51 protein-coding genes and 2 pseudogenes (1 of these 53 cut by a window edge) are annotated in these 42,560 nt (G+C 37.1%); 12 read left to right on the plus strand and 41 right to left on the minus strand.

What is annotated here, in order from left to right:
- From resA to BLP77_RS10810, 22 genes are all read right to left on the minus strand, one after another.
- Nucleotides 1-202, minus strand: the 5' portion of a protein-coding gene (gene resA, locus BLP77_RS10705) for a thiol-disulfide oxidoreductase ResA (RefSeq protein WP_245686857.1). The gene continues 350 nt to the left of window position 1, outside the view; only the first 202 of its 552 coding nucleotides appear in the window; it begins with the start codon at nt 200-202; its stop codon lies off the left edge, out of view.
- A gap of 66 nt (nt 203-268) precedes the next feature.
- A complete protein-coding gene (locus BLP77_RS10710) occupies nt 269-1,009 on the minus strand; it encodes a pseudouridine synthase (protein ID WP_093857122.1) in 741 nt (246 codons plus the stop codon).
- A gap of 62 nt (nt 1,010-1,071) precedes the next feature.
- Nucleotides 1,072-1,596: a spore maturation protein gene (locus tag BLP77_RS10715; RefSeq protein ID WP_093857123.1), complete on the minus strand. Its 525-nt coding sequence runs from the start codon at nt 1,594-1,596 to the stop codon at nt 1,072-1,074.
- Complete coding sequence (locus BLP77_RS10720; RefSeq protein WP_093857124.1) at nt 1,577-2,185, minus strand: nucleoside recognition domain-containing protein; 609 nt, start codon at nt 2,183-2,185, stop codon at nt 1,577-1,579. Before BLP77_RS10720 ends, BLP77_RS10715 begins: the two co-directional genes overlap by 20 nt.
- Nucleotides 2,173-3,078, minus strand: a complete 906-nt coding sequence (locus BLP77_RS10725; RefSeq protein ID WP_245686858.1) for a D-alanyl-D-alanine carboxypeptidase family protein — start codon at nt 3,076-3,078, stop codon at nt 2,173-2,175. The genes BLP77_RS10720 and BLP77_RS10725 overlap by 13 nt, the downstream gene beginning before the upstream one ends.
- A 104-nt stretch (nt 3,079-3,182) precedes the next feature.
- On the minus strand, nt 3,183-3,644 hold the full coding sequence (locus BLP77_RS10730) for a DUF3907 family protein (protein ID WP_093857125.1): 462 nt from the start codon (nt 3,642-3,644) through the stop codon (nt 3,183-3,185).
- Between the two features lie 33 nt (nt 3,645-3,677).
- Nucleotides 3,678-4,253: an SMC-Scp complex subunit ScpB gene (scpB, locus tag BLP77_RS10735; protein ID WP_093857126.1), complete on the minus strand. Its 576-nt coding sequence runs from the start codon at nt 4,251-4,253 to the stop codon at nt 3,678-3,680.
- A gap of 1 nt (nt 4,254) precedes the next feature.
- Nucleotides 4,255-4,992: a segregation/condensation protein A gene (locus BLP77_RS10740; protein WP_093857127.1), complete on the minus strand. Its 738-nt coding sequence runs from the start codon at nt 4,990-4,992 to the stop codon at nt 4,255-4,257.
- A gap of 116 nt (nt 4,993-5,108) precedes the next feature.
- Complete coding sequence (locus BLP77_RS10745; RefSeq protein ID WP_093857128.1) at nt 5,109-5,456, minus strand: GNAT family N-acetyltransferase; 348 nt, start codon at nt 5,454-5,456, stop codon at nt 5,109-5,111.
- Nucleotides 5,457-5,594: 138 nt separating this feature from the next.
- Entirely contained in the window at nt 5,595-6,023 is a 429-nt protein-coding gene (locus BLP77_RS10750) for a peptidylprolyl isomerase (protein WP_093857129.1), read from the minus strand.
- 18 nt (nt 6,024-6,041) lie between these two features.
- A complete protein-coding gene (gene lysA / locus BLP77_RS10755; RefSeq protein ID WP_093857130.1) occupies nt 6,042-7,319 on the minus strand; it encodes a diaminopimelate decarboxylase in 1,278 nt (425 codons plus the stop codon).
- A 154-nt stretch (nt 7,320-7,473) separates the two neighbouring features.
- Complete coding sequence (locus tag BLP77_RS10760) at nt 7,474-8,955, minus strand: spore germination protein (RefSeq protein WP_093857131.1); 1,482 nt, start codon at nt 8,953-8,955, stop codon at nt 7,474-7,476.
- Nucleotides 8,955-9,305, minus strand: a complete 351-nt coding sequence (gene spoVAE / locus BLP77_RS10765; protein WP_093857180.1) for a stage V sporulation protein AE — start codon at nt 9,303-9,305, stop codon at nt 8,955-8,957. The genes BLP77_RS10760 and spoVAE overlap by 1 nt, the downstream gene beginning before the upstream one ends.
- A 5-nt stretch (nt 9,306-9,310) precedes the next feature.
- Entirely contained in the window at nt 9,311-10,318 is a 1,008-nt protein-coding gene (spoVAD, locus tag BLP77_RS10770) for a stage V sporulation protein AD (protein WP_093857132.1), read from the minus strand.
- Between the two features lie 15 nt (nt 10,319-10,333).
- A complete protein-coding gene (gene spoVAC / locus BLP77_RS10775) occupies nt 10,334-10,780 on the minus strand; it encodes a stage V sporulation protein AC (protein WP_093857133.1) in 447 nt (148 codons plus the stop codon).
- Nucleotides 10,781-10,795: 15 nt separating this feature from the next.
- Nucleotides 10,796-11,215, minus strand: coding sequence for a stage V sporulation protein AB (locus BLP77_RS10780; protein ID WP_093857134.1), 420 nt, complete (start codon nt 11,213-11,215; stop codon nt 10,796-10,798).
- Nucleotides 11,205-11,825: a stage V sporulation protein AA gene (locus tag BLP77_RS10785; protein ID WP_093857135.1), complete on the minus strand. Its 621-nt coding sequence runs from the start codon at nt 11,823-11,825 to the stop codon at nt 11,205-11,207. The genes BLP77_RS10780 and BLP77_RS10785 overlap by 11 nt, the downstream gene beginning before the upstream one ends.
- A 176-nt stretch (nt 11,826-12,001) precedes the next feature.
- A complete protein-coding gene (gene sigF / locus BLP77_RS10790) occupies nt 12,002-12,754 on the minus strand; it encodes an RNA polymerase sporulation sigma factor SigF (protein ID WP_093857136.1) in 753 nt (250 codons plus the stop codon).
- A gap of 5 nt (nt 12,755-12,759) precedes the next feature.
- Nucleotides 12,760-13,203, minus strand: a complete 444-nt coding sequence (gene spoIIAB, locus BLP77_RS10795) for an anti-sigma F factor (RefSeq protein ID WP_093857137.1) — start codon at nt 13,201-13,203, stop codon at nt 12,760-12,762.
- Entirely contained in the window at nt 13,200-13,553 is a 354-nt protein-coding gene (spoIIAA, locus tag BLP77_RS10800; RefSeq protein ID WP_093857138.1) for an anti-sigma F factor antagonist, read from the minus strand. The genes spoIIAB and spoIIAA overlap by 4 nt, the downstream gene beginning before the upstream one ends.
- A 101-nt stretch (nt 13,554-13,654) precedes the next feature.
- Nucleotides 13,655-14,821: a D-alanyl-D-alanine carboxypeptidase family protein gene (locus tag BLP77_RS10805; RefSeq protein WP_093857139.1), complete on the minus strand. Its 1,167-nt coding sequence runs from the start codon at nt 14,819-14,821 to the stop codon at nt 13,655-13,657.
- A gap of 261 nt (nt 14,822-15,082) precedes the next feature.
- On the minus strand, nt 15,083-15,799 hold the full coding sequence (locus BLP77_RS10810; protein WP_093857140.1) for a sulfotransferase family 2 domain-containing protein: 717 nt from the start codon (nt 15,797-15,799) through the stop codon (nt 15,083-15,085).
- A gap of 230 nt (nt 15,800-16,029) precedes the next feature.
- On the opposite strand from BLP77_RS10810, the gene cysC reads away from it, so the two are divergent.
- Nucleotides 16,030-16,626 carry an adenylyl-sulfate kinase gene (cysC, locus tag BLP77_RS10815; protein ID WP_093857141.1) on the plus strand — a complete coding sequence of 199 codons (597 nt, stop codon included), beginning with the start codon at nt 16,030-16,032 and terminating at the stop codon, nt 16,624-16,626.
- Nucleotides 16,627-16,680: 54 nt separating this feature from the next.
- On the opposite strand, the gene BLP77_RS10820 is transcribed toward cysC, so the two are convergent.
- The 8 genes from BLP77_RS10820 to BLP77_RS10855 all read right to left on the minus strand — a co-directional run bounded on the left by BLP77_RS10820 (nt 16,681) and on the right by BLP77_RS10855 (nt 24,090).
- Entirely contained in the window at nt 16,681-17,985 is a 1,305-nt protein-coding gene (locus tag BLP77_RS10820; protein WP_093857142.1) for a pyrimidine-nucleoside phosphorylase, read from the minus strand.
- Nucleotides 17,986-18,000: 15 nt separating this feature from the next.
- Nucleotides 18,001-18,822 carry a purine-nucleoside phosphorylase gene (locus tag BLP77_RS10825; RefSeq protein ID WP_093857143.1) on the minus strand — a complete coding sequence of 274 codons (822 nt, stop codon included), beginning with the start codon at nt 18,820-18,822 and terminating at the stop codon, nt 18,001-18,003.
- A 13-nt stretch (nt 18,823-18,835) separates the two neighbouring features.
- Nucleotides 18,836-20,017 carry a phosphopentomutase gene (deoB, locus tag BLP77_RS10830; RefSeq protein WP_093857144.1) on the minus strand — a complete coding sequence of 394 codons (1,182 nt, stop codon included), beginning with the start codon at nt 20,015-20,017 and terminating at the stop codon, nt 18,836-18,838.
- A gap of 71 nt (nt 20,018-20,088) precedes the next feature.
- A complete protein-coding gene (gene xerD / locus BLP77_RS10835; RefSeq protein WP_093857145.1) occupies nt 20,089-20,976 on the minus strand; it encodes a site-specific tyrosine recombinase XerD in 888 nt (295 codons plus the stop codon).
- Nucleotides 20,977-21,089: 113 nt separating this feature from the next.
- Entirely contained in the window at nt 21,090-21,536 is a 447-nt protein-coding gene (gene fur, locus BLP77_RS10840; protein WP_093857146.1) for a ferric iron uptake transcriptional regulator, read from the minus strand.
- A gap of 105 nt (nt 21,537-21,641) precedes the next feature.
- A complete protein-coding gene (spoIIM, locus tag BLP77_RS10845) occupies nt 21,642-22,271 on the minus strand; it encodes a stage II sporulation protein M (protein ID WP_093857147.1) in 630 nt (209 codons plus the stop codon).
- Nucleotides 22,272-22,354: 83 nt separating this feature from the next.
- Nucleotides 22,355-23,539: an endonuclease Q family protein gene (locus tag BLP77_RS10850; protein WP_093857148.1), complete on the minus strand. Its 1,185-nt coding sequence runs from the start codon at nt 23,537-23,539 to the stop codon at nt 22,355-22,357.
- Nucleotides 23,539-24,090, minus strand: a complete 552-nt coding sequence (locus BLP77_RS10855) for an NUDIX hydrolase (RefSeq protein ID WP_093857149.1) — start codon at nt 24,088-24,090, stop codon at nt 23,539-23,541. Before BLP77_RS10855 ends, BLP77_RS10850 begins: the two co-directional genes overlap by 1 nt.
- Before the next feature lie 104 nt (nt 24,091-24,194).
- Between BLP77_RS10855 and BLP77_RS10860 the strand changes: the two genes are divergently transcribed.
- The 5 genes from BLP77_RS10860 to BLP77_RS10880 all read left to right on the plus strand — a co-directional run bounded on the left by BLP77_RS10860 (nt 24,195) and on the right by BLP77_RS10880 (nt 28,329).
- Nucleotides 24,195-25,121 (plus strand): aldo/keto reductase, encoded by a 927-nt coding sequence (locus BLP77_RS10860; RefSeq protein WP_093857181.1) that lies wholly within the window; start codon nt 24,195-24,197, stop codon nt 25,119-25,121.
- A gap of 286 nt (nt 25,122-25,407) precedes the next feature.
- Nucleotides 25,408-26,637, plus strand: a complete 1,230-nt coding sequence (locus tag BLP77_RS10865) for a DNA polymerase IV (protein WP_093857150.1) — start codon at nt 25,408-25,410, stop codon at nt 26,635-26,637.
- A gap of 12 nt (nt 26,638-26,649) precedes the next feature.
- Nucleotides 26,650-26,997, plus strand: a complete 348-nt coding sequence (locus tag BLP77_RS10870; RefSeq protein WP_093857151.1) for a YolD-like family protein — start codon at nt 26,650-26,652, stop codon at nt 26,995-26,997.
- 117 nt (nt 26,998-27,114) lie between these two features.
- Entirely contained in the window at nt 27,115-27,918 is an 804-nt protein-coding gene (locus tag BLP77_RS10875) for a prenyltransferase/squalene oxidase repeat-containing protein (protein ID WP_093857152.1), read from the plus strand.
- A gap of 12 nt (nt 27,919-27,930) precedes the next feature.
- The gene (locus tag BLP77_RS10880) at nt 27,931-28,329 is read left to right on the plus strand and encodes a DUF4362 domain-containing protein (protein WP_093857153.1); all 399 of its coding nucleotides are present in this window, start codon (nt 27,931-27,933) and stop codon (nt 28,327-28,329) included.
- 165 nt (nt 28,330-28,494) lie between these two features.
- Here BLP77_RS10880 and BLP77_RS10885 read toward each other — a convergent pair.
- Nucleotides 28,495-28,692, minus strand: a pseudogene (locus BLP77_RS10885) (histidine phosphatase family protein); the annotation flags it as partial.
- A 142-nt stretch (nt 28,693-28,834) separates the two neighbouring features.
- Complete coding sequence (locus BLP77_RS10890) at nt 28,835-29,761, minus strand: DMT family transporter (protein WP_245686859.1); 927 nt, start codon at nt 29,759-29,761, stop codon at nt 28,835-28,837.
- A 197-nt stretch (nt 29,762-29,958) separates the two neighbouring features.
- Here BLP77_RS10890 and BLP77_RS10895 point away from each other — a divergent pair, with 197 nt between their 5' ends.
- Nucleotides 29,959-30,348 (plus strand): ribonuclease HI family protein, encoded by a 390-nt coding sequence (locus tag BLP77_RS10895; RefSeq protein WP_093857156.1) that lies wholly within the window; start codon nt 29,959-29,961, stop codon nt 30,346-30,348.
- A 10-nt stretch (nt 30,349-30,358) separates the two neighbouring features.
- Here the strand turns inward: BLP77_RS10895 and BLP77_RS10900 are convergent, their stop codons facing one another.
- The 8 genes from BLP77_RS10900 to BLP77_RS10935 all read right to left on the minus strand — a co-directional run bounded on the left by BLP77_RS10900 (nt 30,359) and on the right by BLP77_RS10935 (nt 36,037).
- Nucleotides 30,359-30,730 (minus strand): VOC family protein, encoded by a 372-nt coding sequence (locus BLP77_RS10900; RefSeq protein WP_176753048.1) that lies wholly within the window; start codon nt 30,728-30,730, stop codon nt 30,359-30,361.
- A gap of 18 nt (nt 30,731-30,748) precedes the next feature.
- A complete protein-coding gene (locus tag BLP77_RS10905) occupies nt 30,749-31,180 on the minus strand; it encodes a VOC family protein (RefSeq protein ID WP_093857158.1) in 432 nt (143 codons plus the stop codon).
- Between the two features lie 68 nt (nt 31,181-31,248).
- Nucleotides 31,249-31,809 (minus strand): putative glycolipid-binding domain-containing protein, encoded by a 561-nt coding sequence (locus tag BLP77_RS10910; RefSeq protein ID WP_093857159.1) that lies wholly within the window; start codon nt 31,807-31,809, stop codon nt 31,249-31,251.
- Between the two features lie 11 nt (nt 31,810-31,820).
- Entirely contained in the window at nt 31,821-32,237 is a 417-nt protein-coding gene (locus BLP77_RS10915) for a hypothetical protein (RefSeq protein ID WP_093857160.1), read from the minus strand.
- 39 nt (nt 32,238-32,276) lie between these two features.
- On the minus strand, nt 32,277-32,765 hold the full coding sequence (locus tag BLP77_RS10920; RefSeq protein WP_093857161.1) for a DUF1572 family protein: 489 nt from the start codon (nt 32,763-32,765) through the stop codon (nt 32,277-32,279).
- Between the two features lie 60 nt (nt 32,766-32,825).
- Nucleotides 32,826-33,293: a GNAT family N-acetyltransferase gene (locus tag BLP77_RS10925; RefSeq protein WP_371859589.1), complete on the minus strand. Its 468-nt coding sequence runs from the start codon at nt 33,291-33,293 to the stop codon at nt 32,826-32,828.
- A 62-nt stretch (nt 33,294-33,355) separates the two neighbouring features.
- Nucleotides 33,356-34,330 (minus strand): MBL fold metallo-hydrolase, encoded by a 975-nt coding sequence (locus BLP77_RS10930; protein WP_093857163.1) that lies wholly within the window; start codon nt 34,328-34,330, stop codon nt 33,356-33,358.
- Between the two features lie 69 nt (nt 34,331-34,399).
- The gene (locus BLP77_RS10935) at nt 34,400-36,037 is read right to left on the minus strand and encodes a M20/M25/M40 family metallo-hydrolase (protein ID WP_093857164.1); all 1,638 of its coding nucleotides are present in this window, start codon (nt 36,035-36,037) and stop codon (nt 34,400-34,402) included.
- Between the two features lie 169 nt (nt 36,038-36,206).
- On the opposite strand from BLP77_RS10935, the pseudogene BLP77_RS10940 reads away from it, so the two are divergent.
- The 5 genes and pseudogenes from BLP77_RS10940 (at nt 36,207) to BLP77_RS10960 (ending at nt 42,117) form a co-directional block, all read left to right on the plus strand.
- Nucleotides 36,207-37,650: pseudogene (locus BLP77_RS10940) on the plus strand (IS6 family transposase).
- A 372-nt stretch (nt 37,651-38,022) separates the two neighbouring features.
- Nucleotides 38,023-38,754: a glycerophosphodiester phosphodiesterase gene (locus BLP77_RS10945; protein WP_245686860.1), complete on the plus strand. Its 732-nt coding sequence runs from the start codon at nt 38,023-38,025 to the stop codon at nt 38,752-38,754.
- Between the two features lie 18 nt (nt 38,755-38,772).
- Nucleotides 38,773-39,789 carry an NADPH dehydrogenase NamA gene (gene namA, locus BLP77_RS10950; RefSeq protein WP_093857165.1) on the plus strand — a complete coding sequence of 339 codons (1,017 nt, stop codon included), beginning with the start codon at nt 38,773-38,775 and terminating at the stop codon, nt 39,787-39,789.
- 26 nt (nt 39,790-39,815) lie between these two features.
- Entirely contained in the window at nt 39,816-40,733 is a 918-nt protein-coding gene (gene rnz / locus BLP77_RS10955; RefSeq protein WP_093857166.1) for a ribonuclease Z, read from the plus strand.
- Nucleotides 40,734-40,746: 13 nt separating this feature from the next.
- Nucleotides 40,747-42,117 carry an aldehyde dehydrogenase gene (locus tag BLP77_RS10960; protein ID WP_093857167.1) on the plus strand — a complete coding sequence of 457 codons (1,371 nt, stop codon included), beginning with the start codon at nt 40,747-40,749 and terminating at the stop codon, nt 42,115-42,117.
- 122 nt (nt 42,118-42,239) lie between these two features.
- On the opposite strand, the gene BLP77_RS10965 is transcribed toward BLP77_RS10960, so the two are convergent.
- On the minus strand, nt 42,240-42,560 hold a 321-nt coding region (locus BLP77_RS10965), incomplete at its 5' end, for an IS3 family transposase (protein WP_143001429.1).

Below are 42,560 nucleotides of genomic sequence, written 5' to 3' on the forward strand. Positions count from 1 at the left end.
CTTTTCCTTCAAGTGTATCTAATTCAATTTTCTCATTACTGTCCATACGATCTAGGATAAAATTAGGAGCTTCAACACCTGCTTCTAAGATTGGATCATCTTTTTGAAAATTGACATATAACACAGCGATAGTTGTAACGACCAAAATACTTAATACGATTGTTCTAAAAACCAAGCGCAACCTTTTGTTCTTATTCAACAACAGGACCACTCCTTCAAAGCCCATTATAACACCTGCTAATTAATCGGCATTATTGATGTTTGAACATTATTTAACATTTTTTTCTGCAATATCAAGAAGTTGTTTAACTTCATGCGGTGTTAGTTCTCGATATTCCCCGGGGTTTAAATTTCCTAACGTTAAAGAACCGAATCGTTCACGTTTTAATTTTTCTACACGGTATCCTAATGAATCAAACATCCTTCTGACTTGTCGGTTTTTTCCTTCTCTTAGGGTTAACTCGATTATACTTTTTCCTTTTTTCTTATCTATCTTTAACATTCTACTATTAACGCAACGCAAATACTCCCCATCTTGATGAACACCTTTTTGAAGCTCATAAATCTCCTGCTTACTCGGTATCCCGTTAACCTTTGCGACATATACTTTATTGATTTTAAATTTAGGATGAATTAACTTTTGGGAAAATTCACCGTCATTCGTCAGCAAAATTAACCCAGATGTATCATAGTCTAGACGACCGACCGGAAATAACCGTTCCTCAATTTCTTCACTGATTAAATCCGTCACGACTTTTCGTCCTTTATCGTCCTTAACACTCGATATAATACCCCTTGGTTTATAAAGAAGTAGATATACGGGCTCTTCTTTTTCGATTGGAATATCATCAACTTCAACTTGATCATTCGGGCCTACTTTTGTGCCTAACTCCGCTACAACTTTTTGATTAACCTTGACACGTCCTTCGGTAATCATTTGTTCTGCTTTTCGTCTCGATGTATAACCACTATGTGCAATCACTTTTTGTAATCGTTCTTTTTTATGCATTTAATCACCTTTTCTTGACATTATAAAAGCGTTAACTCGAAGTTAACGCTCCCCCTTTTTATCTATCCAAATATCAAATAACATATGATTAATGATGCTATTATACCAATAAAATCAGCTATCAGTCCAACTTTAAGTGCATCTCCCATTTTTTTAATTCCGACAGCTCCGAAATAAACCGTTAAGACATACATGGTTGTGTCAGTACTGCCTTGCATAGTTGATGCTAAACGACCTAAATATGAGTCCGGACCTTCCGTTTTGATTATATCTGTTGCAACGCCTAAAGAAGCAGTACCTGAAATAGGTCGTGTCAGTGCTAAAGGCACAATGTCAGACGGAATATGAAACAAGCTAAGCACTGGCTCAACCATTGAAACAAAGGCATCCATCGCACCAGATGCCCTAAAAATACTAATGGATACAATCATCCCTAATAGGAAAGGGAGCAAGGAAATTGCTAGTGAAACCCCTTCCTTACCCCCTTCTACGAACTTTTCATATGTTGGAACTTTTTTGTACGTACCATACAATAAAACACTAAGTATGATTAATGGAATGATATAATTACTTAATTGTAGAATCATATTCTAGTCTCCCTTGCCTACGGTAGTAAAAATAGCGATCAACTAAAATAGCACCGATTGTTGAGATCATGGTTGCAAAAATGGTTGATATGACGATGTCAGTTGGACCTGTCGAATCATACTGCATTCGAATCGCAATAATCGTTGTCGGAATTAACGTGACACTAGAAGTATTTAAAGCTAATAGGGTAATCATAGAGCGTGACGCTTCATCACTGTCACCATTTAGCTTTTTCATTTCCTTCATCGCCTTAATCCCTAAAGGTGTCGCAGCATTACCAAGTCCAAAAATGTTGGCCGAAAAGTTTGATAAAATATACCCCATTGCAGGATGATTGGGTGGTATGTCTGGAAATAATCTTGTAATCAACGGCTTAAAAAAATCAGCTAATTTATTGAGTAGCCCTGATTCTTCTGCTATCCGCATTAAACCTAACCAAAAAACTAAAATACTGATCAGACTAATGACCAAGAATACCGCTTCATTCGCACTTTCAAATATGACTTCATTGACCTCTTCAATCGTTCCATTAAACATCGCATAAATAATTCCAATCGCTGCCATACCAACCCAAATTATGTGGACCATTCTTTCACTCCGTGTAATTGATTTAACACATCGAAGTACGATTCAAATAAAGAAGAGAAATCCACGATGTCTTCTTCATTCATAAAATCAGAACGATTGTCAATTTCTTCGAAGCCATACTCGTATAGTTCACGGTGATCATTCCAATCATCTGATGCATTCAATGTGACAACCACTAGACGTTTGCCATCTTTCTCTGCCGTTGTCACTAATGTTCGCCCAGCGCTTTTTGTAAAGCCTGTTTTGCCTCCGGTACAGTAATCATTAGTCATTAGCATTTTATTTTTGTTATACCAATGGTAATCAATGTTGTTTGATAAATATTTTTCAGAACTAAATATCTTTTCAAATTGGTCATTAGAATTCATCGCATAACTTGTGAGTAGAGCCATATCATAGGCGGTTGAATAATGACCATCCTCATCTAACCCATGCGGATTTTGAAAGGAGCTATCATTCATCCCAATCCAGTTTGCCTTCTCATTCATGAGTAATGCAAACCCCTTTTCACTTCCACCAATATGCTCTGCAATAGCTGTTGCGGCATCGTTGCCCGAGCGAAGCATTAACCCGTATAGTAAATCCTTTAATGAATACGTATCCCCAAGTTTTGTGTAGATTGATGAACCTTCTTGTGTCGCGGCGTTACGGCTAATGTTAACATCATCCTCTAACTCACCGTGCTCTAAGGCAACAATCGCGGTCATAATCTTGGTTATACTTGCAATATTTCGTTCAACGTGCGATTCTTTTTCAAATAATACGGCATTCGTATCCATATCTAAAACAACGGCATTCGTTGCTGATATGTCTGGTGAAGCATTAGCTTGGAAATTGTACGTTGGTAAAGAAAATACGACCATAATCAGGGTAATTAAAAATGTCTTTTTCATGAACGATCTCCTCACTCGATGAACTTGTACTACTATAACCAATATATGAGTTTGCCCTAACAGTATGAATAAAAAAAGAGTTGAGCGCATAAGCACTCAACTCATTAACTTAAATCTAAATAATCTAATTGATCCCTTATATGATGGAAAGAAGGTTCGATTTTCTTAATCGTATCTTCAATTAACATGCCAGGCTTAGTATAAAAATCAATCGAAAATTTATTTCGATAAGATGCTCGGCTATCCTCATACCAAACCTCATGATGAGGTGAAAAAAATTCATTAACACACTTAAAATAAATACCCTTATAAACTTTATCCACTAATGTTTCTTCAATTCGTTGATCCATTAGTATCCTATTTATCGCCTTTTTACCTTCACCACTATATACCGCGATATAACGGAATTCTTTAAAAATCGTCTGTATAAAATTAATCTCAACATCTTTACTTTCATCTAAAATTTTATCTACACTTGTAAAATCTAAAAAATCACTAAGCTCATGTTCAATCAATTGTAAATGGTCTTGAATTGATTCTGCTTGAGAAAGAAGATGAGTATCCATCGGGCTTTAAATATCCTCCTTAGAAGTCCATCCTTAATTTTCGTCCTGTAAATCATTAAAAAATAAATCGGCTTCTTTTACGGCTTCATTCATATCGTCATCTGGTAATGGTGGTAACTCTTCTAATGATGATAATCCGAAAAAGGTTAAAAATTCCTTTGTTGTTTGATATAAAATTGGACGCCCACTAGTTTCTTTACGACCACACTCCTCTATTAAAAAACGTGATACTAATGTTTGAACTGGACCATCACTTTTTACACCTCTAATGTCTTCTACTTCCACTTTTGTAATCGGTTGCTGATAAGCGATGATCGCCAATGTTTCTAATGCTGCTTGAGATAATCGTGATGATATAGTTGTTTCCTTCATCTTTTCATAATATAAAGCATGATCAGGTTTTGTTGTTAAATAATAAATACCCTTTTGTTCTAGTATAGATAGTCCCCGTTGTTGATGTTCATAATCATACTTTAATTCATCCAAAAGTACATATACTGCATCTGTATCTACAGATAATACGTCTTTAATCTGTTTGACTGACAAGCCTTCGTCACCTGAAACAAATAAAAGCCCTTCTAAAACACCTTTTAACTGTTTTAACTCCATATTATGCCTCCATTAATTCCACCATTATGTCATCGAAATTGCTTGTCTGATAGCAAGTAATTTTGACAGATTTCATTAATTCTAATAAAGCTAAAAAAGTAGCTACGATTTCAAACTTCTCAGAGTATTGAAAGAGATCTTCAAATTTTTTCTTACCATTTGATTTCTTTAGTTGGTCAACAACCTGATCCATACGATCGTCTATCGATATTTCTTGGCGTTGGATAGTTGTTTCCAAAGGCTCTAAAAGTTTCTTACGTCTTAAGACCTTTTGAAATGCTTGAGCTAAATCAACAATTGTAAGTTCTTCGCTTTGCGTCACTTTTACGGTACTTTCGTATTCAGATAAGTCGGCCGGTGAACGTGTAAAAATTTGATTCGATTCCATCTCACGTTCTTTTAACTCTTGTGAAGCTTGTTTGTATTTTCTATATTCAATTAAACGCTGTATCAACTCTTCACGCGGATCTTCTTCATACTCATCCTCTACATCCAAATCCTGTTTAGGTAAAAGCATTTGACTTTTGATCGCAAGCAGTGTTGCAGCCATAACTAAATATTCACTAGCTATATCAAGCTGCAAATCCTGCATCGTATGTATGTAGTTCATGTACTGATCCGTAATCTCGCGTAATGGAACATCGTATATATCAATTTCATATTGGTTAACGAGATGTAACAATAAGTCTAATGGACCTTCAAAGGTATCTAATTTTACTTGATACACCGCTTTTCCCATAATCTTCACTCATTTCAGTGTACGTTTCATATTACAATCAAATCTTATCAAAAATTGAATGAAAAAGGAATATTAAAATATAAACCCCGTTAGTATATATACTAACAGGGTTTAGACTAATCATGACAATTATTAAAGAAATCCTCAGTTTTTTCATTACCACAAATTAAATAATCATTAGAAAATTGGTCTTTTAATGCTTTTACCATCTTTTTACCAATACCTTGGTTTCTATGTGATGGTGTCACACTAACGTGTTGAACGATCATTTTCTTATCATCGTCAATTCTAACACCAATTGCACCTAAGATATCTTCTTCTTTCCAAAGAAACAATCTCCAGTTATCATTCGTTTCATATTCTTTGATTGTCGACTGCAATTTTTTAACTTCTTTTTCTTCAGGCATAAAAGAAAGCAAGCCCATCGCAATCTTTTCAAAGCTTTTCTTAAATTTAATAAGCATAAAAACCCCTCTTAACGGATACATTCAAGTTTATAGAACTTACCTATTATCTCTATTACATATATATACTTTAATTGTTTTATTGTATTTGTCAAATAACACGGTTAAGTCAGTTGGCTTGATAACTAGAGTCGAATACTATTCAATCGCAACCTTCTCCATAACGTCACCCATTCGTACACGGTCCACAACATCTATGCCTTCTGTTACTTTTCCGAAAACTGTGTGTACACCATCTAAATGTGGTTGTGGTTCAAAACAGATGAAAAATTGGCTTCCGCCTGTGTCTTTTCCGGCATGGGCCATCGATAATGATCCACGCTCATGCTTTTTCGGATTACCTTCTGTTTCACATTTGATCGTATAACCAGGCCCACCAGTACCATCTCCGTTCGGGCAACCGCCTTGTATTACAAAGTTTGGAATAACGCGATGAAAAGTTAAACCATCATAAAATCCACTTTCAGCTAGTTTAACAAAGTTATCAACTGTGTTCGGTGCATCTTCTTCAAATAAATCTATTATAATTTTTTCTCCATTTTCAAAATGTATCGTTGTTTTCTTCATCTTCATACTCCCCTTATTTTATTCATATGATAAGTCATTTTGTACTAAATCTTTGTATGTTTCGCGTTTTACAACTAATTGTGATTTGCCATTTTCGACAAAAACGACAGCAGCATTCGGGAATCGATTATAATGACTCGACATCGAGTAACCATATGCACCCGTCGATTGAACAGCCAATAAATCACCGTTTTCAATGGCAGGTACCTCTAAATCCCAAATTAACATATCACCTGACTCACAACATTTTCCCGCAATTGATACGGTTTCGGTTATGGGTTGGTTAATTTTATTAGCTACAACAGCTTCGTACTTTGCCTGGTATAAGGCTGGTCTAATATTATCGGTCATGCCACCGTCTACGGATACGTATTTCCGAACATCCGGAATATCCTTGACAGAGCCAACCGTATAGATAGTTGTACCCGCTTCACCAACAATTGAACGACCAGGTTCAATCCAAATCTCAGGCATCATTAATTGGTACTCTTTTGCCTGTTCTGTTACAGCGTCTACTAATGCCACAACATATTCATTCAAAGGTAATGGCTCGTCATCATTTGTATAACGAATTCCAAACCCACCACCTAAATTAACAACTTCAGCTTGATAACCAAATTGATTGTGCCAATCTTTTAACATACTAAAAACCTTTTTCGTTGCCATGACAAACCCTTGAGTTTCAAAAATTTGCGACCCAATATGGCAATGTACACCTTGGACATGGATCCGCTCATTTTGAAGGAGTCTCTGTAATGCCTGACCGGCCTGATGACTTGATAAATCAAAGCCGAATTTTGAGTCTTCTTGACCTGTTAGTATATAGTCATGGGTATGCGCCTCAATACCAGGTGTGACTCTTAATAAAACCTTCATCTTACGTTGATGTTTCTCTAATAGCTCTTCTAACAAATCTATTTCATAAAAATTATCAACGACAATACATCCAATTTGATGGCGTATGGCCATATCTAATTCATCACGGTTTTTATTATTACCGTGCATATGAATTTTCTCAACTGGAAAATCAGCTTGAATAGCTGTATAAAGTTCACCTTCAGAGACAACATCAAGACTTAACCCCTCTTGCTTGGCCACTTGTAAAATGGCAATTGAAGAAAAGGCTTTACTGGCATATGCCACTTGATGCTTGACATTCCTCTCTTCAAAGGTTTGAGTAAACAGTCTCGCATTTTCTCTTATTTTTTCAACATCATAAACGAATAATGGTGTTCCATATTGATTGATCAGATCGACAGCATCTATCCCACCAATATGTAAGTGATTTTGAATCATTGTTGTTCACCTACCCTCCCTGCACAAACAATACTTGTTATCCAGAAATCTCAACCCATCCCAGATAACAAGTATACCTATTATCTTCCAAAGGGATTGAATTATAGGATAAACTTTATCACATGCTTGTCAATCTATCAACGATTATTAACCACTAGCGGCGTTTATCATCCTGTGGGTGAACAATGCTTGGACGAGTTTTATGAAGTGGAACAGCTAAACGGAATAATATATGATATAACGCACGAGCGTTGAACGGAATAACAGGCCAAAAATATGGTGTGTTTAGTGAAATCGTTCTAACTAATAACAAAATGTAAACAGTGAAACCGATCACAAGACCCTTCACGCCAAAAAAAGCGGTGGCGATGACCAATAAAATTCTCGTTATTTTATTGGCAACACTTAATTCATAACTCGGAGTGGAGTAAGTCCCCATCGCACTTAAAGCGACATACAGAATGATTTCAGGGCCAAATAAACCAACCTGTATAGCTATCTCACCGATTAAAACAGCCGCAATCAAACCCATGGCGGTGGAAACAGCAGTTGGCGTATGGATGGCTGCAACGCGCATAAATTCGACCCCAATATCAGCCAATATAATTTGAATAAAGATTGGAATATTCCCTTCCTCATTTGGCCCAATAAAAGCTAATTCCTTTGGTAGAAGTTCAGGCTGCATCACAAATAAAAGCCACATAGGCAACAAAAATATTGAAAACATAATCCCTAAAAATCTAATCCAACGTACAAATGTTCCAACTGTTGGTGATTGTCTAAACTCCTCAGCGTGTTGAACATGATGAAAATATGTTGTCGGTGTAATAATGACGCTAGGTGAAGTGTCAACCATAATAAGAACATGTCCTTCAAAAAGATGGGCTGAGGCAACATCCGGTCTTTCTGTATAACGGACTAATGGAAACGGATTGAACTTTTGTTCGACGATAAACTCTTCTAAACTTTTCTCAGACATCGCTAACCCGTCAACGTTAATATCTTTTATATTCCCACGTACGGTCTGAACCAACCCTGGGTCAGCCACGTCTTTTATATAAGCTATAACAACATCTGTTCTCGACCTTTCTCCAATGCGTATGAGTTCATAACGTAAATTATCATCTCTAACACGTCGACGCGTAAGACCTGTATTAATGATGATGTTCTCTGTATACCCATCACGTGAACCTCTTACAACCTTTTCAGTGTCAGGTTCACTTGGTGAACGGTCAGGATAACTCCGTACGTCAACCGCAAACGCCTTTGTACAACCATCAACAACAATGACTATTAGACCAGATAGAATATTGGTAACCGCATCGTAGGCAACATCCATTTCTTCGACTTGATAATTAACAATGCGGTTTTCAACTATTTCATGTACCTTACGCTTACTTCGGTTAAAATGTTCAACTTCATTAAGCTCTAATAGTTCTTTTAATACCATATTGACATGACTTTTATCATTTAGCCCTGTCACAAAATAAACATCTACATCGGTATCTAATACATTAATCGTTCGATAATCAACATCAAAAGAAACACCAATACCTAATAGATCTTTAAATAGTTCACGATTCTTTTTGATTGATTTGCTCAGTTTCACATCTCTATTTTCAAACTTCAAATCCATCATCCTTTAGGTTTAAAAATGATTGCGACGATAAATCCAAACAGAATCGCTGAAGCAATACCAGCAGAAGTTAATTGAAAGATCCCAATGGAAACACCAATAAACCCATGCTCTTCAGCTTGTGCCATCGCGCCGTGTAAAAGCGAATGACCAAAGCTGGTAATCGGTACAGTCGCACCAGCACCTGCAAATTCGATTAATTTGTCGTATAAGTTGAACCCGTCTAATACTGCCCCTGCTACGACGAATGAAGACACGACATGTGCCGGTGTCAATTTAAATACATCTAACAATATCTGGCCTACGACACATATTAGACCACCTACCACAAATGCCCAAAAGAAATCCATAAACATTATGCATCCGCCCTTTTTAATACAACCCCATGCGCGATACAAGGGATTGTTTCTTTTTGTTGTGTCATCGTTGGACTTAACAAAGTACCTGTTGCACAGATTAATACCTTTTTCAATTTATTTTCCTTTAATTGTTGCAATATATAGCCATAGGTCACGACGGCTGAACTAGCACAGCCGCTTCCACCGGCAAAAACTTGTTGATTAGAGTGGTAAACCATGAGCCCGCAATCGCGGTGGATACCCTCGATATCATAACCCGATTGTTCAGTCATTTTCTTAACAATTGGGGTACCAACACTCGATAAATCTCCAGTTAAGATTAAATCGTAGTCCTCTGGCTTACGATTAAAATCCTTTAAATGTTGGACGATGGTATCAGCGGCTGCAGGTGCCATGGCAGACCCCATATCTAATGGGTCATCCATTCCATAATCAATAACCTTTCCGATCGTGGCACCTTCGACCTGTACTTCAGATGCTTCATTATTTATCAGTACCGTTCCTGCACCTGTCACGGTTGTTGTAGAGGTATCCGGCTTTTGCCCACCATATTCTGTTGGATATCGGAATTGTCGCTCCGCCGTTGAATAATGGCTGCTTGTGCTAGCTAGTACATTTTTGCAATTTCCACTATCAATTAAAGATGAACCAATCGCTAACGTTTCCATTGATGTAGAACAAGCACCAAATACACATAAAAATGAACTCGGAAGATCGCGAGCGACATAGTTTGATGTCACATTCTGATTCAATAAATCGCCACTAATAAATAAGTCAATTGCATCTTCACGGACGTTCGTATTTTCCATACAAATCTTTATCGACTTTTTCAATAGCGCTTGCTCTGCTTTTTCCCAACTATCCTCATTACAATGCAATTCATCAAACGAATAATCATACGTTTGTCCAAGTGGACCCTGTTTCTCTTTAGGACCCGTTACGGTTGCTGATGATTGAATATATACACCTTGATTAAACATCCATGATTGTTTACCAATTTTCATTATGTTCACCCTCACCTATAAAAACTGTTCGACTAAGTATCGAATTAAACCAACGATATAAGCAGACACGGTTCCAAAAACAATGACTGAACCAGCCAGTTTAAACATATTCGTTGCAACGCCTAAAACCAAACCTTCACTTTTATGTTCTAATGCGGCACTCGCAACTGAGTTCGCGAATCCTGTAACAGGAACAGCAGACCCTGCACCAGCAAATTGCCCTATTTTATCGTAAATACCGAAACCAGTTAACAAGGCTGCGATTAATATTAAGGTAGAAATCGTAGGATTAGTCGCTTGTTTTTCTGTAAAGTCGAAAACTTCCATATAAAAAATCGTCAACCCTTGTCCAATCACACAAATTAGCCCACCAACAAGAAAAGCTTTAATACAATTTTTAACTAAATTAGGTTTAGGCTGATATTTCTTAATATCTTTTGCATAATTATCCTTTGTAATCAATTCTGTGACACTCCTTTATCTAACGTAGATGACCCATTGAAAGATGGATCCCATAATTTTTCCAAACACTATTGCTAAAACGAGTAGCTCGATTTTGTATTCAAGCTTTATTCGTTTGGCTAAAATAGGGAAAACATTTAACACTTCAGTTAAGGCTGCTGCAAGCATTCCAATAAATATCCCATGTAATAGTCCCCAAAACATTTCAATTGCGATTGGGATATGAACGGATATACTGGTAAAGGATAGATAAATTCCAAATAAAGCGCCTAAAATAACAGCCCATTCGTAGGCCCGTAAAAAACGCTTGGATTTACTTAATTGGACGAGTCGGGGAATAATCCCTAAAACGGATATAAAGGCAACAAAGCCTGAGCCAACTGCTAGGCCACCAGCTAAACCTACAAACATTTCAATTAAATAGCTAACGATCATCGTCTTTATTCAACTCGTTTTCATTGAATGACACGTATTGTTGAAGATCTTGATCATAATTAAACATTTCCACTTCAAGTGGGCTTGGTTCCTCGTTAATCCGTTTTTTAAAGAAGTGATTAAAAAACAGAATCATACCTAAACCTAACCCAATTGAATATGGAATTTGTAGCCATAATACGCTTCGCTCTTCACTTTCTGCTGAAATCATGTCATGAAGGGTTCCTTGAACTTCCTCCATGTTGACATCAAAATGGAAGTTCATTATCGCCATTGCTGCTCCAACGAACAATAAACACCATATAAAGGCAACAAAAACGGGGTATATTTTAGGTTTTGGTTGATATATAACTAGAATGGATTGGGATGCTCCAACGGACTCAACTTCATATTCTGGATACAGACTATTGATGCGCTCAATGATTTTAAATAAGTCAAAAACTTTATAAGTATGGTCCTTTTCGGAAACAGTGTGTAGATATAATGTGGATAGCTTCTTTTTTAATTCCTCATTATTTGTACTAATGTAAGCAATGTCTTTCAGGTGAATTTGTTGTCCTTTTTTTACGACTTGTCTTGGTTTTAAGCGTAAATAAATAACGTGTGCCATTGTGCATCAACTCCATGTTGTGATTTCATGACGAACTCACTAACCGTACACCATTCTATATTGGTTATTATGTACATTTGGTTAATGAACATGTATGACAACAATCACAGAATTCTTTTTTCCTTATGGATTTAAAAAAGGCATTTGCGATTTCAACCGCAAATGCCTTTTTCTATTTACTGATTAAGCAAGTGACCCATTTGTTCTAATATATTTTTCTCCAGCCTTGATACTTGTACTTGAGAAATGTTTAATCGTTTAGCCACCTCTGATTGAGTATGATCTTTAAAATAACGTAAATAAATAATTAATCGTTCTCTCGAATCTAATTGTCGAATCGCTTCCTTTAAAGCGATATGATCAAACCAACTTGAATCTTTCTCAGCGATTTGATCCATAAGTGTAATCGGATCACCTTCATTCTCAAACACTGTCTCATGAATCGAATGAGGATTTTGGTTCGCCTCTAAGGCCATGATAATATCCTCGCTTGGAATATTTAAAGCTTCACTAATTTCTGATATGGAAGGAGCCCTCCCATGTTCTTTTGAGAATTCTTCCATATAACCACGTATTTTATGGTTTGACTCCTTTAATGAACGACTCACTTTAATGGAACCATCATCTCTAATAAAACGCTGAATCTCGCCTATTATCATCGGTACAGCATATGTCGAAAACTTAACATCATACGATAGATCAAATTTGTCTATGGATTTTATAAGGCCAATACAGCCGATCTGAAAGAGATCTTCCTGTTCATAGCCTCTATTTAAAAAACGCTGAACAACTGACCACACAAGGCGAGTGTTCTTTTTAACAAGTTTATCTCGGGCTGCTTCATCGCCTGCCTGACTAAGTTCAATCAATTCCCTTACTTGTTCATTTTTCAATGGCTGTTCATCTTTAAGTTTACCGTTTCCACTCATAGGCATCACCTACGGTTTGCGGTTTCATTTTGATTGAACATTTTCCTCATCGTGACCGTTGTTCCAAAACCCATTTGTGAATCTACCGTTATCGCATCCATAAAATTTTCCATAATCGTAAAGCCCATTCCCGATCGCTCGAGTTCTGGTTTCGAAGTGAACATCGGTTGTGTGGCTTCATCAACGTTATCAATTCCACGGCCATGATCCATAATTTTCACTTCCACTTCTCCTTCACGAATATGGCATTCTAACGTCACCATGCCTTCTTCATCATCTTCATACCCATGGATAATAGCGTTTGTAACAGCTTCAGAAACAACCGTTTTAATTTCTGTTAGCTCATCAACAGTTGGGTCTAATTGTGCAATAAATGATGCAACAGAAACTCTTGCAAATGACTCATTCTCACTTTTCGCTGTAAACTCAATTCTCATGTAATTATTCATGATGCCACCCCCAAGCGTGCAAGGGCAGCTTCTTCATCACTAGCAGTACGGACGAGCTTAAACAAACCAGATAATTCGAATAATCGTTTTACAGATTGATTATAAGAACAGATGACCATCTCGCCATCTAATTGTTTCACTTCTTTATATCGGCCTAAAAATACCCCCAAGCCTGAAGAGTCCATAAAAGCTAACTCTTCCAAGTTAACGACAACGTGTTTAATACTTTGATCACTTAACTGCTGTTTCCACTCTTCTTTTAGTCGTTCTGCTTCGTGATGATCAAGCTCTCCAATTAGTCTTACTAGCAAAACTTCTTCTCTTTTTTCAAAATTTGAAATAAGACTCAACGCTTTTTTCCTCCTTCAAATGAAATTAAGCTATATGAGTCTTTCTTTTTCTTCTTTAAAAATTCCTGCCGGTTGACAAAACTAGTTAAGAATCGACGAAATTATTTACCCCGATGGATGGATTTAAGTGATCTTTTCCATAGCGTCCATATATTAGCGTCTTTTACGTCATTCATCACAATTAATGGATATTCAGCAACAACCTCATCATCCTTAACAACTTTTATTTTACCTACTTCGTCACCTTTTTCGACTGGCCATGTGTTAGATTTGGTTTCAATCTTTGTTTGATAGTCCTCTAAAGAATCTCCTTTTTTAACGAGTAAGGAAACATTCGATTTTGGTGAGGCATAAATTTTACTATTAGATTTTAATGGCTCCCACTCATGTACCTTATCATCTTTACTGAACAGACGTTTAACATCATAGTGACCAAAAGCATAATCAAGCATGTTTGTGATATCTTTATTACGATCCTTCGCTGTATCCGCTCCCATTACAACAGCAATCATACGCATATCATCACGTTTAGCTGTTGCGGTTAAAGAATATTTCGCTTTTGACGTATAGCCTGTTTTCAGTCCATCTACCCCTTGGTAAAACTTGACTAACCGATTAGTGTTCACTAACCAAAACTCATCATCTGTCCCTTTACGAAGATAATCCTCATAAATTTTCGTGTATTCCGTTATTTCTTCATGTTTAAGTAATTCTCTAGCCATGACAGCCATATCATAAGCTGAAGAGTAATGATTTTCAGCAGGTAATCCAGTGGTATTAACAAAATTCGTATCCTTTAACCCTAAGGATTTGGCTTTTTCATTCATCATTTCGACAAATACTTCTTCAGTTGCAGCTATTCTCTCAGCTAAAGCGACAGAAGCATCATTTGCTGAGGCGACTGCTACTGCTTTTAAAAGATCTTTAACCGTCATTTCCTCAAATGGTTCTAAGTATATTTGCGTCCCGCCCATTGATGCTGCATGCTCACTTACTCGAACCTTTTCATCTAATGTAATCGTACCTTCATCTAACGCCTCCATAACTAATAACATCGTCATGATTTTGGTCATAGAAGCTGGCGGTAATCGTTTTGAAGATTCTTCATTATACATGATTTCGCCTGTATCAAATTCCATTAGTAGGGCTGATTTGGCAGACTCAGTTAAATCAGACGGTTCACCACCTTCCTGTTGTTCAGCTAACAATGCAGGACTCGGTAATAAAAGTGTAAAAACTAAAACACTAATCAAAAATTTATATTTCATTATACTCCCTCCATTTCATGCTTCATATTTTTTCCAAGCTCTCAAGCTTTTATTACAAAAAAATAAAACTTGTCTATTTTTACAACTGTTTTCGAAATGTTTGTTTCTTTATCTACCGCAGTTGAAATACACTTCGCTTTTAGCCGACCAGGAGTCTTCGTGTATTTCAACTGCTTGTTATGATCTATTACATATAAAATACTTAAAAATAACAGCTTTTAAAAAGTGGCAGAGCTAACTCCACCACAAAGTAAAATTATCTTATCCTTGCATGTCACGTACCCACACTTCCATCTCATTTCTTGTTTGAGAATCCAATGCATCGATATCTTTTAGGAATTTAGCTTTGGCCCAGCGATATAATTCAATATCATATTGATTATACGTTTCAATAGTCTTAATTAGCCTTTTAGGAATCGCATTGACTTTAGGACGATTCTTAGTTTGGTTTTGTTTTTTAACAGCTGATAAATCCCAATTAAAACGCTTTTTCATAAAAAATAATGACTCAAAATACATATCTGTAAAACCAACCAATGAAATATTTCGTTTGATATTGTTCTTAGCCTGTTTGATATTATTTGGATCGCCACCCGATAAATAACGAGTCGCGAGATTGACTGTTCGGTATCGAAGGTTTCGAAGGTCTTTTTTTGATTTAAAACGTTTATTTGGGATTTTGTCATTTTTTATATATTCTACAAATTGTTCTAAACTCATATTTCTGAACTGTTTATAAAGCGGGTCTCGCTCATACCTTTTAATATAGTAATAGGTGGATATCACCCTATCGACGGGATCCCTTAGCATCGTTAAGAATTCCGGTTGTGAAAGCTGTTTGAAAAATTTTGAATGCCAGACGTGAATCGTTTCCTGTTGTCTTCCAAATAAATCCCATAACGTCTTCCCGCCAGTCTTGGGTATATGCAAAAAACACACTTGATCTTTCTTTATCTCTTCACTGTCAAATACAATCACATGCGTACACCTTCCTCTTTTTATAGCTAAAACTAACAAAAAGTAGATTTTAATGTATTATAAGTAGATTTCGTTATAGTGTGTAAGCCACGAGTGACCATTAAACCAATAAAATGGAACCCATTTTCACTTATAGGTTTACCAAAAGTATGGTGGCTGCATAAATCTATTAGTGTGGGGAAAGTAATAGAATCAAGTACATTTGTGGATACTACGGGGAGGTTAGTTTGATGACGAATGATATTAAATGGCATCACCATCAAGTGTCTAAAGAGGATCGGCAACATTTAAATGGACAGAAAAGCTTCGTTATATGGTTAACAGGATTGTCTGGTTCCGGAAAGTCGACAATTGCGAATCAGGTAGAGAAAGAATTGTTTATTCGAGGCGTTCACACGTATTTATTAGATGGCGATAATATACGTCATGGACTAAACAATAATTTAGGGTTTAGTTATCAAGATCGACATGAAAACATACGTCGTATTGCAGAATGTGCTAAGCTCTTTGTAGATGCTGGTATCGTCACAATAGTTGCAGCCATATCACCTTCAAAAGCTGACCGTGAGCAAGCAAAAAAGCTATTTAAAAGGGAAGAATTCGTTGAAGTTTATATTAAATGCTCTCTTGAAGAATGTGAACGGAGAGACCCCAAAGGTTTATACCACAAAGCTCGTTCAGGTGAGATCAAAAATTTCACAGGCATCTCTCAAGCTTACGATGAACCAGACAATCCCGATCTCGTCATTGATACCACGAATCAATCGGTGTCACAATCTGTTCGCGAGTTAAGGCAATTGGCTGAGGATCGGGCGCTTAAAGGATAAATAAAAAACATTTAAAAAGGATCCTGTCTAAAAAACAGGATCCCATAATGCAATCTATTCACTAACGATCGTGTGAATTAACTTATATACCTCTACTTTTTCTTGTTGTATCGTAATGTTCTGATATAGTTTTTCTTTTATAGCCTCCACGTCAGATTGATTACTGTAAAATGTCAAAATGGATTCGTCCTCTTCAACATAATCGCCGACCTTTTTATTTAGCCGTAATCCAACTGACAAATCAATCGTCGATTCCTTCGTTTGGCGTCCGGCACCTAACATCATCGCGGCATGACCTAATTCATCAGCAACCATTTCTTGAATATATCCTGATTGTTTCGCCTTTAATTCAATCGTTTGCGAAGCCTGTGGCAGCTTTTCAGGGTTATCGACAACCGATGCATCGCCACCTTGAGCGGCTAGAAATTCCTTGAATTTTTCAATCGCTTGACCATTTTGAATATTTTCTTCTAGTCGTTGTCTTGCTTCATCCAAGGATTTGGCCTGACCACCAAGTACTACCATTTGACTACCTAATGTTAACGATAATTCTGTTAAATCTTCAGGGCCATTACCGTTTAACGTATCAATGGCTTCTTCAACCTCTAAACCATTACCAATTGCACGGCCTAATGGTTGACTCATATCACTAATAACAGCCATCGTTTGTCGGCCAACATTATTTCCAATCGCAACCATTGCTTTGGCGAGTTCTTCTGCTTCTTCAGCCGTTTTCATAAAAGCTCCAGCGCCTGTTTTAACATCTAAAACAATCGCATCAGCTCCTGATGCAATCTTCTTACTCATAATTGAGCTTGCGATTAACGGAATGGAGTTAACGGTAGCCGTTACATCGCGCAATCCATATAATTTCTTATCGGCCGGTGTTAAATTACCAGATTGACCAATAATGGCTATTTTATTTTCATTAACTAACTTTACAAATTCATTGCTATCAATCTCGACGTGAAAACCTGGAACTGATTCTAACTTATCAATCGTACCACCTGTATGACCGAGGCCTCGACCGCTCATTTTCGCCACTGGTACACCAACTGAAGCAACAAGTGGTGCTAATACTAAGGTCGTCGTATCACCTACACCACCTGTTGAGTGCTTGTCGACTTTCGTTCCAGCAATATCGGATAAATCAATCGTATCACCAGATTCAACCATTGCCATCGTTAACGCTGCACGCTCGTCTTCCGTCATATCCTGAAAGAAGATCGCCATCGCTAAAGCACTGGCTTGATAATCTGGAATATCATCATTGGTATAACCTTCAATAAAAAAATCAATTTCCTCTTTGGATAACTCATGTCCATCGCGTTTTTTCGCGATAATATCGTACATACGCATCATTAAACACTCCTGCTATGCCATCTTCTTGATTACGTTTTTGACTAATTTAATAAAATCTTCTCGAACCTTTTCAGTTGTCTCGATGACTTCATCATGTGATAGTGGTTGATCTAAAATACCTGCAGCCATATTAGAGATACAAGAAATCCCTAGCACCTTCATACCGGCATGGTTAGCTACAATAACCTCTGGCACTGTAGACATTCCGACAGCATCTCCACCTAGGGTCCGGAGCAATTTGATTTCACTACCCGTTTCATACGTCGGACCTGTATTACCTACGTAGACCCCTTCTTGTAGGTTTAAATTAATCTCTTGAGCACATGATTTGGCCACTTTCATTAATTCATTACTATATGCTTGAGACATATCAGGGAAGCGCGGTCCCAGTTCATCGACGTTAGGTCCAATTAATGGATTATCGCCCATCATATTGATATGATCGCTAATTAACATTAAGTCACCCGGGTTAAAGGATTCGTTAATGCCGCCAGCTGCATTCGTCACTAACAACTGTTCCACACCTAAAGCTTTCATGACGCGTACCGGAAAAGTCACCTGTTGCATGCTATAGCCCTCATAATAATGAAAGCGCCCTTGCATGGCTATGACATGTTGACCTTGTAGAGTTCCGATTACGAGCTGTCCTTTATGACCTGATACGGTTGAAGTCGGAAAATGTGGAATATCCGCATACGGAATGACTTTTGGATTCTCAATCTCATCGGCTAATATTCCTAAACCGGACCCTAAAATTAAACCAATATCAGGCTTGGTCGTTGATAATTGTTCTTCTATATATGTTTTTGATTCATTAATTTGCTCCATCATCATACGAGTGACTCCTTTATTTAATATCCTTTAAAAAGCTTTTACCATATTGGGGGGATGTCACATTAAAGTTATCGGCAATCGTTGCACCAATATCAGCAAATGTGTCACGAAGCGAAAGTTCCTGCCCTTTTTGAATATCGTTATGGTATACCAGTAACGGAACATACTCACGTGTGTGATCAGTGCCATGGTGAACTGGATCATTTCCGTGATCAGCAGTCAAAATTAATAAATCATCATCACCTATTTTTTCTAACAGTTCCGGCAAACGGCGATCGAACTCTTCTAACGCCTCGCCATAACCTTGTGGATCACGACGGTGTCCGTATTTTGCATCGAAATCAACTAAATTTAAAAACGTTAATCCATGGAAGGACTTTTCAGTGCTTTCTAATATTTTATCCATTCCATCCGTGTTGTCTTTCGTACGGATAGCTTCTGTAACACCTTCACCATCATAAATATCGTTAATCTTGCCTAATGCAATCACGTCATAATTATCATCTTTTAATGCATTCATGACGGTTCGACCAAATGGCTTAAGCGCATAGTCATGGCGATTAGCCGTACGCTTAAAGGCCCCTGGTTCGCCAACAAATGGCCTGGCAATAATACGTCCAATCATATAAGGCTCATCTTTCGTCATCTCACGAACGGTTTCACAAATGTCGTATAGTTCTTCTAGCGGAACAACCTCTTCATGAGCAGCAATTTGTAAAACGGGGTCAGCAGATGTATAGACAATAATTGCACCAGTATCCATGTGCTCTTGACCTAATTCTTCAATAATTTTAGTTCCGGAAGCTGGTTTGTTACCAATCACCTTACGCCCCGTCTTTTCTTCAATTTGGTTGACTAAATCATCTGGGAAGCCTTCGGGAAATGTTCGGAATGGTTTATTCATCCTCAACCCCATAATTTCCCAATGTCCTGTCATCGTGTCTTTTCCAATAGAAGCCTCTTGCATTTTAGTATAGTGAGCCTTGGGTTGATCTGCTATCTCAATACCTGGAAGCTTTCGGATATTACTTAACCCAAGCTTTCCCATGTTCGGCATATTTAAGCCATTCAAGTGTTCAGCTATATGTCCAATCGTATCGGCACCTTCATCATTAAATTCCTTTGCATCAGGTGCTTCACCAATTCCAACTGAATCCAATACAATTAAAAATACACGTTTAAATGAATCTTCCATGCGGATACCTCCAATATGTTGTCAGAACCATTTTACCTTCTATTAAGTAAAGAAAAAAGTGATATCAATTATCATGCCCTAGGATGGTAATTCTGATAAATGTCTTTCATACGTGTTTTTGAGATGTGTGTGTAAATCTGGGTTGTTGAAATATCGGAATGTCCTAGCATCTCCTGAACGGCACGCAAATCCGCGCCATTTTCAAGTAGGTGAGTCGCAAATGAATGCCTTAATGTGTGTGGTGTTAATTCCTTTTTGATACCCTTTTCTTGTGCAATCTTTTTAAGTACCTTCCAAAATCCTTGGCGACTCATTGGGCTGCCTCGATGATTCACAAATAAGGCGTCGGTGGCCTTTTGCTTCATAAACGTTGATCGTGCAAATTCAACGTATTCCTCTACGGCCTTTTGTGCATGCTTACCAAGAGGAACAATTCGTTCTTTTCCTCCCTTACCAATCACTCTGACGAACCCCATTAGTAAATGCAAATCATTAATTTGAAGTGATAATAATTCAGATATTCGTAATCCAGTTGCATAAAGCATTTCCAGCATCGCCCGATTTCTTATGGTGAGCGGTTCATCTCCCGGTAAATCTAGCAAGGTCTCTACCTCTTGACTTGATAACACTTTTGGTAGTTTTCGTTCTTTTTTCGGTGTTTGAATATGCAACGTCGCATCATGCGAAACATCGTAATCTTGTATTAAAAACCGGTGGAACGACCGAATCGTTGATAGCATTCGCGTGATACTTGAAGACGTTTTACCATTGGTTGATAAAAATTTTAGAAAGGCACGGATATGGCCTCTTTCTATTTTTTGTACATCCTCTAATTCTTCTACTTCTTTTAGGTACTTCGTATATTGCTTGAGATCTCGGCGATACGAGGCAACCGAATTATCAGCTAATCCTTTTTCGATTTTTAAAAAATGAAGAAAATCTTGTACGGCATCATCCATTGTTCCAATCCCCTTTTGCTAAAGAGCTTCTTACACATAATTTTACTATGTCTTCTTCCTAAGCACAAAAAAACCTTTTTTCCCGATGAAAAAAGGTTTTGGTTGATTCTTTCTTAATCATGTTCACTTTGACAATTTTTACAGATTCCGTGAAAGGTTAGTCGATGATCCTTCACTTGAAATTCCCATTGTGATTCGACTGTTTTTTCAACATGGCCTAGTAAATCTTCTTCTATTTCTTTAACTGAACCACATTCAACACAAACTAAATGGTGATGAAAATGTTCGGCACCTTCTTTTCTTAAGTCGTATCGAGAAACCCCGTCACCAAAATTAATTTTATCGACAACTTTAAGCTCCGATAATAATTCTAATGTACGATAAACAGTTGCTAATCCTATTTCAGGTGATTTCTCTTTCACGAGGAGGTAAACATCTTCCGCACTTAAATGATCTTCTTCATGTTCTAAAAGTACCCGAACAGTCGCTTCTCTCTGTGGGGTTAGTTTATAGCTTTGAGAATGAAGTTGTTTTTTAATTTTCTCTATGCGGTTTTCCACGCGTATCCCCCCTCTTACTTTTCATTTTTATTATAAGTAAGAGAAAAGATCGTGTCAAATTATAATGATTTTAATTTATTTATTATAACAATTATTTATTTATAATTATTTTAAAACAAAATACATCGCTTGTGATGAAATGAAGGCTTCAATCATTGAACCTCCCAAAATAATTAAAAGCGCAATTAAATAGCTTTTGAAATATAACGACATCGCCTGACCAATGGTATAGTAGCTTTTTCCCTTTGTAAAGAGCATTCTCATGACGTGAATACAAAAAATCATGCTACTAGCGACAATTAGTAAATAACCCGGTACAATTAATAAATTTTGAGGCGCGACAGATGTTAAAGATATGAAAAAACCTTGCCAAGTTAATTGATTAATTAAAAACCCTACCGTAAATCCAATAACAATTCCTTTCATAAATAATAAAAACCAGACAACCGGTAGTCCTATAAATGATAATCCGAATAGGAATAAGAAGGTAACATATTTTCCGTGTGCCCAAAATGCCGAGAATAACTCACCTAACGTCAATTGACGGGATTGTTCAGTAAAGGAATGAAAGTATTGTTCAACGAAAAATAATAAGTCCTGTTTTTGTAAAAAGCTCAAACTACCAACCATACCTGCACCGAATATAACACCAATCACAAATAAGACGAATAAAAAGATATATAGGTTGATATAAGGTTCTAATGTATAAGATGATCCTTTTAGCCAATGTTTCATAGCGGTTCCTCCATTCGTTTCTACTCTAGTAAAATACTATGTCGGTAGAAACATATATAGAACCACTAGATTAAAGAATGGATTCATTTTTTACGTTGCTTGACGGCAACACTGCCATACGTCCCGCCACCACCGGGATTAATGTCTAATTCTCCGTTTCTTAATTGAATAATATACGCCGTAACTTGGCGATTACTTACCTTCATTAACTCTTCAACAGTCGCATCATGAATAATGTACATATCGTGATATAGCTTCTCTCTCAGCTTTTCTAAGGTTTTTGGCCCAAGCCCTGGTATATATTCAAGTGGAACTTGATGAATATAAGGCGGTCTTTGTCGATCAGATGGTTCATCCGTTTGACTAACCTCTTTAATGCGTTCACTTACACCTTTAATCACTTTTTTCGAACCACAGTTTGGACATACCTTTTCATAGGAAATACGACTTTCGCATGAACGGCAAATCGTCGTATAGTATTTACCTAACCTAGGGTTCATTCCGTAGTTTGCTTTTACATGTCGTCCGTCTATTGATTTTAGTGCCTTTTCAAATTCTGCAAACGTTGGTTTCCCTAGAGCGAATTCCTGATACTCACGTCCAATTTTTTCTAATGAATGAGCGTCTGAATTCGTTAAAAACGTGTACGGCTCCAATTCATGAATTGTATCTGCCATAGATGTATCCGAACTTAAGCCTAATTCAACCCCGTTGATGATATTTGGGTCAAATACTTCTTGAAGACTCTTCTGAACCCCTTTTCCATATAAGCTTTTAAACGGTGTGAACACATGGGCCGGGATAAATAACCCATCTAATTCATGTACTTTCTTTTGAAGATCAACAGCCTGTATGTACATGCGCTGAGAACTAAGCGTCCGATTTTTCACATGTTTTGCATACCAATTAGAAAATTCCTTCATAATGTCTAATGTAGGAAAAAAACATAGCACATGGATTGGGCCAGAACAATACTCATCATATAATTCAATTTCGGATCCTAGAAGCATGGTAACAAAACCATTTGAGATCCCGCCTTCATCCAACTCGTAACTATCGCCCGTTTCAATTAATTGCTCGATTTCCTCAATTACCTCTGGCACGTGGGCATCAATCACCCCGACAAGATCCAGTCCTTTTTTCTCTCGAACATAGTGAAAAATATTGGTTATGGTTAAGTTGTTAGAGGCCGATATTTTAACCGGGTGATGACGAAGTGTTCGTCCGATATGGACATGTAAATCGCCGTAGTAGCTATTTAACGTCATTATGATCTTCCTTCTTTTTGCATAAGGTAATAAATCGCATGGATCGTTTTCGCATCATGAATGTGTTCTTTCTTGATTAAATCTAATGCTTCATCGATCGTTACTTCGATAATTTCCACAAACTCATCGTCGTCCCCCTTTAAAGCATCATCCACTTTCGTAAGATCTCTTGCTTCATAAATATAAAGCTTTTCATTCGCAAACCCAGGAGACGTATAATAAGAAACGACATAATCTAAAGAACCTGCCCGATAGCCAGTTTCCTCTTCTAATTCACGATTAGCTGTGACCTCAGGCTGTTCACCTACCTCTAGTTTGCCAGCAGGTATTTCAATAATACTTTTTTCTAACGCTTTTCGATATTGTTCCACCATTACGATTTTATGATCATCCGTAACAGGAATAATTCCAACAGCTCCAGGATGGTCAATAAGCTCCCGTTTCGACTTATTTCCATCCGGTAGCTCGACATCATCTACGCGCACATCTATAATTTTACCTTTATAAATCGATTGACTCGCAATCGTTTTCTCTTCAAACGTATTCGACATAATAATCCCCTTTCTTCCGTTAATTGTAGCACACTCAAATGTATGATTTGTTTTTCGTTGTTTCTTATATTTAAAATAGCAGTAGAAGGAGTGAGTTTGACATGATCAAAAAACGGCAGTTAGGCCATTCTGATCTGCACGTTTCAGAAATTAGCTTAGGCTGTATGAGCTTGGGCACCAATGCTAAGCAAGCAGAAAACATTGTTGAAACAGCGATTGACCAAGGTATTAATTACCTCGATACAGCTGATTTATACGACTTTGGTGAAAATGAAAAAATCGTCGGTCAGGCGATTAAAGGAAAGCGCGACAAAGTCATTATCGCAACCAAAGGCGGTAACCATTTCGAAGCTGGTCAAGAGGGATGGTATTGGGATCCTTCTAAAGCTTACTTAAAGGAAGCGTTTAAAAACAGTCTCCTCCGCCTTGGGTTAGATGACATTGATTTGTATCAGCTCCATGGCGGAACGATTGAAGATCCGACCGATGAAGTGATCGAATTATTTGAGGAACTAAAGCAAGAAGGTCTCATTCGTTCTTACGGGATTTCATCCATCCGTCCTAATGTGATTAAAACCTTTTTAGAGAAATCTAATATCGCAAGTGTCATGATGCAGTACAGCCTGATTGACCGCCGGCCTGAAGAAGAGGTGTTAGACTTATTATCCAATCATCAGGTTGGTGTAGTAGCTCGTGGATCATTAGGTAAAGGCATGTTAACCGAGCGTGGGCAATCTCAATGGGATAAAAAAGGACAAAAAGGATTTTTAGATTATGACGTAGCACAACTAAAACACGTTGTGACCTCCTTACAGGATTTAGCTAATGAATCTGGCGTCTCACCACAGTCCTTAGCGATCGGCTATGCGCTTAAACACCCTGCTCTTAGCAGTCTCGTTCTAGGGGCTAGCAAGCCTAAACAAGTACTTGAAAACGTCAAAGCCTATGAAAAATCTGACCTTTCAGATGATGTATATCAACAATTGAAGCAGTTAACGAAAGCGAATGTTTATGACAACCATCGTGAATAACAAAATTGATCCGTTACCCTATTTCAGGGGGTAACGGATTTTTCATACAGAAGGAAAATTTTCTGGATTAATGGTAATGGTTTCTCGATTCTTTGGCACTTAGTCTGGATTACTTACTCCTGAGTCTGGATTCTTCATCCTCGAATCTGGATTATCTGCTTTCAACTTCCAATTAGTGTCACAAATTTAATACAACGGCTAAATAACATAAATTCCCATTGATAAAAGAACACCTGTTTGCATATAATAAGAAATACGAACATAAGTTCTATGAAGAGGGATACCTATGAATAAAGTTATTTTTTTAGTCGATATGCAATCCTTTTATGCTTCCATCGAAAAATCAGCTAATCCAAAGCTTAAAGATCAGCCTGTCGTCGTCGCTGGAGATCCGGAACGAAGAAGCGGGATTATTCTAGCGGCTTGCCCTATCGCTAAACAATACGGCGTTAAAACAGCTGAAGCACTATGGGAAGCGAAACAAAAATGCCCGGAACTTGTCATTGTCCGTCCACGAATGAAGCTGTATATCGATATATCATATCAAATCACACAAATTTTAGAACGATTTACCGATCAAACAGAAGTGTTCTCCGTGGATGAGCAATTTATGGATCTAACCGGAACTGAGCGCTTATTTGGTGACATGTATGCCGTAGCGAAAAAAGTTCAAGGCGAAATCCAGGAAGAATTAGGGGTTTACGCGCGTGTTGGCATCGGACCTAACAAAATTTTAGCCAAAATTGCTTGTGACGCCTTTGCTAAGAAAAATGAAGATGGCATATTTTACTTATCACACGACAATATGCAAGAAACCATGTGGAAGCTCCCGGTTGGAAAAATGTTTGGTGTCGGCGGACGCATGGAACGTCATCTGCAACGAATGGGTATTCAGACGATTGGCGAATTGGCGAACTATCCGCTACAATATCTGAAAAAACGCTGGGGAATCAATGGCGAAGTACTATCTAATACTGCGAATGGGATTGACTACTCCCCTGTCACGACCAACACACATAATGCCCAAAAAGCCGTCGGACACCACATGACGCTCCCAAGGGATTATGAGTCACTAGAAGATATCAAAATCGTGCTATTAGAGCTCAGTGAAGAAGTCGCTAAACGAGCACGTGGTAAACATTATCGCGGGCATACCGTATCACTCGGGGTTCGTGGTGCTAACTTTGACCAACCGACCGGATTTCACCGTCAAATTAAGCTCACATCACCGACCAACTACGGCATGGATATATTTCACGCCACTTTAAAGCTTCTAAATAAGCATTGGGATGGATTACCGGTTCGAAGTGTTGGGGTCACACTCTCTCAGCTACAATCAGCTGACGTTTATCAGCTCAGCTTATTTGATCCATCTGTTAAAAAGGATCAATTAAGTCAAGCGATGGATGATATTCGTTTGAAATTTGGGCAAACCGCTATCGTCCGTGCTTCTTCATTACACGAAGCCGGGCAAGTCTTTGATCGTGCTAAGAAAATAGGTGGACACTATAAATAAAGGAGGATCAGCATGAAAACCAATAAACTAACACACGGACATAATTTAATGTGGGAATCAAGCCGCATGATGTTGCCTGAACATAAAGAATTACTACGACAACATCAGAAAGAGATTATTCGTAAAGAAAAACCACGCTTCGATGAACAGGAAGTTGAATGCTTAGAGCAACAAATACATGAAGCTATGAATGAACAAATCCCTGTTAAATTGACATTGTTTGACCCTTATGACAATCAAAATTTAACGGGAATCATCCAAAAAATGGATTCTCAAACTAAACGAATCAAAATAAAACAACATTCAGGAGAGATTGAATGGATTAACTTTCGTGATCTTGTACAGGTAGAAAAAATATAAAATTACGTAATATTCCAAAGCAAGCATTATTTCAATACAAAATATGTTACAATACCCTTAAAATTTAGAAGATTCAATATAATCTACTGAAATTATATTTAAAAGGAGTATAACAAAATGCAGAAGTTAACCGATAACGCATTAGATTATGTTATGAACAATGGAACGCCGATAGAGAGATGGGCTGCTGAAAAGTTTGATAACCCTGAAGCTACTCTACCAGAAGATTGGTCAAAAAAACAAAACCCTGATGGAGGTTGGCGCAGTAAAGAAATGCCCAGTGATTTATCTAATATGGGAACAACCTCAGTCACATTGATGAGACTCATCTTTTGGAACCTAGAACATCGAGATGAGGTTAACAATACCGTCCAATACCTTTGGGAAAACCAGCAGCACGATGGAAGATGGGGAGAGGATCCAAACCAATTAAAAGATTCCCCGCCGGAATGGAATTTACCTAATAATCTAGATGTTGATTTATGGGAAACAGCCAATAACCTGGCTTCTCTAGCATCAATTGGATATACCAATGACGAAAAGGTTTTAAAGGGTAAAAATTGGGTTTATAAACACAGGTTACCTAATGGAGAACTCCCTGGATACATTCATGCGACACATGCTATGGGAGCGTTAAGCTTCACTATCGGTGATCGAGGAAAATTTGAAAAACACATGGAAGCTTCAAAAAAATTTTTTCTAGAAAACAAGCATAAAGATTGGTTCGATGTTATGGAATTAGTATGGCCTTTAATGTTATGGTACAATGCCGGGCTTTCAACAGAAAATCAAGTTGTCAAAATGTATTTGGAAGAATTAAAAGCTAGACAAGACGATGATGGAATGTGGAAAAGCATTTACCCTAATAGTGATACGCAATTTACGATTGAAGCTCTTTGGTTGATTAGACTTTACAGTTAAGGGGGAGCGGCAATGAAAAAAGTTATATGGATTTTGTTGTTATTTACACTTGTTGTTTCAGGGTGTGGATACTCTCCCGATAAAGATGATATAGTCAATGAATACGGAAAAGTAACAAATATAGTAGCATTCCAAAATTTTATAGATAATGTCAAAAACGATAAGGAAGATAAAATAAGAATTGTTAATTATACCGATGAAGGCGACCCGATACTACATGATGTAAATTATAATGGAGAGGCATTTATATCAAAATTAGACTTTTCAAGAGACAAGTATAGTAGCGGTGGAACAAGTACAGTGACTTGCAAATCACTTGACATAGAAGGGAAAGAGGAAACAAAAATATATAAATTAATAGAATGCAATCAAGATAACAGCCAACCTACTTTATTAATAATAAGGGAATGAATGAAATAAATCAAAAAATTTAACTTATTCCCTTTTGAGTTATAGAGTGACTTAGCTTTTGAAAGACAATTGGATGGAGTTTAAGTAAACACAAAATAAAAAAGTATCCTATTGTGTAGTGAGCCAAGGAACACCAACTTTAAGGTTAGGACCTTTGAGAAAGATGAGAAACTTGATTGTTTGTTTGGCTCTTTGTAATGGGCTTGTTATGATGACATCCCATTGGTATGTTTTTAAATATTCCCCACATTCCTTTGCCTGAAAGGCGCCATTTTTATTCAAAGGTATATCGGTTCTTCCTTGGACCCTACCACTAGCATTCCAATCAGTCTCACCATGCCTAACTAAACAAATTTTTGTAATCGTTAATCACTCCTATTGAGAACTCTCCTACGTTCATCCAAATTAGCTTCTCCTTCTTCTTATGTATATATTAACATAATATTCCAAAAACAAATCCTGAAATCAAAATTTCTTATAAAAAACACGTGAATTCAATCTGAATTCACGTGTGAAATAAAAATTGGTAAATCCTTCGCTTGACCACTTTTCTCGGGAAAGAAAAAACGGTCAAAAATAATGATGAGAAAACCAGTATAAATCCGACTAATTGCCAGCTGGTTATTCCTTCGTTAAATATAAGGACACCAACCAATGTTGCAACGACTATCTCAGCCGATGATAAGATGGTGGCTTTACTCGATTCAATATAAGATAACCCCATCGTATATAAAATGTAGGCAATTACCGTTGAAATAATGGATATTCCTAAAATATTTACCCAAACATCACTATTCATAAAAGCTTCTTTTTGCGTCCAAATGGAACTTGTTGGAACCATAAACAAACTACCACAAATCATAGAGTACATGGTAATCGTTAATGGATGATAAAATCTGCTGACATATTTTCCGATAATGCTATATGAACAACAGAATAATCCAGCAAATAAACCAAAAACGATTGTCTCTATTGATAGTGGTACGCCTCCAAATGGTAATAATCCAATGACAAGTCCACATCCTAAAACCGTAAGGCATATAGCCATTATTTTTTGGCGTGTTAACTTCTCATTATATAAGACCTTAGCTATGATAGCTGCAAAAACTGGTGATGTGTAAACAAAAATAACAGCAACGGATAGCGATGATCTTTCCATCACTTCAAAGTAACACCAATTAAATAGAGCTATACTCATTACACCAAGGCCAATAAAAAACGGTAGATGTTTCAACTTGATTTTCAAATATTTTCTAGCAAGAATAAATAACATGACAAATAAGATTAGACTAGAAATGGCTAGTCGTATGGTCACGACTTGCCACGGTGTTAGTCCAAAACCATATAAGTTTTGAACAAATAATCCTGTCACTCCCCAAAAAGAAGCGCCAAAAATTACAAATCCGTAAGCGAAAAATTGATTCATTCGCATTGTTATACCCTCCCTTTTCTCTCTATCTATCAGGTGCAGGAATAACTATTAGAATTTGACTAAAATGATTAGATTGTGCTTAATCAAATTAACACGCATTTATTATAAAAGCAAAGTGCAATTTTTTCCGCAGCTAAATGGTCATAATAATGATGTATAATATATTAATGACAAAAACTTTGAAGGAGTGAAAAAGGTTGATTGAAGTTTATACAGATGGTGCATCAAAGGGAAATCCTGGCTTAAGCGGTGCTGGAATATATATCAAAACAAAAGGCGTAAACCATGAATATTCTTTTCCGTTAGGAACACAATCAAACCATGAAGCAGAATTCAAAGCCGTTATTAAGGCATTAGAAATATGTCAAGAATCATTTCCGGATGAAATATTATCTTTTCGGTCCGATTCTCAAATCGTGGTGGATGTGATTGAAAATGAATATACAAAAAATAAAACGTTCCAGCCATACTTAGAAGAGATACAAGAAAAATCAGGTGCATTTCCACACTTTTTTATCAAGTGGATTCCAAGTTCACAAAATAAGCACGCTGATCAACTAGCAAGGAAAGCGATTCAAATGCAATAAGGTAACCACTTCAGCCTAAAAATACAGTCTTCTCGTCAACAAAACAAATGGGGTTGCCGAAAGGATCCTTAGCATAAAATGATCTTTCACCCCATGGTTGTGTTTTTATAGATTTTTGTAAAAGTGATGGATCCAATTCTTTTATGACAGAATATACTTTTTCAAGATTTGAAACAGAAAGATAAACATGATCAGGGTTTGGTTGAGATTCAAAGTAATCACCATCTGCGATCGGATCAAAACAAGCTAAAATAGTGCCTTCACAGTTAAAATAGTGTCTTCCGGTTGAAACTCTTTTCCCATTCAGCTCTAACACTTGATTATAAAACTCAGTCGCTTTTTCGATATCAGAAACAGGAATAATGACTCGATACAATTTCAATTTTAATCCCTCCTTCATTTAAATCGTAAGCATAGATCCTCTCTCATCGAAAGTCGAATCTGGATTATAAACAACTTCCCAAATATTATTTTCAGGATCAGCAAATGAAGCAGATCGTCCTCCCCCAAAAGCATCATTTGGTTCGCTTAATATTCTTCCCCCAACAATTTTAACCTGTTCAATCGTCGAATTAACTTGTTCTGGCTTATCCACATTAATTGCTAACGTCACGCCTTTAAACACATTTTCTGTTGTTTGAACCTCTAAACCTGAATCATTGGCCAATTTTTCAACTGAATACAGTGATAATAAAACGCCTGCAGTTTTAAAAACGGCGTAATCAACATATCCGTGATTCGTTTCTTGCCAACCTAAATCATTATAAAATTGGCGTAGGCTTGGTAAATCAATACAGCCTATTGTGACCAGGCTTATTCTCTGTGGAACCATGGGACCTTACCCCTTCCAATCATTTCAATTCTATTTCTCAAAGTCCTGATCCAAAATTATATTTTAAATTAATACTTTCTTTTAAATAGTTCCGGATAGTTTAAAATCAAACCATTATCATCGACATAAATGTAGGACTTAAAATCATAACATTGATATAAAAAGACTCTAGTTTCCCCATCTCGCTCAATATATGTATAGCTTTGTGGAACCTTCTTTAACTCTAAAGTTGGAACAGATACATATACCATATTAAAATCCCTTCTTTGATTAGGATTCCAGTCAAATCTATTAATTGGTAAAGAATTAGAAAAAGGTGTAGCAGAAATATCAATGTCTACCGAACCAGATAGATTACCTAGCTGATTCCCTTCCCTATTGAACCAATGACCATTCCCGTCAGAGTGTATTTCGAGAGGTTCATTTTCATCAGATTTTATTTCTAATTTCTTAGTAATCCAACTTTGGTCTAAATGCACTTGATAGTTAACGATATGCGGGTTATGATTCTCTAAAGAAATTATTGTACCTTTAGCAATCATTTCTTTCTCGGTATATTTTAGTATAAAATGCTCACAACCAAATTGTTCTATGTTCTCCCATATGACTTTGATCAGTGACAGTTTAATTCCCTCCTTCTTTAATCATATTTATTATCTAAGTTTTTATAAAATTGGTCTACAATAGGTAATATATCTGGTTCAGTGTGATAATAATTACCATTTACTTGGATTAATGAGAATGAAAAAGTTTTATTCCCATCTTGATAAAGGCTAATCGAGTAATTAAAGCCATCCCGTTTTTCTTGATTTTTATCTGGTATGAACTTTACATCTTTGATATTATTCAGAAAGTCATCTATGGTTTGAGGGTTAGTAATGGATTTTTGATAGCCTGTATTCCCGTCAACAATTTCAATTTTAGTCACATTGCTTAATTGTTTCTGATAAAAATCTGGAAGGGTTTTTGTTTCTAAGTTGCAGCTGGCTATTAAAAGAAGTAACAAACAGACCAAATATATCCTCGTTTTTTTCTTCAACCCTTTCCAGCTTTTCATCTTCTTATATTCTCCTTTACAGAGCTTTTAAAAATCGGTCTAAGGAATACTTAATATATCCCATTCCTTATCTTTTATTTGCTTTCCAATATACAAGATTTGGCCTAAGTGATAGCTGATATGCGCGACTTCAGTTTGAATGGCTTTAAGAACGGTTATAGGCTTATTCCTAAGTAATACAGTCTTATGTAAATCTTCTTCTTTAAGGTTCTCTAAAGTATTAAAAAGTAACCGCCAACCAGCTTCCCACTTTTGCATCAATTGTTCCTTTGTAAGATGTTGATCAACAAATTCATAGTCTCTGTCTCTGTATGCTTTTTCTCCATCTGTTGTCAAAAAATCCACCCATCTTGAGTACATATTTCCACTAATGTGTTGAATGATTATGGCGATGTTATTGGATTCATTATTGGGTTTCCAGTGCAATTCCTCTTTTGATAATTGCTGAATGCCAAGTTCAGCTCGATGTTTAAAGTGTTTAAATTGTTGAATAACCATCGAAAGATACTGCTTTTCTATCTCACCCACAAATTAACCTCCATTTTTCATTATTGTAGTGGTTATTAATCACATACTTGGTCCATCGTTCTACACTAGCTTCATCTTTAACCCTTCATGCGTTGCTTTAAACCCTAATTGTTCATAAAAACGCAAAGCATCTGGTCGCTGCTTATCTGTCGTCAATTGAATCAAATGACAGCCTCTTTCTTTCGCGCGCTGAATAGCCCATTCAATCATTAGGGTTCCAATACCTTGACCACGTTCAGTAGTTGACGTTCTGACTCCTTCGATTGTGGCTCTCCAGCCACCTTGATGTGTGATATAGGGGATAAATGTCAATTGCTGTACCCCAATGACTTTATTTCCCATACAAGCTACAATAAGTTCGTTATTAGGATCATCTGAAATGGCTTGGAATGCCTTTTGATAGCTTTCTGGAAGAGGTTTCTCAAAACGTTCTCGCTTACGTCCTAACTCATCATCCGCAAGCATCTCTACAATCCGATCCAAATCTTGTTCTCTTGCCACCCTAAATTTGATATCCAATGTCACCATCCCCTATCAAAAAAGCACCCTAATTAGTCAATGAATTAAGGTGCTCTCGAAGTATAATTGATTCAATTGTTTGTTACGGCGTGGTTTGCGATAAACCGACTATGACCATGGTCAATCACTTCTGTAATTTGACCAGTATCAATCAAATAATCCAATTGCCCAACAGTTTCGGACATCGTCAAGCCGAATTGCGATTGATAATGTTTTGGAAATAAAAATTGACAGATCTCAAAAGGTGTTGCAGGTCCTTTTTGGATAAAATCTAATACCTTATGTGCCCGCTTTTCCTGTTTAACCAAGCGTTCTTTTATTAGTGGCTCGTGACCTGTAAAAATCTCACCGTGCCCAGGGTATATATTAGAAAATTGATAATCTAATACCTTTCTCATTGAATCTCGGTAGTGTAATAATGGCTTTGGTCGTTCTGATCCAGGCTTAACAGGCGGCTCCAATAACGGGTTAGATGATATATGCTTCAATAAGAAATCACCTGCCAACAACGCTTGAGTTTCTGGATTGTAGAACGATAAGTGACTTTCTGCATGACCTGGTGTTTCAAGTGTGATAAACGATTCTAATCCGGGTATTTTATCACCCTCTGTTAAGACATGTGTTAGCTCACTAGTCGTTGTAAATTTGAATGATTGTTTTACCGTTTTCTCAATGTGCTGATATTGCTCTGGTACTCCCCATTGGTCGTAAAGTTTATTGAAAAAATTAAGGTAATGTTCAAAGTATGATTCATCACGCGTCAACCATAACTGCGTTAATTCATGGCCGTAAACACGATTGACATGATCTAGCTTACCAATAAAACCAATATGATCCGGGTGATGGTGGGTTAAGACCACTTGATCTATATCTTCCGGTTTTAAATCAATATTCTTTAACTCATCACAAAAAATGTCCCATGCTTCTTTAGTATTAACGCCAGCATCAATTAATGTGACAGTCTCTCCTTTAACGACATAAACATGAACGTCTCCTACGGCATAAGGAGTGGGTAACGTAATTTGGTGTATATTCTGTTTTGTCATTTGTATGCCTCCAAGCTGCAACTGAATAGTGATTCATTTTTATTATACTACAAAAATTCGTTTTTAACATTAAGATAAATCGGAATAGTTGAAGGCATAGTGTAGCGCATCACTAAGAATATCTGGTAGCTGACCGAATGAAAAATTCATCTCCAATCGTTCCGTCCATTGGTGAGCATCCTTTCCAAGTGGACCGATATTAGCGGATGGGACCTCTAAATCAGTTTTTAAACTATCTAAAAATGATGAGCCGATTTGTTCAAACGGCATATGACGGCTAAGCTCCTTAATATTGTCGTATTTGTGTGGGTCATGACCGATAAAGCTTAAGTCTGAAATACCATTAAAATAATTCATCGTCTTAGCGTTTAACTGATATTTATCCTTCATGTATTGCGTCACATGATCACAGAGATCTGTCACAATCGCGTCTGACCGACTTGATACAGCTGGATAAAACGGCGGACTATAAAACAGCACCATCATCGGTGCTAAATCCTTACACAAGTACGCTAAATCTTGGACTAATAATGTACTGAAATCACGGTCTCCTTGCTCTCTCTCATGAAATAATAAATTTAAACGCCTCTCTACTTCATCCTCTCCGTGCCGTTTTACCGCTTCTTGATATAAAGAATCATAATCTAATATCGACACGTTAAACTTAGCAAAGTCTTTTTCCTCCCCAATAGCCTTAGAAAAATAACTAGCCTGCCTCCGCATATGGTCTTCAATTTGATCCTTCGTTTTTTCCATAATGCGAATAAGTTTTTTAGAAATCTCATGAACGGACTGTTCCATCATTAGAACATTATACATCGAAACGGCTGTCACAGGCGTTTGTACAGAGTAATGGTCTTTTAAGTCACGGTTCATTAAACTAATGGGCGGTGGCGTTACTTCATCTCCCACTTTTTCCATTAACGTTTCATTAAGTTCTAAATGGGTATTTAAATAACTAATCATTAAATTCGCATTTAACCCGTGAAATGGCTCACCCACATGTGTTTCCTTTCCGTAGCATAAGAAACCCGGGAGAATTTTTCCGAGTGATCCTGTATACATATAGATATTGTTATCATTCGGGTATTGTCGGAACATTGGCTCACTGTTTAAACAGAGCGTATATTCTAAACCCTCTTCTTCTTGAATACGATTTAGTGTCGAGATAGCCTTTATCATACCAGCAGAATTAACCTCTTCATCGGGTACAGCTAATAATAAAATATTTCCATCCCATTCATCGTTCATTGCTCGTTCTAACATCGATAAATGCAACGTGGTACCAGCCTTCATGTCCATGGAGCCACGACCAAACAACCAATCGCCTGTCTTTAAATCATCTTGTACTTCTTGAGGTAATAAATCTTTTTGCTCGGTAAGTTCTTCGGTTAACTCTAAAGGATGGAAGGCTAAATTTTTAAACGAGCCATAGTCTTCTATATCAACGACATCAATATGACTGAGTAAAATAATTGTCTTTTTTGTGTTCGTATTTTTCTTAACTAAAGCGGTTAATAATTGTCGTCCATCTTCTAAGGGGTCTGTTTGTAAATGGTGTGGATGTTCTTGAAAATACTGCTCGGACTTCAACAAATGATATATGTATTCGATAATGGCTCGCTCATCTTTTTGTCCTGAAATACTTTCATATTGCAATAAGTTACATAACAATTCTTTTAACTGATCTTTAGTCTGCCATTTCATCGTACAAGCTCCCCCTTTTACCTTAACGTATTGTCAAAATTTCTTAAGTAAAAACTTACGTTTTTGTTGATTTTATGCGTTTAAATACAAAAAAACTTGCCACCCCCCTGACTTTAGGTTATTAATGAGGTAACCACACACTCAAAAACCTAGTAAAGGATGTGACAAGTTGTTACCTCAAATTATTGCTTATTTACTTCAATATATCAAGTACCAAGAAAAACTTATTGTAGTTTTACTTGGTATTGTGCTAGGAAAATCAGTGGCTAGAGCTCAATATGATGAGCCTGTCAACAAACCCTATCGCAAATTTCAAGTTGATGACATGCCCATTATTGAAACACTTGAGAAACTGAATCATAAAGATTTACTTACTAACTATGAATTAAAACATGGCAAGCCATTAAAACCTGTTGTACGCCGTCAGAATAGTGTGGTTACGGTGCCAACAACCTTAACTTGCCCTAAATGTTCAGCACCATCTGAATATCTCTACGCCAATAACGGTCAACGAGGACAATACAAATGTAAAGTATGCAGCTGTACATTTAGTAACCGAAATCGATTTCTAAAAGAAGCTCTGATGAAATGTCCTCATTGTTTTAAAGCCCTTGAACAAATTAAGGCCCGTAAAGAGTTCGACGTTTTCAAATGTCGAAATAACGCTTGTTCCTTCTATCAAAAGAACATCAAAAACATGACAAGCGAAGAAAAAGAGCGTTTTAAAAAAGATCCACAGGCATTTAAAGTACGTTACATTTTCCGAAAATTTAACTTTGATTTTAAGCCTTTATCTAAAGAATCACCTGTTAACCCCCCCTAAGGTGGATCTTTCACGTATTTACGCATCGACTCATACATTAGGACTTATATTAACTTATCATGTCAACTACGGGCTATCAGCCCGTAAAACAGCCGCCATCCTGTATGATATTCATAATGTTAAAATCACTCATCAAACCATTTTGAATTACATGAACAGCGTAGCGCTAGTAACAAAACCTTTCGTGGATCATTATCCATATGACCTATCGAATAGTTTTTGTGGTGACGAGACTTACATACGTGTCAAAGGTCGTTGGCATTATCTATTCTTTTTCTTTGATGCTGTCAAAAAGATTATTTTGTCATACCCTGTATCTCCTAATAGAGATACATTTTCAGCCATAAAGGCTCTTGATCAAGTCCTACAAAAATTCGATACGATACCTGAAGACTTAATGTTTGTCGTAGATGGCAATCCCATCTACATTTTGGCCCAACACTTTTTTGCCCAACACGGGATTTATTTTGACATTCACAAAGTCATAGGTTTAACCAATGAAGATCCAGTGTCAAAAGAATATCGACCGTTAAAGCAAATCATCGAACGTCTCAATCGGACATTCAAAGGAAATTACAGAGCCACTACTGGATTTGGATCCCAAGAGGGATCCGTATCACACGTGACCTTATTTGTTGCTTATTTTAATTTCCTACGGCCACATGCATCTCTGGAAAACCAAGTTCCTGTTACCATTCCAGAGCTTGAAGCATTACCAAATATGCCCGAAAGATGGACAAAACTAATATCTATGGCTCAGGATTTCTTGGTTGAGCAGCAAGGGGCCTAGCTTTTTTGTTTTGCAGAGCCCTTAATTAGCCTTCGGCGAAGCGAACTCTTGACAAACCGAACTTGACAATGGTTTAAAATGGTTAAAATCAAGGGCTTATTTAGCTTGCCTGCTTTTTGTCCCCTTCGCCCTTGTCATCCTTAACACAAACCATTGTCGTGTTTGTCAAGAGCGATGGCGGTAGCTTAAAGTCTTCCTAAAATCCAATTATTTACTTTTCACTCAGTTTTCATAGAACTTTTTACACTACCTACCTTAAACATTAATGATTGACTTTTAAAAATCTTTACACCACAATCATAACAGATTAACAGGATTTAAGTACGTTTAACTCTAATTATTATTAAAAGGGCTTATAAAGCATGGAAAGAGGTGTTCACGATTTCAACTCAAATCTTTGCTCATCGCGGAGCAAGCCGATATGCACCCGAAAATACATTGCCTGCTTTTGAAATGGCGCATGAAATAGGTGTTGATGGAATTGAATTAGATGTTCAATTAACTAAGGATCTCATTCCCGTTATTACGCATGATGAAAATATAAGACGAACGACAAATGGGACAGGGTTTGTTCAAAACTATACGTTAGAAGAGTTACAGCAGTTTGATGCTGGATTTTGGTTTTCCAAGCGTTTTTATAATACACCGATTATGTCGCTAAATGAGTTTTTACATTGGGTTAAAGATAAAAACTTACTTATAAACTTAGAATTAAAAACGAACGTCATTGAATATCCAACGATTGAAAAAAGGGTCCTTGAACAGCTATATGATTTAGATTTAATTAGTCGAACGGTTATCTCTAGTTTTAACCCACAAACGATTCAACGTGTACGTGAGCTTGATCATGATATTGAATTAGCCTGGTTAACCAAAATTCAAGTCAGAAGGATTCAGGACTTTATAAGTGAAATAGGCGCCAATGCTGTTCATATTAGATCCCGATTATTATCATCTAAAATGGTGAAATTTATGATAGAAGAACAAATCCCGTATCGGGTTTACACGGTCAATCGCGTGAGCTTAATGCGAAAATGTGTCACAATGGGTGCAGACGGTATATTCACAGACATACCAGATATTATGCAAATAAATAAATCGTAAAAAAGGGAGTAATGCAAAATAGCAGTTAAATTATTCGAACCAATCACGATTAACGGAATGGAACTTAAAAACCGAATTGTCATGTCTCCGATGTGTATGTATTCATGTTTTGACCAAGATGGTAAGGCGACCCCCTTTCATATCACACACTATGAAAGCCGCGCAGCTGGACAAGCAGGATTAGTCATATTAGAAGCTTCAGCTGTTCAACCAGAGGGGAGAATTTCACCAGAGGATTTAGGAATCTGGTCAGATGATCATATAGAAGGATTAACACATCTCAGTGAACGGATTCATGCGCATGGGGCAAAAAGTGGGATTCAGTTAGCCCATGCTGGACGAAAAGCTAGGGTAAAAGAAGAAATCTTTGCACCAAGTGCAATTCCTTTTAATGAAAAAGCCAAAACACCAACCGAAATGACGCAAGAACATATACATGAAACGATACAGGCCTTTCGCGATGCTGCCAAACGTGCTAAACAAGCTAATTTTGACATGGTTGAAATCCACGGGGCACACGGTTATTTAATCAATGAATTTCTTTCACCATTAAGCAATAAACGTACAGATGAGTACGGCGGATCTCGTGAAAACCGCTATCGTTTCTTATCAAAAATTATAAAAGTCGTACAACAAGAATTTGATGGCTCTATTTTTGTACGCATTTCAGTGTCCGAATACCATGAAGACGGAAACCAAATGTCTGACTTTATTTATTTTGCTGAAGAAATGAAAAAGCAAGGCATAGATTTAATTGACTGTAGTTCAGGCGGAGTTGTTCGTGCTAAAATTAATACCTTCCCAGGCTATCAAGTTAGATTCGCTGATACGATTAAACATGAAGCTGGTATTAAAACAGGTGCTGTTGGATTAATTAAGACAGGTGTTCAAGCAGAAGAAATCATACAAAACGAGCGAGCAGATCTGATTTTTGTTGCTCGCGCGTTCTTAGCCAACCCATACTGGCCAAAACAAATAGCTGATGAACTTGGATTCGAATTAACTGGACCAAAGCAATATGAACGCGGTTGGTAGAACTGTAAGGTTAGGAGGAACGAACGTTGGAATTAATATTTTTAGGAACCGGTTCTGGTGTTCCTTCTAAAAAACGAAATGTTTCATCATTAGCTTTATCGATGTTACAAGAGCGAGATGAAGTCTGGTTGTTTGACTGTGGCGAGGCCACTCAGCATCAGATCCTACACTCAACCATTAAGCCAAGAAAAATAGCTAAAATTTTTATCACCCATTCACACGGCGACCACATCTTTGGGTTACCGGGATTACTCAGTAGTCGGTCTTTTCAAGAAGGAACCAAACCTGTTGAAATTTACGGACCAACTGGGCTAAAAGAATTTATTGAAATGAGTCTACAAGTCAGTCAAACACACCTGCAATATGATGTGGTTTTTCGACCTATTGAACAGGAAATGATATTTGAAGACGATCAATTATCGATTCAATGCATCAATTTAAAGCATGGTGTTCCGTCGCATGGCTTTATCATTGAAGAAAAAGAATCCATTGGGCACTTGTTGCCAGATAAATTAAAGGCGCTAGGGGTAAAACCTGGCCCCATTTATCAGGATATTAAAAATAATGAAGTCATAACCTTATCTGATGGGACTGTGGTTTATCGTGATGATGTCACTGGTCCACCCATTCCAGGTCGTAAAGTTGCGATTTTAGGTGACACACACGCGACTGAAGATATTATTCCTTACATTCGCCAAGCCGATGTGTTTGTCCATGAAGGAACCTTTATAGAAGATGATAATGATTTAGCGAAAAAATATTTTCACTCAACCAGTGTAGAAGCCGCTCAAATCGCACAAAAAGCTGAAGTGAAACAATTAATCCTAAACCATATTTCATCAAGATATCAATCAAATGATTTAGATGAAGAATTATTAAATCTTAAAGATATCTTTCCAAATGTCATGTATGCGCAAGACTTTTTCACATATGCCATTAAATAAGAGAGGTGATTCGATGTCGGAAATTCAAGAAATCGTTCAACATCAAAAATCATTATTTCGTGCCGGAAAAACGATGACATACACCTATCGCATCCACCAGCTCCAAAAATTAAAGCAAATGTTAGAACGTTATGAGCCTCGAATTTATGAATCCTTACACAAGGACTTAAATAAATCGAGCTATGAAGTGTTAACCACTGAATTAGGTTATCTTCAACAAGAAATCAACTATGCCATTAAACATTTGCGAGAATGGATGCAGCCGAAGAAAGTTAAAACCCCCACCTCTCATAAAGGGGCAAAAAGTCTAATTTATAAACAACCATATGGTGTGGTATTAATTATTAGCCCGTGGAACTATCCATTACACTTAGCCATCGCACCACTTATCGGGGCGATTGCAGCTGGAAATACCGCGGTTATTAAGCCATCTGAATTAACACCCTATACGAGTGAGTTAATCGAAGAAATGATTGAAGAAACATTTGAAAAGAAGTACCTTACCGTCATCCAGGGAGATCAGGAGATTAGTCAGGCTTTACTCGATCAGCCATTTGACTATATTTTCTTTACGGGAAGTGTACCAGTAGGAAAAATTGTCATGGAGAAAGCAAGCCAGCAATTAATTCCCGTCACACTTGAATTAGGAGGTAAAAGCCCTTGTATTGTGGATCATGATGCGAAATTGGAATATGCAGCACGTCGGATTGTTTGGGGTAAATTCCTTAACGCTGGTCAAACATGTGTCGCACCAGATTATCTACTGGTTCATCAAAACGTAAAAGAAAAGTTAGTCCAGCACCTACAAAAAGAAATTGAAAAAATGTATTCACCTAACCCAATGGAAAGCGACGAATTTACCAAAATCGTTAACGAACGACACTTCGATCGCTTAATGGCGTACTTAGAGGAAGGCAATATTTTATACGGTGGGAAATCCGATCGAGATAATCGATTAATGAACCCTACATTAATGGATGCCGTCGATTGGGATTCCAAAATGATGAAAGATGAAATTTTCGGACCTATATTACCAATCTTAACGTATCAGGAACTTGAAGAGGTTTATGATCATATCGAGCATTCAAGAAATCCACTTGCACTATATTATTTCTCTGAGAATGAAAGAAAACAAGAATGGATCACTAGAAACATATCGTTTGGCGGTGGATGTATTAACGACACTGTCATGCACCTGGGCACAAATCAACTGCCATTCGGCGGCATTGGATCAAGCGGGATAGGAAAATATCACGGAAAATATAGCTTTGATACTTTTACCCATGAAAAAAGTGTCTTAAAACAAACAACCGCTTTTGATTTGGCATTCCGCTACCCAAACTCAAAAGTCGGGCGAAAAATTCTAAAGAAACTTTTTAAATAAGAAATCTAGATTGACTTTAAATAGTTCTGTTTTGCAAAAAAATAATCATGCATTATTAATTGAGCATTGAGTTGCTAGGCAATTTGCAATTCGGTAGTGAACCCCAAAAGTTAGAGTTTTGATTATGCAACTGTGTGGCTGGTTTGAGTTCGGTATTCCACTGGACTTAAACCAGCCAATTTTTCTTTTATGCGTTCGTGATTGTAATAATCGATGTACCTCTCGATATCCTTCTTTAATTCAGTATAAGAAACCAAGGGTTCCCCGTAATACATTTCTTGCTTCATAAGGCCAAAGAAGTTCTCCATCACGGCATTATCTGCACAGGTCGCTTTCCTAGACATACTTTGAAAAATTTTGTTCTTCTTCAAGGTTTTTACCCATTTACGATGTTGATAATGCCACCCTTGATCTGAATGGATGGTGGTTCTATACTCAGCTTC

The sequence above is a fragment of the Tenuibacillus multivorans genome (genome assembly GCF_900103915.1).
In the GTDB taxonomy this organism is placed as follows: Bacteria; Bacillota; Bacilli; order Bacillales; family Alkalibacillaceae; genus Tenuibacillus; species Tenuibacillus multivorans.

Excerpts from the sequence above, each read along its gene's own strand:
- lysA (WP_093857130.1), bottom strand. The coding sequence starts at position 7,319 with ATGATTCAAAATCACTTACATATTGGTGGGATAGATGCTGTCGATCTG.
- BLP77_RS10865 (WP_093857150.1), top strand. The coding sequence starts at position 25,408 with ATGAATAAAGTTATTTTTTTAGTCGATATGCAATCCTTTTATGCTTCC.
- BLP77_RS10890 (WP_245686859.1), bottom strand. The coding sequence starts at position 29,761 with ATGCGAATGAATCAATTTTTCGCTTACGGATTTGTAATTTTTGGCGCT.
- spoVAE (WP_093857180.1), bottom strand. The coding sequence starts at position 9,305 with ATGGATTTCTTTTGGGCATTTGTGGTAGGTGGTCTAATATGTGTCGTA.
- BLP77_RS10870 (WP_093857151.1), top strand. The coding sequence starts at position 26,650 with ATGAAAACCAATAAACTAACACACGGACATAATTTAATGTGGGAATCA.
- BLP77_RS10730 (WP_093857125.1), bottom strand. The coding sequence starts at position 3,644 with ATGGATACTCATCTTCTTTCTCAAGCAGAATCAATTCAAGACCATTTA.
- scpB (WP_093857126.1), bottom strand. The coding sequence starts at position 4,253 with ATGGAGTTAAAACAGTTAAAAGGTGTTTTAGAAGGGCTTTTATTTGTT.
- BLP77_RS10875 (WP_093857152.1), top strand. The coding sequence starts at position 27,115 with ATGCAGAAGTTAACCGATAACGCATTAGATTATGTTATGAACAATGGA.
- BLP77_RS10780 (WP_093857134.1), bottom strand. The coding sequence starts at position 11,215 with ATGATCGTTAGCTATTTAATTGAAATGTTTGTAGGTTTAGCTGGTGGC.
- xerD (WP_093857145.1), bottom strand. The coding sequence starts at position 20,976 with ATGGATGATGCCGTACAAGATTTTCTTCATTTTTTAAAAATCGAAAAA.
- cysC (WP_093857141.1), top strand. The coding sequence starts at position 16,030 with ATGACGAATGATATTAAATGGCATCACCATCAAGTGTCTAAAGAGGAT.
- BLP77_RS10915 (WP_093857160.1), bottom strand. The coding sequence starts at position 32,237 with ATGAAAAGCTGGAAAGGGTTGAAGAAAAAAACGAGGATATATTTGGTC.
- BLP77_RS10805 (WP_093857139.1), bottom strand. The coding sequence starts at position 14,821 with ATGAAATATAAATTTTTGATTAGTGTTTTAGTTTTTACACTTTTATTA.
- BLP77_RS10785 (WP_093857135.1), bottom strand. The coding sequence starts at position 11,825 with ATGGCACACGTTATTTATTTACGCTTAAAACCAAGACAAGTCGTAAAA.
- BLP77_RS10710 (WP_093857122.1), bottom strand. The coding sequence starts at position 1,009 with ATGCATAAAAAAGAACGATTACAAAAAGTGATTGCACATAGTGGTTAT.
- spoVAD (WP_093857132.1), bottom strand. The coding sequence starts at position 10,318 with ATGAAAATTGGTAAACAATCATGGATGTTTAATCAAGGTGTATATATT.
- sigF (WP_093857136.1), bottom strand. The coding sequence starts at position 12,754 with ATGAGTGGAAACGGTAAACTTAAAGATGAACAGCCATTGAAAAATGAA.
- BLP77_RS10925 (WP_371859589.1), bottom strand. The coding sequence starts at position 33,293 with ATGGTGACATTGGATATCAAATTTAGGGTGGCAAGAGAACAAGATTTG.
- BLP77_RS10850 (WP_093857148.1), bottom strand. The coding sequence starts at position 23,539 with ATGACGTTAAATAGCTACTACGGCGATTTACATGTCCATATCGGACGA.
- BLP77_RS10750 (WP_093857129.1), bottom strand. The coding sequence starts at position 6,023 with ATGAAGAAAACAACGATACATTTTGAAAATGGAGAAAAAATTATAATA.
- BLP77_RS10960 (WP_093857167.1), top strand. The coding sequence starts at position 40,747 with ATGTCGGAAATTCAAGAAATCGTTCAACATCAAAAATCATTATTTCGT.
- BLP77_RS10740 (WP_093857127.1), bottom strand. The coding sequence starts at position 4,992 with ATGGGAAAAGCGGTGTATCAAGTAAAATTAGATACCTTTGAAGGTCCA.
- BLP77_RS10935 (WP_093857164.1), bottom strand. The coding sequence starts at position 36,037 with ATGAAATGGCAGACTAAAGATCAGTTAAAAGAATTGTTATGTAACTTA.
- spoIIM (WP_093857147.1), bottom strand. The coding sequence starts at position 22,271 with ATGAAACATTGGCTAAAAGGATCATCTTATACATTAGAACCTTATATC.
- deoB (WP_093857144.1), bottom strand. The coding sequence starts at position 20,017 with ATGGAAGATTCATTTAAACGTGTATTTTTAATTGTATTGGATTCAGTT.
- BLP77_RS10905 (WP_093857158.1), bottom strand. The coding sequence starts at position 31,180 with ATGGTTCCACAGAGAATAAGCCTGGTCACAATAGGCTGTATTGATTTA.
- spoIIAB (WP_093857137.1), bottom strand. The coding sequence starts at position 13,203 with ATGAATAATTACATGAGAATTGAGTTTACAGCGAAAAGTGAGAATGAG.
- BLP77_RS10820 (WP_093857142.1), bottom strand. The coding sequence starts at position 17,985 with ATGCGTATGTACGATATTATCGCGAAAAAACGCGATGGACATGAGTTA.
- BLP77_RS10715 (WP_093857123.1), bottom strand. The coding sequence starts at position 1,596 with ATGATTCTACAATTAAGTAATTATATCATTCCATTAATCATACTTAGT.
- BLP77_RS10725 (WP_245686858.1), bottom strand. The coding sequence starts at position 3,078 with ATGAAAAAGACATTTTTAATTACCCTGATTATGGTCGTATTTTCTTTA.
- BLP77_RS10855 (WP_093857149.1), bottom strand. The coding sequence starts at position 24,090 with ATGTCGAATACGTTTGAAGAGAAAACGATTGCGAGTCAATCGATTTAT.
- BLP77_RS10745 (WP_093857128.1), bottom strand. The coding sequence starts at position 5,456 with ATGCTTATTAAATTTAAGAAAAGCTTTGAAAAGATTGCGATGGGCTTG.
- BLP77_RS10760 (WP_093857131.1), bottom strand. The coding sequence starts at position 8,955 with ATGGATTTGAAGTTTGAAAATAGAGATGTGAAACTGAGCAAATCAATC.
- BLP77_RS10930 (WP_093857163.1), bottom strand. The coding sequence starts at position 34,330 with ATGACAAAACAGAATATACACCAAATTACGTTACCCACTCCTTATGCC.
- BLP77_RS10720 (WP_093857124.1), bottom strand. The coding sequence starts at position 2,185 with ATGGTCCACATAATTTGGGTTGGTATGGCAGCGATTGGAATTATTTAT.
- BLP77_RS10880 (WP_093857153.1), top strand. The coding sequence starts at position 27,931 with ATGAAAAAAGTTATATGGATTTTGTTGTTATTTACACTTGTTGTTTCA.
- BLP77_RS10825 (WP_093857143.1), bottom strand. The coding sequence starts at position 18,822 with ATGATGATGGAGCAAATTAATGAATCAAAAACATATATAGAAGAACAA.